At 70.0% G+C, this 56,263-nt stretch carries 49 protein-coding genes, 1 tRNA gene and 5 pseudogenes (1 of these 55 cut by a window edge); 29 read left to right on the forward strand and 26 right to left on the reverse strand.

Features of this window, described 5'->3' with window-relative positions; translation table 11 throughout:
- Positions 1–31: 31 nt before the first annotated feature.
- From AB0I10_RS23625 to AB0I10_RS23645, 5 genes are all read right to left on the reverse strand, one after another.
- Positions 32–310 carry a hypothetical protein gene (locus AB0I10_RS23625; RefSeq protein WP_363154555.1) on the reverse strand — a complete coding sequence of 93 codons (279 nt, stop codon included), beginning with the start codon at positions 308–310 and terminating at the stop codon, positions 32–34.
- Between the two features lie 25 nt (positions 311–335).
- Positions 336–1,025: a pentapeptide repeat-containing protein gene (locus tag AB0I10_RS23630; RefSeq protein ID WP_363154556.1), complete on the reverse strand. Its 690-nt coding sequence runs from the start codon at positions 1,023–1,025 to the stop codon at positions 336–338.
- A gap of 79 nt (positions 1,026–1,104) precedes the next feature.
- Positions 1,105–1,293 carry a multiple cyclophane-containing RiPP AmcA gene (gene amcA / locus AB0I10_RS23635; RefSeq protein WP_363154557.1) on the reverse strand — a complete coding sequence of 63 codons (189 nt, stop codon included), beginning with the start codon at positions 1,291–1,293 and terminating at the stop codon, positions 1,105–1,107.
- Positions 1,290–2,447 (reverse strand): cyclophane-forming radical SAM peptide maturase AmcB, encoded by a 1,158-nt coding sequence (gene amcB, locus AB0I10_RS23640; RefSeq protein WP_363154558.1) that lies wholly within the window; start codon positions 2,445–2,447, stop codon positions 1,290–1,292. Before amcB ends, amcA begins: the two co-directional genes overlap by 4 nt.
- A gap of 205 nt (positions 2,448–2,652) precedes the next feature.
- Entirely contained in the window at positions 2,653–2,877 is a 225-nt protein-coding gene (locus AB0I10_RS23645) for a hypothetical protein (RefSeq protein WP_363154559.1), read from the reverse strand.
- Positions 2,878–3,134: 257 nt separating this feature from the next.
- On the opposite strand from AB0I10_RS23645, the gene AB0I10_RS23650 reads away from it, so the two are divergent.
- Together AB0I10_RS23650 and AB0I10_RS23655 are read left to right on the forward strand one after the other, a co-directional pair.
- A complete protein-coding gene (locus tag AB0I10_RS23650) occupies positions 3,135–4,397 on the forward strand; it encodes an XRE family transcriptional regulator (RefSeq protein WP_363154560.1) in 1,263 nt (420 codons plus the stop codon).
- Positions 4,394–4,906 carry an NUDIX hydrolase gene (locus AB0I10_RS23655; protein ID WP_363154561.1) on the forward strand — a complete coding sequence of 171 codons (513 nt, stop codon included), beginning with the start codon at positions 4,394–4,396 and terminating at the stop codon, positions 4,904–4,906. Before AB0I10_RS23650 ends, AB0I10_RS23655 begins: the two co-directional genes overlap by 4 nt.
- A gap of 100 nt (positions 4,907–5,006) precedes the next feature.
- Here the strand turns inward: AB0I10_RS23655 and AB0I10_RS23660 are convergent, their stop codons facing one another.
- The 5 genes and pseudogenes from AB0I10_RS23660 to AB0I10_RS23680 all read right to left on the reverse strand — a co-directional run bounded on the left by AB0I10_RS23660 (position 5,007) and on the right by AB0I10_RS23680 (position 9,520).
- Positions 5,007–6,722: a mobilization protein gene (locus tag AB0I10_RS23660; RefSeq protein WP_363154562.1), complete on the reverse strand. Its 1,716-nt coding sequence runs from the start codon at positions 6,720–6,722 to the stop codon at positions 5,007–5,009.
- On the reverse strand, positions 6,719–7,372 hold the full coding sequence (locus AB0I10_RS23665) for a MobC family plasmid mobilization relaxosome protein (protein WP_363154563.1): 654 nt from the start codon (positions 7,370–7,372) through the stop codon (positions 6,719–6,721). Before AB0I10_RS23665 ends, AB0I10_RS23660 begins: the two co-directional genes overlap by 4 nt.
- A gap of 184 nt (positions 7,373–7,556) precedes the next feature.
- The gene (locus AB0I10_RS23670) at positions 7,557–8,237 is read right to left on the reverse strand and encodes a hypothetical protein (protein WP_363154618.1); all 681 of its coding nucleotides are present in this window, start codon (positions 8,235–8,237) and stop codon (positions 7,557–7,559) included.
- A gap of 3 nt (positions 8,238–8,240) precedes the next feature.
- Positions 8,241–8,606 (reverse strand): annotated as a pseudogene (locus tag AB0I10_RS23675) (ATP-binding protein); the annotation flags it as partial.
- A complete protein-coding gene (locus AB0I10_RS23680) occupies positions 8,603–9,520 on the reverse strand; it encodes a hypothetical protein (protein ID WP_363154564.1) in 918 nt (305 codons plus the stop codon). The gene AB0I10_RS23680 and the pseudogene AB0I10_RS23675, both read right to left, overlap by 4 nt.
- Positions 9,521–9,857: 337 nt before the next feature.
- On the opposite strand from AB0I10_RS23680, the gene AB0I10_RS23685 reads away from it, so the two are divergent.
- The 3 genes from AB0I10_RS23685 (at position 9,858) to AB0I10_RS23695 (ending at position 12,445) form a co-directional block, all read left to right on the forward strand.
- Positions 9,858–10,409, forward strand: coding sequence for a helix-turn-helix transcriptional regulator (locus AB0I10_RS23685; RefSeq protein WP_363154565.1), 552 nt, complete (start codon positions 9,858–9,860; stop codon positions 10,407–10,409).
- Between the two features lie 119 nt (positions 10,410–10,528).
- Positions 10,529–10,900, forward strand: coding sequence for a helix-turn-helix domain-containing protein (locus AB0I10_RS23690; RefSeq protein WP_363154566.1), 372 nt, complete (start codon positions 10,529–10,531; stop codon positions 10,898–10,900).
- A gap of 27 nt (positions 10,901–10,927) precedes the next feature.
- Positions 10,928–12,445, forward strand: coding sequence for a LacI family DNA-binding transcriptional regulator (locus AB0I10_RS23695; RefSeq protein WP_363154567.1), 1,518 nt, complete (start codon positions 10,928–10,930; stop codon positions 12,443–12,445).
- Positions 12,446–12,550: 105 nt separating this feature from the next.
- Here the strand turns inward: AB0I10_RS23695 and AB0I10_RS23700 are convergent, their stop codons facing one another.
- From AB0I10_RS23700 to AB0I10_RS23710, 3 genes are all read right to left on the reverse strand, one after another.
- Positions 12,551–15,145 carry a competence protein CoiA family protein gene (locus AB0I10_RS23700; RefSeq protein ID WP_363154568.1) on the reverse strand — a complete coding sequence of 865 codons (2,595 nt, stop codon included), beginning with the start codon at positions 15,143–15,145 and terminating at the stop codon, positions 12,551–12,553.
- Between the two features lie 297 nt (positions 15,146–15,442).
- Positions 15,443–15,516 (reverse strand) — tRNA-Pro (locus AB0I10_RS23705).
- 131 nt (positions 15,517–15,647) lie between these two features.
- Positions 15,648–16,580, reverse strand: a complete 933-nt coding sequence (locus AB0I10_RS23710) for a metallophosphoesterase (RefSeq protein WP_363154569.1) — start codon at positions 16,578–16,580, stop codon at positions 15,648–15,650.
- A gap of 108 nt (positions 16,581–16,688) precedes the next feature.
- Between AB0I10_RS23710 and AB0I10_RS23715 the strand changes: the two genes are divergently transcribed.
- Entirely contained in the window at positions 16,689–17,156 is a 468-nt protein-coding gene (locus AB0I10_RS23715) for a GatB/YqeY domain-containing protein (RefSeq protein WP_363154570.1), read from the forward strand.
- Positions 17,157–17,388: 232 nt separating this feature from the next.
- Here the strand turns inward: AB0I10_RS23715 and AB0I10_RS23720 are convergent, their stop codons facing one another.
- On the reverse strand, positions 17,389–19,581 hold the full coding sequence (locus tag AB0I10_RS23720) for a transglycosylase domain-containing protein (RefSeq protein ID WP_363154571.1): 2,193 nt from the start codon (positions 19,579–19,581) through the stop codon (positions 17,389–17,391).
- 382 nt (positions 19,582–19,963) lie between these two features.
- On the opposite strand from AB0I10_RS23720, the gene AB0I10_RS23725 reads away from it, so the two are divergent.
- Complete coding sequence (locus AB0I10_RS23725) at positions 19,964–20,305, forward strand: WhiB family transcriptional regulator (protein ID WP_363154572.1); 342 nt, start codon at positions 19,964–19,966, stop codon at positions 20,303–20,305.
- A gap of 335 nt (positions 20,306–20,640) precedes the next feature.
- On the opposite strand, the gene AB0I10_RS23730 is transcribed toward AB0I10_RS23725, so the two are convergent.
- Positions 20,641–21,978 (reverse strand): ArsA family ATPase, encoded by a 1,338-nt coding sequence (locus AB0I10_RS23730; RefSeq protein ID WP_363154573.1) that lies wholly within the window; start codon positions 21,976–21,978, stop codon positions 20,641–20,643.
- Positions 21,975–22,952, reverse strand: a complete 978-nt coding sequence (locus AB0I10_RS23735; RefSeq protein WP_363154574.1) for an ArsA-related P-loop ATPase — start codon at positions 22,950–22,952, stop codon at positions 21,975–21,977. Before AB0I10_RS23735 ends, AB0I10_RS23730 begins: the two co-directional genes overlap by 4 nt.
- Positions 22,953–23,149: 197 nt before the next feature.
- Between AB0I10_RS23735 and AB0I10_RS23740 the strand changes: the two genes are divergently transcribed.
- From AB0I10_RS23740 to AB0I10_RS23755, 4 genes are all read left to right on the forward strand, one after another.
- The gene (locus tag AB0I10_RS23740) at positions 23,150–23,308 is read left to right on the forward strand and encodes a DUF4177 domain-containing protein (RefSeq protein WP_358762969.1); all 159 of its coding nucleotides are present in this window, start codon (positions 23,150–23,152) and stop codon (positions 23,306–23,308) included.
- Positions 23,305–23,769, forward strand: coding sequence for a RidA family protein (locus tag AB0I10_RS23745; protein ID WP_363154575.1), 465 nt, complete (start codon positions 23,305–23,307; stop codon positions 23,767–23,769). The genes AB0I10_RS23740 and AB0I10_RS23745 overlap by 4 nt, the downstream gene beginning before the upstream one ends.
- A 143-nt stretch (positions 23,770–23,912) precedes the next feature.
- Positions 23,913–24,878, forward strand: coding sequence for an NUDIX hydrolase (locus tag AB0I10_RS23750; protein ID WP_363154576.1), 966 nt, complete (start codon positions 23,913–23,915; stop codon positions 24,876–24,878).
- Entirely contained in the window at positions 24,875–25,705 is an 831-nt protein-coding gene (locus AB0I10_RS23755; protein ID WP_363154577.1) for an MBL fold metallo-hydrolase, read from the forward strand. Before AB0I10_RS23750 ends, AB0I10_RS23755 begins: the two co-directional genes overlap by 4 nt.
- A gap of 84 nt (positions 25,706–25,789) precedes the next feature.
- Here AB0I10_RS23755 and AB0I10_RS23760 read toward each other — a convergent pair whose 3' ends face one another.
- On the reverse strand, positions 25,790–26,464 hold the full coding sequence (locus tag AB0I10_RS23760; protein WP_006604164.1) for a Crp/Fnr family transcriptional regulator: 675 nt from the start codon (positions 26,462–26,464) through the stop codon (positions 25,790–25,792).
- A 284-nt stretch (positions 26,465–26,748) separates the two neighbouring features.
- On the opposite strand from AB0I10_RS23760, the gene nth reads away from it, so the two are divergent.
- The 3 genes from nth to AB0I10_RS23775 all read left to right on the forward strand — a co-directional run bounded on the left by nth (position 26,749) and on the right by AB0I10_RS23775 (position 29,953).
- Positions 26,749–27,900 carry an endonuclease III gene (gene nth / locus AB0I10_RS23765; protein WP_363154578.1) on the forward strand — a complete coding sequence of 384 codons (1,152 nt, stop codon included), beginning with the start codon at positions 26,749–26,751 and terminating at the stop codon, positions 27,898–27,900.
- An 87-nt stretch (positions 27,901–27,987) separates the two neighbouring features.
- Entirely contained in the window at positions 27,988–28,740 is a 753-nt protein-coding gene (locus AB0I10_RS23770; RefSeq protein WP_363154579.1) for a CoA pyrophosphatase, read from the forward strand.
- A gap of 13 nt (positions 28,741–28,753) precedes the next feature.
- Complete coding sequence (locus AB0I10_RS23775; RefSeq protein ID WP_363154580.1) at positions 28,754–29,953, forward strand: MarP family serine protease; 1,200 nt, start codon at positions 28,754–28,756, stop codon at positions 29,951–29,953.
- A gap of 84 nt (positions 29,954–30,037) precedes the next feature.
- Here the strand turns inward: AB0I10_RS23775 and AB0I10_RS23780 are convergent, their stop codons facing one another.
- The 7 genes from AB0I10_RS23780 to AB0I10_RS23810 form a co-directional block, all read right to left on the reverse strand.
- Positions 30,038–30,235: a hypothetical protein gene (locus AB0I10_RS23780; RefSeq protein ID WP_363154581.1), complete on the reverse strand. Its 198-nt coding sequence runs from the start codon at positions 30,233–30,235 to the stop codon at positions 30,038–30,040.
- Between the two features lie 311 nt (positions 30,236–30,546).
- The gene (locus tag AB0I10_RS23785) at positions 30,547–31,485 is read right to left on the reverse strand and encodes an alpha/beta hydrolase (protein WP_363154582.1); all 939 of its coding nucleotides are present in this window, start codon (positions 31,483–31,485) and stop codon (positions 30,547–30,549) included.
- Between the two features lie 2 nt (positions 31,486–31,487).
- The gene (locus tag AB0I10_RS23790; RefSeq protein ID WP_363154583.1) at positions 31,488–31,940 is read right to left on the reverse strand and encodes a phage holin family protein; all 453 of its coding nucleotides are present in this window, start codon (positions 31,938–31,940) and stop codon (positions 31,488–31,490) included.
- 46 nt (positions 31,941–31,986) lie between these two features.
- Positions 31,987–33,399: a Na+/H+ antiporter NhaA gene (gene nhaA, locus AB0I10_RS23795; RefSeq protein ID WP_363154584.1), complete on the reverse strand. Its 1,413-nt coding sequence runs from the start codon at positions 33,397–33,399 to the stop codon at positions 31,987–31,989.
- Positions 33,400–33,641: 242 nt separating this feature from the next.
- Positions 33,642–35,600 (reverse strand): acetate--CoA ligase, encoded by a 1,959-nt coding sequence (acs, locus tag AB0I10_RS23800; RefSeq protein ID WP_363154586.1) that lies wholly within the window; start codon positions 35,598–35,600, stop codon positions 33,642–33,644.
- 138 nt (positions 35,601–35,738) lie between these two features.
- The gene (locus tag AB0I10_RS23805) at positions 35,739–38,072 is read right to left on the reverse strand and encodes a SulP family inorganic anion transporter (RefSeq protein ID WP_363154619.1); all 2,334 of its coding nucleotides are present in this window, start codon (positions 38,070–38,072) and stop codon (positions 35,739–35,741) included.
- Positions 38,073–38,508: 436 nt separating this feature from the next.
- On the reverse strand, positions 38,509–39,495 hold the full coding sequence (locus AB0I10_RS23810; RefSeq protein WP_363154587.1) for an ATP-binding protein: 987 nt from the start codon (positions 39,493–39,495) through the stop codon (positions 38,509–38,511).
- Between the two features lie 101 nt (positions 39,496–39,596).
- Between AB0I10_RS23810 and AB0I10_RS23815 the strand changes: the two genes are divergently transcribed.
- Positions 39,597–40,454: an oxidoreductase gene (locus AB0I10_RS23815; protein WP_363154588.1), complete on the forward strand. Its 858-nt coding sequence runs from the start codon at positions 39,597–39,599 to the stop codon at positions 40,452–40,454.
- Between the two features lie 366 nt (positions 40,455–40,820).
- Here AB0I10_RS23815 and AB0I10_RS23820 read toward each other — a convergent pair whose 3' ends face one another.
- Entirely contained in the window at positions 40,821–41,678 is an 858-nt protein-coding gene (locus tag AB0I10_RS23820) for an HAD-IB family hydrolase (protein ID WP_363154589.1), read from the reverse strand.
- 495 nt (positions 41,679–42,173) lie between these two features.
- Between AB0I10_RS23820 and ssd (AB0I10_RS23825) the strand changes: the two are divergent.
- The 11 genes and pseudogenes from ssd (AB0I10_RS23825) to AB0I10_RS23875 form a co-directional block, all read left to right on the forward strand.
- Positions 42,174–42,671 (forward strand): annotated as a pseudogene (gene ssd / locus AB0I10_RS23825) (septum site-determining protein Ssd); the annotation flags it as partial.
- A 177-nt stretch (positions 42,672–42,848) separates the two neighbouring features.
- Positions 42,849–43,919 carry a tyrosine-type recombinase/integrase gene (locus tag AB0I10_RS23830; protein ID WP_363154590.1) on the forward strand — a complete coding sequence of 357 codons (1,071 nt, stop codon included), beginning with the start codon at positions 42,849–42,851 and terminating at the stop codon, positions 43,917–43,919.
- Positions 43,916–44,269 carry a helix-turn-helix transcriptional regulator gene (locus AB0I10_RS23835; RefSeq protein ID WP_363154591.1) on the forward strand — a complete coding sequence of 118 codons (354 nt, stop codon included), beginning with the start codon at positions 43,916–43,918 and terminating at the stop codon, positions 44,267–44,269. The genes AB0I10_RS23830 and AB0I10_RS23835 overlap by 4 nt, the downstream gene beginning before the upstream one ends.
- Positions 44,270–44,292: 23 nt before the next feature.
- A complete protein-coding gene (locus AB0I10_RS23840; RefSeq protein ID WP_363154593.1) occupies positions 44,293–45,840 on the forward strand; it encodes a hypothetical protein in 1,548 nt (515 codons plus the stop codon).
- A gap of 113 nt (positions 45,841–45,953) precedes the next feature.
- Positions 45,954–46,583 (forward strand): annotated as a pseudogene (gene ssd, locus AB0I10_RS23845) (septum site-determining protein Ssd); the annotation flags it as partial.
- Positions 46,580–47,740, forward strand: a complete 1,161-nt coding sequence (locus tag AB0I10_RS23850; protein ID WP_363154594.1) for a TadA family conjugal transfer-associated ATPase — start codon at positions 46,580–46,582, stop codon at positions 47,738–47,740. The pseudogene ssd (AB0I10_RS23845) and the gene AB0I10_RS23850, both read left to right, overlap by 4 nt.
- The gene (locus AB0I10_RS23855; protein WP_363154595.1) at positions 47,737–48,672 is read left to right on the forward strand and encodes a type II secretion system F family protein; all 936 of its coding nucleotides are present in this window, start codon (positions 47,737–47,739) and stop codon (positions 48,670–48,672) included. Before AB0I10_RS23850 ends, AB0I10_RS23855 begins: the two co-directional genes overlap by 4 nt.
- The gene (locus AB0I10_RS23860; RefSeq protein ID WP_363154597.1) at positions 48,656–49,486 is read left to right on the forward strand and encodes a type II secretion system F family protein; all 831 of its coding nucleotides are present in this window, start codon (positions 48,656–48,658) and stop codon (positions 49,484–49,486) included. Before AB0I10_RS23855 ends, AB0I10_RS23860 begins: the two co-directional genes overlap by 17 nt.
- Before the next feature lie 33 nt (positions 49,487–49,519).
- The gene (locus AB0I10_RS23865; protein ID WP_363154598.1) at positions 49,520–49,708 is read left to right on the forward strand and encodes a DUF4244 domain-containing protein; all 189 of its coding nucleotides are present in this window, start codon (positions 49,520–49,522) and stop codon (positions 49,706–49,708) included.
- Complete coding sequence (locus tag AB0I10_RS23870) at positions 49,695–50,096, forward strand: TadE family type IV pilus minor pilin (RefSeq protein ID WP_363154599.1); 402 nt, start codon at positions 49,695–49,697, stop codon at positions 50,094–50,096. The genes AB0I10_RS23865 and AB0I10_RS23870 overlap by 14 nt, the downstream gene beginning before the upstream one ends.
- Positions 50,097–50,109: 13 nt before the next feature.
- Positions 50,110–50,343, forward strand: a pseudogene (locus tag AB0I10_RS23875) (Rv3654c family TadE-like protein); the annotation flags it as partial.
- Positions 50,344–50,547: 204 nt separating this feature from the next.
- Here the strand turns inward: AB0I10_RS23875 and AB0I10_RS23880 are convergent.
- The gene (locus AB0I10_RS23880; protein WP_363154601.1) at positions 50,548–52,962 is read right to left on the reverse strand and encodes a DEAD/DEAH box helicase; all 2,415 of its coding nucleotides are present in this window, start codon (positions 52,960–52,962) and stop codon (positions 50,548–50,550) included.
- Between the two features lie 106 nt (positions 52,963–53,068).
- Between AB0I10_RS23880 and bldG the strand changes: the two are divergent.
- The 3 genes and pseudogenes from bldG to AB0I10_RS23895 all read left to right on the forward strand — a co-directional run.
- Positions 53,069–53,410: pseudogene (bldG, locus tag AB0I10_RS23885) on the forward strand (anti-sigma factor antagonist BldG).
- 107 nt (positions 53,411–53,517) lie between these two features.
- Positions 53,518–53,949 (forward strand): ATP-binding protein, encoded by a 432-nt coding sequence (locus tag AB0I10_RS23890; protein WP_363154603.1) that lies wholly within the window; start codon positions 53,518–53,520, stop codon positions 53,947–53,949.
- Positions 53,950–54,801: 852 nt separating this feature from the next.
- Positions 54,802–56,263: the 5' portion of a sodium-translocating pyrophosphatase gene (locus AB0I10_RS23895; RefSeq protein WP_363154605.1), read on the forward strand. Its footprint extends 953 nt past the window's final position; the window shows 1,462 of its 2,415 coding nt (coding positions 1–1,462); it begins with the start codon at positions 54,802–54,804; the stop codon falls past the right edge of the window.

Consider the following 56,263-nt stretch of genomic DNA (forward strand, 5'->3'; position numbering starts at 1 on the left):
CGCACGCTCGGCGATCCCCACTTTCCTCACTTCATCCGCTCTTGAACCAAGTGGGGAATCGGAGCGCACTTGGGGAAAAATGCGGATCCTCATCAGCGGGAAGTGTCACCAGCTCGACCAAGCTGCTGTCCGGTGTCGACGCGGTGGGGTTCAGGCGCTGCGCCAGGCCGGGGGTGAGCGGCCGCCAGTCGCCGACAGGGACGACTGCCCCGTCTTCGTACTGCGATTCTCGCGTGGCTATGCGCGTGCTGCCGACCTGGCAGCGTTCGTGGAGGTCCAGGTACTCCCGGAAGGCGATGTGCAGGTTCACGGCGACTCCTCCCCTCGGTCCTGTCCTACCGGCGGTCGTCCAGGTCTTCGCCGTAGGTGACGTCGAGCTCAGCGGCGAGCGCTTCCGCGAGTTGGGTCTGCTGGGCCCGGTCGATGATGACCTTGCGCAGTTCCGCGACGCCTCGGACTGCGGAGAGGTCGTTGCCGCGCAGGTCGCAGTCCTGGTACTTGCCGCGTGCGAACTCGGTGAGCCGGAGGGTGCAGTCGGCGAAGACGGCGCGGCTCACGTCGCAGTTGGTGAAGGTGGCCTCTGACAGCACGCACTGGGAGAAGATCAAGGGGCCGGCTGCCCGAATGTCGTTGAAGGTCGCGTAGTCGAGCTTGCAGTTGTCGAACAGGACGTTTTCCAGGACCAGGCCGCTGAGGGCTGCGCCCATGAGCTTGCAGTTGCGGAAGACCGCGCGTGACAGTTTGCCGTCGGTCCACTGCATCGGGCCGAAGTCGCTGTTGCCGAACTCGACGGAGGCCACGCGTACGTCGTGAAGGCGAGTCCGCTGGGCGCGCAGGCCCGAGATCCGACCGGAGAGCAGCTTGGCGTTGGACAGGTCGAGTTCGCGTAGGTCCGCGTCCGCGTAGTGGAAGTCCTGGACGGTACCCCTGCCGCCTTCGAGCGAGGTGACGTTGGACAGGTAGATGCCCGGCTCATCGACGCCGGGGAGCGTGACGGCGATACGGCCGAAGGTGCGGGTTTCCATGGTTCTCCGTTTCTGCTGTGGGGGAGGGCGCCGGCCGGGGCGCGTCCGTTGGCGACGCGCCCCGGTGCAGCATCTGCGGTTACCGGTTCTTGTTCCAGTTGTCCCAGGTGGGCTGGTTGTTCCACGGATTGGCGGGGGTCTGGTTCCAGTTGTCCCAGGTCGGCTGGTTGTTCCAGTCGGCGCGGACCGGTGCACCCTGCGCGCGCGTGGCTATGAGGTCGGCGACGACGGGGGCGTCGGTGGACGCGAGCTGTTCCAGGAGTGTCATGCGGCGTGTTCCTTCCTTGCGGTGTCGGACAGGGCCATGACCAGGGCTTGCTGGGAGACGCGGCAGTAGTTCGTCTCGGCCGTGGCCAGGCTGCCGTTTTCGAAGTAGCGATTGCTTGCCTGCGCTCCTCGGCAGAAGTCGAAGAACGCGCAGTCGGCCTCGCACTTGTCCAGCCCGACCAGGAACTCCCGTACGTACCGAAGTCGGTGCGCCCGGTCCAGCATGGCGGGGATGGATTCCTCCAGCACGTTTCCGGCCCGGAAGTCGTTATAGGGCGGGGCGGTGGTATCGCCCAGCTCGGGCGAGAGCAGTACGACCTCCCCGCTCACCGAGATGGTCGGGATGGGGTCGATGCGGCGTTCCTCCCACCGGTCGCGCTGGCCGGTGCGTACCAGGTGCAGGTAGTCGCCAAGACGGTCCAGCTCCCGGACCACCGGGCCACCAGGGTGGCGGCGGCTCCAGGCGATGGTGTGCCGCCAGAATTCGGTGGCCTGCTCGCGGGTGGGTGGCTGTCGCTCCGTGTTGACGCCCTCGACTTCCTCGATGTTGAGGCCGATGGATTCGCAGCCGAGGTCGGCGAGGAAGTCGAGGAGCGCTTCGGGCTGGGCGATGCAGTCCTGGCTGACGACCGCGATGGTGGAGAAGGGAATGCTCCGGTCGCGTAGCCGGTCGATGCCCTTCATGATCCGATCGAAGGCAGGTCGACCTCGGCGGTCGATGCGCTGTGTGTTCAGTGCGGCCGGACCGTCGATGCTCACTCCGATCCGGACATCGTTCTCGATCAGCAGGTCGCACCAGTCGTCGGTGACGAGCGTCGCGTTGGTCTGCATGTAGTGGCGGAGCAGCCCCACCTCGCGAAGCGGCTCGAAGGGGGCAAGCAGGCTCGTGAAGCGGCGCACCCCAAGTGCCATGGGCTCGCCGGCGTGCCAGACGATGCCCAAAGGCTGGCTGTCATCCTGCTCGACCAGTTCGGCGGCCGAGCGCGCTACCGCGTCAGCGACCTCGACCGCCATGTGGTTCCGCTGGTCACGGTGGGGGAGGTAGCAGTAGGTGCAGTCGAGATTGCAGAACTTGGTGGGCTGGAGGACGAGTGTTGAGGGCCGTGCGGCGATGCGTGCAGCGTATCGAGCCGATCGGTGGAGCTGGTGCAACATCTCAGCGACTCCTTGTCGTCTCTGGACGGGTTGCTATGCCGGGATGCTCTTGGTCGAGCGCCCCCGCCGCCGGAGCAGGCTCAGGACTCATCGCGGGCGAGTCCGTGGACGGCGGCGGGGGCACTCGGAGTGGTCCGCGCTTCGGGGAAGGGCGGACCACTCGCTCGCGGCGCCGGACGATGGCTGTTGTGGGGCGACCAGAGCCCTACTCCACGGGTTGGTCGGCGTCTGCGGCCGTGACGGGCACATTCGGTGTCGCGGCATGTGCTGGCCGCTCCACTGCGCTGGCTCCAAGCAGGCCGACGGTGACGATGTTGCCCAGCACCCACACGACGCTGAGGAACGTCCCGACCTGATCCGAGTTCAGCCGGGGCAGCTGGAACGTCGCCGTGTTGTCCTTGCGGTGGGTGGGGTGTCGTGCTCGATTCATCGGAATCTCCTTCGGCTCGCAAGCGGCACCGCCCCGCCCCAGGGTGGGAGAGGGTGGTACCGCCGACCTGGGTTTGACCACCCGGAGCCCGCGTGCAGGGGGGAGCCCTGTCGTCCGTGACCTGCGGGCTCCGAGCGGCTGATGGCAGTCAACGGCCAACAGGGGTACGACGGAGACCCCAGAAGGTGACCCCAAGATGGAGTCACCCGGTGATCGATGGTCGTAGCATCGAGTCACACCGCCGGGGGGAGCCATCGATGGACCGCCAGTCGCAGGACCCGCGTCAGGTCACCGCTGGGCTGCTCAGCGACGATCGGTTCCTCGCGGCCTGCCAAGAACGCGACATGGGAGCCCTTTTTCGGCTGCTGAATCACCGAGGAGTCAGCACTCGCCGAATCGCCGCCGCGGCAGAGATCAGCCAAGGGCGTCTGTACGACTACATGAACGGCCGGACGCGAGTGGAAAAGCTCGTGCTGTTCGAGCAGATCGCCGACGCATTCCACATCCCCGGCTACCTTCTGGGACTCGCCCGCCGGCCTTGGGAACCGCAGCCCACCGAACCGCAAAGCCAGGACGGGCCACTTCACATCGACGGCGACGATCTGGCGGCCATGGGTGCGTTCCGCAGTGCCGACCGCCAAACCGGAGGAGGCCGGCTGTACGGAGCGGTCGTGCGGCACCTCGGACACAAGGTGGCGCCGCGTCTGGTCGACACAACCAGCGGACTCCAGGTCTTCGCGACCGCGGCAGCTTTGACGGAGATGGCGGGATGGATGGCTCACGACTCCGGCCGTGACGACCTGGGAGCCCAGCACTTCGCCCGAGCCCTCCCGCTGGCACGCACCTCGGGCGACTTACCCCTGGCCGCCAACATCGCCGCGAGCAGGAGCCATCTCGCCCTCCACACCGGTGACCCGGCGGCTGCAGCTCATTGGGCACGAATGGGCTTGTCCCTCGTGGGAAAGGGACCTCGTATCGCCTCGCTCACCGCCCGGCTCCATGCGATGCAGGCCCGGGGCCTGGCAGCAGGCGGTCAGCACACAGCAGCTCGCCGTGCGCTCGACGCCGCACACAGCGACCTCGAAACCTCCTCGGATGCCGTTCATCCCTGGCTCAGCCCATTCGACTCGGCATCTCTTGCGAGCGAGTCGGCCCTGGTCATGTGGGATCTCCAGCAGTATGAGGTGGCCTTGCGTCATGCCGAACGCGCCATCGCGCTGCGCGAGGACGGACGGGCCCGCTCCCTGGCCTTCAGCCGGATCACCCTTGTCGGCATCCACGCACAGCGCGGTGACCTCGACGTCGCTGTCCAGGTCGGCCACGAACTCCTCACTACGAGCCCAACGCTCGGATCGGTACGTGTGATTCATCAACTCCATGACCTCCGCAGGTTGCTGGAGCCCTACCGGGCGTACGTGCCCGTGCGCGACTACCTGGAGGGCTTCGACGACGCCATCAGGTCCAGAATGCTGCTGCTCGCCGACATCATCACGTCGTCCCGGGGAGGTACGCCGACATGAGGCCCACACCTGCCGATCCAACCGCTTGGAACGCCTACCTTGCCGAGGGCAACGCGACGCAGGCGCGTAAGCGTGTCGCCGCCGATGTCCTGCTGCGTGATCCAACCGGCCGCGTGCTGCTGGTCAAACCGACATACAAGCCCGGGTGGGACCTGCCGGGCGGGATGGTCGAAGCCAATGAGCCGCCGCACGACGCTGCAACACGCGAGCTGAAGGAAGAACTCGGCCTCGTCGTGACGCTCCGCGGCGTGCTGATCATCGACTGGGTCGCCCCCCACGGGCCTTGGGACGACCAGATCTCCTTCATCTTCGATGCCGGCACCCTCAGTGAGGACCAGGCGGCCAAGATACGACCGCACGACGATGAGCTCTCGGAGGCGGCGTTCCTCTCCCCGGAGCGGGCCGGTGAACTCCTACGGTCACCGCTGCGCAACCGCTTCCAGGCCGCGTTGCAGGCTCTCGCGGACGGACGCCCAAGGTACCTGCACGATGCGCAGCCGATCTGGTAGTCGCCCGGCACTCGTGCCCTCGTGCCTTCGTGGGGGTGAGCTGACCCCGCCACCGCCCGCTCCGAGCACCTGTCGAGGGCAGGGAGCGGGCGGCGCCAGCTCAGCGTCGTCGTCCTGGCCCAGCCGCCGGGCCGGGCCGAGGCGGAGTACCCGGATCGATCGGAACCGGACGTGCCGCTCGTGTGGCCACGGTTGAACGGGCTTGGGCGGCCAGGGCTTGGGCGCTGGGAGCAGGGCGTTGGGTCAGGCGGTTGACGCGCCAGGTGAGGACTCGTGCGGGGGAGTCGGCGTCGTCCAATGCACGCTGGTCGGCGGCTTGCTGGAGGAGCCGTTCCGGGTCATGGCCTGCGGTTTCCGCCTCGGTGAGGGCGGCGGCAAGCGCTGGCCAGACGGGGTCACTGACAACTCGCTCGGCGTAGTCGGGCAGGATCGCGCTGATCTGCTGAGCGTGCCGTTCCACAGTGACCGGTGGTGGTGTGCGCTGGGCGAGGGCAGCCAGGGGTGCGGCAGCCGACCGGTCGTATGCGGTCTGCAGGTGGACGAGGGTCTGGTGTGCGGCGATGACCTGCTGGTCGTGCTGGCGTTGTTGGTGCCAGCGGGCGGCGGCGATGACGACGAGGACGGCCGCGTCGAGGAACATCGCGAGGACGGCTCCGTCGCCCGTGACGGGATGAGCGCGCATGGCGCGGACGGCTCCGCGCAGGGCACGCGCGTGCTGGTCGTTGTTCCGGATCCGGGAGCGGGTGGCGCGCTCGAAGGCGATGGCTGCGTGCTGGAGTTGGGGCCGGATGTCCTTGGGCGCGAGTCGGGGCAGTGCGTCGAGTGCTTCTCCGAAGGAGGCGAGGTGGGCCTGGGCGGCCTCGTCGTCGCCCTGGTCGAGGTGGTGGGGGATGCGTTCGGCGGCGGCGGTGGCCTGGTGCCAGGGGTTGAGCCTGCGCCGACCTGTTTGCTGGTCGGTGGGCTGGGGTTCGATGGCGGCCAGGCGTTGTTGGATCTTGGGGAGGGACAGGTCCGGGGCGAGTTCGGAGCCGGAGAACCAGATCGGCTCGCCTGCGGCGTTGGTGTCGCCTTCGAGGGCGACCTTGTAGCCGCGCAGATCGCCGGAGGGAAAGTTCTGGACCTCGACGAGGACACCGTCAAGGTCGGTGAGCAGGCGGACGAACTCCTCGGTGCTGGCGGCGACCGCCACCACGGTGCGGACGGTGGTGCGCAGGCGTTCGCGGGCCGTCTGCTGCTGGCCGGCACGGCGGGCCTTCTCATGCTCAGCGCGGGTGGGCCGTTTCGCTGCGGTGCGGTCGCCGCGTACGACCTGGAACAGTCCGTATTCCTTCTCGATGGCGGCAAGCTCCTTGTCGGCGGTCAGGTAGTCGTTCCAGTGGCGGGCCGTGCGCAGGTCGCCCCGGACTTTGGTGGCGGCGATGTGGATGTGGTCCGGTGCGTGGCGTACGGCGACCCAGCGGCAGCCGTCCGGGTCGCCCTCGGGTGCGATGCCGGTGGCTGCGACGACGCGGCGGGCGATGGCGGCCCACTCGTCGTCGCTGAGGATGCGGTCGGTCTTAGCGGCGCGGATCGAGCAGTGCCACATGTGCTGCTTGGGGGCGCGGCCGAGCCGCCGGGCCTGCTTGACGTGCAGGTCGAGGTCGGCCACGAGGAGCTTCTTGGTGGCGGTGAAGTCGTCGGCGCGGCCGGGGTCGGGGGCGAAGCCGTCCCAGGAGGCGACCAGGTGGGGGTCGGTGTGGTCTTTGGCCTTCTTCGTGTCGAACAGGTACCGGATCAGGCCCGCGGTGTCCTTGCCGCTGCTGATCTTGGCGATCATCGGGCCGCGTTCTTGGCCACGGCCTGGTTCGCGGCTGCTGCGATGTGGCCGACTGCGGTGCCGACCGCGGTCAGGGTGCGCTCGGCCTGCGCCAGAGTGGCGGTGTCCCCAGGGTGTGGATCGCCGCCGGAGTTGAGCTTCTTGGCGATCTGGTTGATGTTGTGGCCGATCTTGGCGACCTGCCGGCGCAGGGCGTTGAGCTCGTCGATGTAGTCGTCGAGCGGGGTGCGCTGACCGGGCAGGGTGAGGTCGCCGTGGACGTGGGCCATGACGATGGCGCCGACGTAGTGAGCGCCGGCGATGTTCAATGACCTGGCCTCGGCGAGGATCTTGGACTTCTCGTCGACGCTGTAACGCACATCGACGCGCTCTTTGCGCTGCACGTCTTCGCGCTTGCGGCGGCGGGCGACGCGGTGCAGCGCGGCGGCGTCGGCGGCACGCGGCACAGAAGCAGCAGTGGTGGCGTCGCCATGCTGTTCTCCCTCGGGCACCCCCTGGTGCCCGAGCGCCTCCGCCACCCCCGGGGCGGAGGCTTCCCCGTGGGACCGGCCGTTGGACGGTCCAGCGGGATACCTTGCTGCGTCTGGGGCAGGGTCAGAGATCTGCGTGCGGTCGTGGTGAGTGGGGTTATCGGGGTTCGGGGTGTGCATGCGGGAGGTTCTCCGTTGGGCGGGGATGGGGTGAGGGAAGGCGAGGTCCGCTGGTCTGCTGGTGAGCGAATCAGGGAGGGGCCAGGGCTGGCGTGATGCGTTCGGGCGCGGGGTGCTCCTGGTCCCGTCAGGGACTGGGCTGTTGGTCCGCGAGGGCGGACGGGTGGGGTGACCGGATATCCGGTCAGGCGGTGGGGTCTTGGTCCGCGGGTCGGTCGGCCTCGGCCCGCAGGTGGCTCATGAGTTCGGTGAGGCGGTCTTCGGCGATGGTCAGTCCGGCTTCGCGGATGGCGCCGCGGACCACCGCGCGGGAGGACTTTCCGTGCGCGTCGATCCCCTTGCGTGCGATGTCGATCAGCACGTTCATCTCGGCGCCCGGCGGCCGTCCGAAGCGGCGGCTGACCGTGTCGTTGGACGGCGGGTCTGACAGTGGGCCGCTGGTCTCCTTCTGCGGTTCCGGGTGGGGTCGGCTGCCTTCCGTGCAGTCGCGAGGGTGCGGGGCCACCACATCCGTGTGGTCACGGGTTGGGGCGTGCAGGGTGGGGCTGTGGCGGGCGATAAGGATGTACAGGTGGACCGCGCCGGCTAGGGCGAGTGGGGCGAGGGTGGAGAGCACTCCGACGGTGAAGTCCCCAAGGCGCAGACCCGCTTGCGGGGCTTGTTGGTTGAGGCGTACGGCGTGCAGGGCGTTGGCCCAGATGCTGGCCGTGGTGGCGGTGCCGAAGAGGGCCCAGACGTACAGCCGTGAGCCGAACGGGGCGGTGCGCAGGATGATCAGGGCGCGGACGCCGTAGGCGATGAACCCGTCGATGACGAGGGGGAAGAGGTAGGTCAGCAGGCCGCGGACGTGGATGGCGATGGCCATCTGCTGGACGCCTGCGGCCAGCAGTGAGCGGACCGCGCCGTATGCCTGGTGGGTCTTGCCGGTGCCAGTGGGGCCGGCGATCAGCAGCGACGGGCCGTGCGCGATCCCCGGAGCTCCGCCAGGACCTGGTCGTCCGCTACGGATGATCTCCTCGACCCAGGTGGTGACCTGCGGGTGGTCGGTCAGGGCGTTGCGGTACCGGACCGGTATGCGGGCGTCGGCCAGCTCCAGCGCGGTCACCGGCTCGGCAGGTGGCTCCGCAGGGGCCGCGGTGGGGTCGATGCCCCGGTCGGCGAGGATCGCGCCGAGCCGGTCGGCCAGGGCGCCGACGCGCTGCGGCTCACGGGTGGCTGTGGCGGCTGGGGTCACAGGTCACCCCCGTAAGCGGCCTCGACGTCGGTGGGGTTGGTCCAGGGCCGGTGCGCCGCACGTGGGGCGGGCCGCGTGGCGTTCATGGCCTCGTTGACGAGGCTGGGCAGCACGCTGGGACTCAGCCCCTTGGTGCGCAGGCGCTCCAGACCGGCGCGGATGTGGGCGGGTGCGATGCCCTCGCCGAGGAGTTGGTTGACCTCGCGTCCGAGATGGCCGAGGACCTTCTCGGGCGGGCGGTGGGCGCACGCGGCGACGTACTCGCCGATCAGCTGCTTGGCCGAGACGGTGTCCGGCGCGGGGCCGCTTGCTGCCCCCACAGGTACTGATCCTAGATCCAGGATCCTAGGTCCTAGATCCGGACGGTGAGGGCTCACGGAGGGCTCGGCGAGTCCTCCCTGCACCCTCGTGGAGGGCTCACTGAATCCGTGTTGACCTGCAGATTCGTCGCGTGTCATGGAGGGCTCGCGTATTTCGCCTGAGCCTTCGGTGAATCCTCCGTGAGGTGTCACGGAGGAGGATGTGAGGGATCCCGGCGCTGCCAGTGAGGGCCTATTGCGCGGTGCCCCGTCGTGGTGCGGGCAGGCAGGGTGGCGTACGCCGCTGGGCCGGTTGATCTTCTGGTGGCGGCTCCAGGTGACGATGTGCAGGTACCGCTTGCCGTCCTCGCCCTCGTAGCGGCAGATCAGATCGGCGCCGGCGAGCTGGCTCAGGTCGTCCTCGACGCCCACGGGGCCGTGCTCGGGGCGAAGGGACCACAGCAGTCCGGCGATGACGGCGGCCTGGTCGCGGAACCGGCCGTGGTCGTCGGCCTGGGTGAGCAGGCCGAAGAAGGTGCGCTCGGCGGTGACGGAGACCTGGGCGAGGGATTCGGAGGCGAAGGCTTCCGGCTTGATGGTGCGTATGCGCGCCATGGCTATCGCCCGGCCTTCGCGGACGGGCGACGCAACGGGGATGCGGGGGCAGTACGCGGGCACGTACTGTGGGGCATAGAGCTCCTCACACGGCAGGCCATCGAGGCGGCAACCTCGGCCTGGCCGGTAGATCGTTCAGGGATGGGCGGTGGTGGGGACTTCGCTTCGGCCCCGGTGTTCGCACCGGGGCTTCTTGCGTTCCTGGGCCCGGGGCGGGCTCAGGTCCTGCATTAAGTGTACCACGCATATTGCGAATAGCAGGATCATCCTGCATTTCGCAGAATCCATGCTACTGTTTTCGTACTGCAAACCGCAGTGGAGTGCTACGTAGAGAAGGATGGTGTCCGTGGGGAGCGACGAGGAGTCGACCGATCTCCCGGTGTTCCGGGGCGAGGAGAATGCCGCGGTCCGGATCAAGCTGGAGCGCGAAGCGCGCGGCTGGGGCACGAACGCCCTGTCGGACCGGCTCAACGAGGCCGACTTCGACATGAATCCGTCCGCCGTGTGGCGCATCGAGAACCGGAAGCGGCGGCTTAACCTCAATGAGGCGATCGGTTTCGCCGAGGTCTTCGGCATCTCCCTCGAAAGCCTCATCGGCCCCCCGAAGATGGCCCAGCACGCCCGCGCCATGGAACTCGTGGAGCAGATCCGACGAGCCTTCCGCGAGACCCAGCGGGCCAACCTCGCCTTCAGCCAGGCAAGAGACGCCCTCGACCACTACCTCGACGAGCACCCTGACATCTACGAGGAGGTCGACGCCGCCGTGAAGCAGGCCATCACCGAGGAGATCGCCGACAACCCGGACTCCCCCTGGCACTTCATGAAGCACGGAGTACGACCACGGCCCAGCCGAAAGGCGGACACCCCCGACGGCGAGTCCGACGGCTAACGCCTCCCCCCACCGGGCACTGCGGCCACCGCACGCCCAGCTCTTGCCACCACCGCCCATCCCGTGATCACCGGCCAGGCCGGGGTTGCCGCCCCGCGCCTGTCAGATGAGGACCACCCTTGCACCGACCCGCAATACCCCCTGCCTCCGCACCGACTCCGCACGCCGCAGCCCTGCCGCGCCTCTACCTCCCCGAGGAAGTCGCGGCCGTTCTCGGCTGCTCTGCCTGGTGGGTCAAGGACCGCGCTCGCCGCCGGCTCATCCCGTTCACGCGGGTCGGCCGCGCCTACCGCTTCACCGGCGAACACCTCACGGAGATCATCCGCATGCACGAGGCCCGCCCTGCCACCCCGCAGCAGCGAGGATCAACTGCTCCTGCCCTCAAGCCTCGTGCTTCTCAACCTTCCCCGTCGTCACCCGTGCGCACGGCTCGCCTGCGCGCCCGGCCACCGCGCCGAGCCCGCCAGAGCCAGTTCGAGACCGCTGCCTAGCGCGACGACGAAGAAGGGGAGGGATACATGGGTTTCGGCGAGAAGCGCGGAAGCTACTGGCGCGGTCGGTACAAGATCGCGCCCGGTAAGCACCTCACGGTCGTCGGCGAGGACGGCAAGCCACTCAAGTTCGCCACCAAGGGCGAGGCCCAGCGTGCCGCGAGCGAGGCGGAGAACAAGTACCGGCGCGGCGACTGGCGCGACCCGGCGCTCGGCCAGGAGATCTTCGGCGAGTACGCGAGCCGCTGGTACGCCTCCCAGGACCTGGCCGCCTCGACGATGCAGAACTACAAGCGCCACATCGAGGAGCACCTGCTCCCGGAATTCGAGGACAAGGCGCTCGCAGGCATCCTGCGCACGGATGTCGACTTGTGGGAGAAGAAGGAGAAGGCCGTGTACGCGGCCTCCAGCGTCAAGACATGGCGCTCGACGCTCCACCTGATCTTCGAGGACGCGATCGACGAGGGCCTGATCACGTCGAACCCGGCTGCCAGGCGGCGCGGGCGCGGCAAGCGAGCCGGCCGCTCCCGCGACCGTGGTCCGGAGAAGGTCGTCACCGACGCGCTCGGCATCCTGCTGACCGCTGAGCGGGCCGCTCTGCTGTCCGGCCGCGACGACGAGTTCGTCGCTGTGGTCCTCAAGGGCTACACGGGCAAGCGCTGGGGCGAAATCGTCGGCTTGGAGACGGAGTTCGTCCGGCCCGGTGCGTTCCGCGTCGAGTGGCAGCTGTACGAGCTGGACACCGGCGAGCTGATCCGCTGCCCGCCCAAGGACGACAGCTACCGCACCCTCGACTCCACGGACTGGCTGTCGGCCCTGGTTGCCAACCACATCGCCCGTACGAAACCGACGCCCTGCCCGTGCCACGGCAGGACGTACGTCTTCCGAGGGCACGGCGCCGCCCGCACCGGCAGCCACCAGGGCGCGAAGCTCGTCGACGTCGCCCGCCGTGCCGGAGTGTCCACGGGGACGGTGTCCAACGTCCTCAACCACCCCGACCGTGTCGCCGAAACCACGCGGGTGCGGGTCGAGAAGGCCATCGCCGACCTCGGATTCGTGCGAGGCGGTGCGGTGTCGGGGCACGCGGCCCACTGGCGCCGAAACGGATTTGCGACGTGGCTGTTCACCCCGGCGGCCTCCGGCTGGTACCCGAAGAAAGCCCCGCAGGAGGCCCGGCCCGTGCCCCTGCTTGGCGAACCGTGGCCCGGCGTCCCGGCACGAGGCCGCAACGCCAGCGAGCGGGCCGACACCTGCTGGCTCCCGATTGCCAAGGGACTCACGCCCCACGGCCTACGTCACACGCACCGGACCATGATGGAGGACCTCGGCACGGAGAAGGTCCTCATGGACGAGCGCATGGGCCACATCGACGGCTCCGTCTCGGCGCGCTACGCCCACGTCACCCTCGGCATGCGCAAGCGCCTCATGCTCGGGCTGACCGAGCAGTGGGAGGCCGCGCTCGACGCGCGACTGGCAATGAGTCCTACATCGCCGGTGCGCGTGCTGAACGATCTGCTTCAAGCGCGACTGGCGGTAGGTCAATGACTGCACGCCTGGGAGGCGAGCTCGATGGCCGTCTCCCAGGCAGCTGGCGTCAGGGAGCCAGCGGGACCGCGCCGCCCTGCAGCTGGCCCCGCATCTGGGGTCATGTCAGCGGTGTTTCCAGAGGGAGTGAAGGCGCAGAACATCCATTTGCCACTGTGATTGGAGGCCGTTTTCGGGGCGTGGGAGCTGGCGGCCGAGCGAGTAGCCCACGTGCCTGTAGAGCGGATGAATATGCCGGTCTCCCACCGTGATCAGCGCGGACAGCAGCGGCTCGTCAGAGGGGGTGTTCCGGTCGACCCTGACGAGCACCTCGCCTTGGTCGTCAGGGTGGAGGTGCGGCAACTGACGGTCCAAGCGCTGTCGGAGCCCCGACCACGTGATGGTCGACTGATGCCGAGCCACGTTCTCAAGAACTTTCCTCAAGGCGTGGGCGATATCGGCGAGCTCGGCCTCGGGTAGGCGAGGTTGGTCCGCAGCTGTGGACTCGGCCGACGGCTCGACGGCGGTGGCGACGGGGGGCGCGGACGGTGGCGGTGTCGATGTTGGTTGAGTGGCGGGGACCCCAATGACGGTTACGGTTCCCTTGCTCAGTCTCTGCGCCAGCAGGCTGCTGCACGTGTCGAACATGGTCTGCAGGTCATCGGGAAGGGCACCTTTGTGCCAGCGCCGGAGGATTTTCAGGTGCGCCATGTTGCTTCGGAGCTTGAGCGTGTCGATAGCGTCTCCCGCGAGGTTGAGATCCTTCAGAAGGGAACGCATTCGGGCCAGTACTTCCTCGTCCGTCAGCGCACTTCTCTGCTCGCTTACCCGAGTTGGTACGGGTTCCGGCTGTCGCTTCGGCCGAGGGAGGATAGGTGCCGCTTGCTCACCCCCGTCCTTCTCTCGGCTGGAGGCAGACTTCTCCGCTTTGATGGGGTAGCCGATCAGCCGTTCAAGTTCCTTGAGATGGCCGCCGTTTATGTTGCAGGCGCGCCCGCGCGACGAGGCGTCCTCGAATGCGCGGATTGCCGCTTCAGTCTTTGCCAGGGCGTCCTCCAGGCGGGCAGCCCGTCGCCCCGTGGCTCTGGACAGGACCGTCTTCGCCTCGTCGGCCAATTCCTGTAGCGCGCGGAGCCTCGCGAGCGAGGCGGCGCTGGGTGCGGGCGGCGGATCGACGGTATCGGAATCGGAAGAGGCTCGGAATCCGGTGCTTCGTGCCTCTGGGGCAGCACTCGGACTGTGAGCCGCGTACGTGCGCCGGGCTTCCCGGGCGCACCAACGCCCTATGGCGGAGTCTGACGCCGGCGCCGGTGCCCCCAGCATGCGCAGGACGGTGGGGAGGTAGGGCAGCATGCTCCCGGATCGATCCCGGAGCAGGACGGAGAGCAGCGGCTTCTCGGGCGCAAAAGGGCTGTCGACCTCGACGAGCAGGTCCCGACGCCTGGCATTCGGCAGGTGCGACACGTCGAGCCTGATCTTCCGGGAGAGCTTCTCCCACGTGGTCGTGGTCCTTGCCGCTGCCGTCACCAGCAGCGCCTCGCGTATGCGAGCCGCTGTGTTGCTGCACTTGCGCGGAGCCGACTGCGGCTCGGCATCGTCGGAAGGCCGGGCGACGGTGGTCTTGAGCGGCCTGCCCAAGGAAACTTTGGGGCGCCAGAGACCAGTGCGTTCGGCTTCGAGGCCGCTGAGCTGCGTGAGCCCGTCGGCGCGAATTGCCCAGATGGCGCTGCCGGTTGTGATCTTGTCGTTGATCAGGAGGCGTGCGACGCCGGAGAGCTGGTAGACGTAATCCTCGGTCGGAACGGGGCTGTCGTCAGGCAGGGATATGTGGGCCTGCACGATGCGGCTGCCGGCGGGTTTGACGTAGGCCGTGATCAGGCACCGGCCGGGGGCGATCAGAGGGGAGTCGGGCGGAGGCGTGGCGGAGCCGTCCACCGCGAAGACGATTTCGGAGCCGCGTAGCGGCAGGCTTGCAGGAAGCGGGTCGTTTCGGCTGCCGCCGGACCGCACGGCCCCCTCGGCGCGCAAGCCCTCCAGCGCTGGCGGCACCAAGCCGTGGGGAGTCATTCGACATTCGTCCAGGGCAGCCCACACGATGGGCCTCTTGCGTGTCACGACACCGATCACGACGCGGCGGCCGGTGCCCGAGGTCTCGCAGCGAACCCGGAGGGCATAGCCCTGGCGAGCGACCATGTCGTCGACAAGCGGGCCCTCGCTTCCGAAGACCCACTCGACGTGCCCTGCTTTGGCAGCGAGGCTGTCGGCTGCCCGACGCCAGGTGCGGTAGTCCTCGGAGCGAAGCTCGAAGCGTAGAAGTTGCTCCGTCGCGCGTAACCAGAAGTCCACGGCGTCCCCCGGCCCGTGGCCAAGGCTACGCAGATCGGCCTGTGCCGCGTGGCCTTGGCCCGCGAGCCACGCCTTCACGTCCCGCTTGATGAAGAGGTGGTCGGCACTTTCCACGCCCTTGGCGGTGCGGTGACAGGCGCGGATTCCCTCTGGATCCGGGAAATGAGCGAAGTGGCAGACCTTGTCCTCATACCGCTTCGTCATCAGCTGCTCGCCGCAACCGCCGAGCAGGGTGCCGCACCAGAAGCGATCTGTGCCGAAGCGGAGACGGAACTGGTCGAGGTTGTGGGGTTCCTCAGGGAGGATGACCGGTTGATCAGAGTCACGACTCCCGATCACGGCTGTCTGTATCAGTCGAGTGTCGATCACCGTCACAGGCACTCCGCACGCACGATATGTCCCTCCCCAACGTGGTGACGGACAGGCTACGACACGTATAGAGGCCCGTCACCGGGCAGCGAACGGGAGCCCGAGGGGACCGAGGCTGTGGCTCAGCTCACAAACACATGGGCGAGTTGGGCCGTTGGGGTTGGCCGACGGCTCGCCGCTGTGCGTCGTTCCGGGAGCCGGATTCCGAAGTCGGCTCCCAAATGGCTCCCAAAAGGCCCAGAAAACGAGTCAGGGGCCTGACCCGCTCTCGCGGATCAGGCCCCTGACCTGTTGTTCCTTCAGTCGGGGTGGCGGGATTTGAACCCACGACCTCTTCGTCCCGAACGAAGCGCGCTGCCAAGCTGCGCTACACCCCGAAGCAACGAGCTCTACTTTAGCGGACTGATCCCCGTAGGCGAAATCCGGTTGTTGCGGAGCGGGGGAGCGGGGCTGACCTGGGCGATCACGGTGGTGATCAGCCCCGCTCCGTTGGCTCGGCGGTGCGCTGTCAGCCGTGGTCCTTGGCCGTCAGGGTCAGCAGCGTCGCCTCCGGGGGGCAGGCGAAGCGGACCGGGGTGTAGCGGTTGGTGCCGCAGCCGGCGGAGACGTGGAGGAAGGAGGTGTTGCCGGCCGCGGTGTGGGTGGAGAGGCCCTTGACGCGGTTGGTGTCGATGTCGCAGTTGGTGACCAGGGCGCCGTAGAAGGGGATGCAGAGCTGGCCGCCGTGGGTGTGGCCGGCCAGGATCAGCGGGTAGCCGTCGGCGGTGAAGGCGTCCAGGGAGCGCAGGTAGGGGGCGTGCACGACGGCCAGGGAGAGATCGGCGCCGGATTCCGGGCCGCCGGCCACCTCGGCGTACCGGTCGCGCTTGATGTGCGGGTCGTCCAGGCCGGTCAGGGCGATCTCGATGCCCTCCAGCTTGAGGCGGCCGCGGGTATTGGACAGGCCGACCCAGCCGGCCGTGTCGAAGGCGTCCCGCAGTTCTTCCCACGGGTTGTGGACGACGCCGACGGCGGGCGCGTTGCCGTTGAGGCCGTGCCGGCCCTGGGCCCGCTCGATCAGGTAGCGGGCAGGGTTGCGCAGCTTGGGGCCGTAGTAGTCGTTGGAGCCGAAGACGTACGCGCCGGGGAACTCCATCAGCGGGCCGAGTGCGTCCAGTGCCTCGGGGACGCCTTCGGGGTCGGAGAGGTTGTCGCCCGTGTTGATGACGAAGTCGGGGCGCAGCCCGGCGAGCGACTGCAGCCAGCGCTGCTTCTTGCGCTGGCCGCGGACCATGTGGATGTCGGAGACCTGCAGGACGCGCAACGGCCGCATGCCGCGGGGCAGTACGGGCACGGTGACGCGCCGGAGGCGGAAGGAGCGGACTTCGAAGCCGGCGGCGTAGGCCAGGCCGGCCGCGCCGACTGCGGTCAGGGACAGGGGGACTCCGTATCGCGCGCGCATGGTCCCCATCGTCGCAGAGTCGCGGGGCGGGCCGCGCGGGAGCCCGAGGGAGGCGGGCGCGGGGAAAAGGCGCGGCGGTTGTCGGTGGGTGGGGGCATACTCGACGGCATGACCACGCTCAAGTCCAAGCTGCAGGACGACCTCACCACCGCGATCAAGGCGCGCGACGAGCTGCGTTCCTCCACCCTCCGCCTCACGCTGACCGCGATCCAGAAGGAGGAGGTCGCGGGCACCGAGGCGCGAGAGCTGTCCGATGGCGAGGTCGAGAAGATCATCGCGCGGGAGGCGAAGAAGCGCCGCGAGGCCGCGGAGGCGTTCGACAAGGGCGGGCGGGCCGAGTCGGCGGAGCGTGAGCGTGCCGAGGGTGAGCTGCTCGCGGACTATCTGCCCAAGCAGCTGACCGACGAGGAGCTGGAGAGCCTGGTCGCGGCGGCCGTGGCGGAGGCCAAGGGTGCCGGCGCCGAGGGGCCGCGCGCGATGGGTGCCGTCATGAAGATCGTGAACCCGCAGGTGGCGGGCCGGGCCGAAGGCGGCCGGGTGGCCGCAGTGGTGAAGAAGCTGCTGGCCGTGGGCTGAGAAGCGGCGGCCGGCGAGCCTGAGAGCCGGCCGGATGTAGTGCCCGTATGGAGAGATCGGATGCGGTCCTCGTATGGAGAGACCGGATGCGGTCCTCGTGCGCAGAGTACGGAGAAGGGGCGCCCCCCATCAGGAGGGCGCCCCTTCTCCGTCTCGTTACCGCCTCGGACGCTGCCGCCGCCCGCACCGTCCCACGCCGCGGACGTCCGTACCGTCGCCCGCCGCGGTCCGGCTACCAGCCACCGTCACCGCCGCCCAGAATGTCGGGGAAGCCCGGAATGTGCCACCCGCCGCCCGGCTTGTCGTCGCCTCCCTGGCCGCCTCGGCCGGGCTTGTCCCTGCCCTTCCCCTTGCCGTCGTCGCCCTTGCCCTTGTCGGGGTCCTGGATCGGGACGGTGGGCAGTGCCGGCGCGGGCCTGCCGGCCAGGGCGCCGGTCATCGCATCGCGCCAGATGGGGCCCGGGGTGTCGGCGCCGTAGACCTTCTCGTGCGGGACACCGCCGATGGTGATGTCGTACATCTTGCGGTTGTGCAGCGGGTCGCCGACCCAGACCGCGCCCGCCGCGTTCGGGGTGTAGCCCACGAACCAGGCGGCGTAGCGGCTGTCGCTGGTGCCGGTCTTGCCCGCGCTGTCCCGGCCCTGGAGGCCGGCCTGCTTGCCGGTGCCGTCCTCGACGACGCCCTTGAGCAGGGTGTTGATCGTGTCCGCGGTCTTCTTGGACATCGCGGTGCGGCAGCTGGACTGCGGGACCTTCATCGCCTTGCCCCGCGGGTCGGTGATCGACTCGATGGCGACGGGGCTGCAGTACCGGCCGCCGTTGGCGAACGTGGCGTACCCGGCGGCCATCGTCAGCGGCGACATCTCCTGCACACCGAGCGTCATCGAGGGCACTTCCTGGAGCTTCTTGCCGTCCGCGCGCTCGATGCCCATGCTCTGCGCCATCTTGACCGCGGGGCAGATGCCCATTTCGCTGATCAGCTGCACGAAGTAGGTGTTGACCGACTTCGCGGTCGCCTCCTTCATGCCGTACGGGCCGACCTCGGTCTTGTTCTCGTTCTGGGTGGAGTCCGTGCCCGACCACTCGCCGTTGCAGGTCTGCACCGGGCTCGGATAGCGCATCCGGTACGGCGAGGAGTACTGCTGATACGGGCTGGTGCCCTGCTCCAGCGCGGCCGCCGCGATCACCGGCTTGAACGTCGACCCGGGCTGGTAGCCGGCGCCGCCACCCATGTTCCCGTCCACCGAGAGGTTCAGCTGGGTCTGGTTCGGGCCGATGCCGTACGGGCGCGACTGGCCCATACCGAGGACCTTGCCGGTGCCCGGCTCGACGATGGTCGCCGCGCTGGCAACCGGGTCGTCCTCGAAGACGTGCTTGCTCACCGATGCCTGGATCGACTTCTGGGTCTGCGGGTCAAGGGTGGTGCGAATGGTCATGCCGCCCTGGTTCCAGAGCTTCAGGCGGGCCTTCCGGGTCTCGCCGAAGGCCTTGTCGCTGAGGAAGACCTTGCGGATGTAGTCACAGAAGAAGCCCGCGCCGTCGACGGCGGTGATGCAGCCGTTCTTGGGGCGGCTGACCGACAGCTGGATCGGCTTCTTGGCGGCGGCATCGGCCTGCGCCTGGGTGATGTCCTTCAGATCGGCCATCCGCTGCAGGACGGTGTTACGGCGCCGAGTGGCCTCCCCCGGCGCGTTGACCGGGTCGTAGCGGCTCGGCGACTGGACGGTGCCGGCCAGCAGGGCCGCCTCCTCCAGCTTCAGGTCCTTGGCGTGCTTGCTGAAGTAGCGCTGGGACGCGGCCTCGACGCCGTACGCCTGCTGCCCGAAGAAGGTGATGTTGAGGTAGTTCTGCAAGATCTTCCGCTTGCCGAGCTCCTCCTCCACCTGGATCGCGTACTTGAGCTCCTTGACCTTGCGGCCGATCGTCTGCTGAGTGGCCTGCGCGACCTTGTCCGCGTCGTCGCCCGCCTCCTCGACGAAGACGTTCTTCACATACTGCTGCGTCAGCGTCGAGGCGCCTTCGGAGACGCCGCCGGAGCGGGCGTTCTTGTTGACCGCGCGCAGGATGCCCTTCATGTCGATCGCGCCGTGCTGGTAGAAGCGCGCGTCCTCGATCGCGACGATCGCCTTCTGGATGTACGGCGACATGTCCTTGAGGCCGACGACCGTGCGGTCGCGGGAGTAGACCTTCGCGATCTCGCCGCCGTCGGCGTCCAGGATCGTGGTCCGCTGGCTGAGCGGCGGTGTCTTGAGGTTCGCCGGGATGTCGTCGAAGCCCTCGACCGACCCCTTGGCCGCGAGGCCGAGGGCCCCGGCTGCCGGGAGCGCGATGCCGGCCAGCACCGCTCCGGCCAGGACGCTGACACCGAGGAACTTGGCGGCCTGCTGGGTCCTGGTCAGACCCCCGCCGTCGCGCTTCTTCGCCATGAGGGCAGCCTACGTTCTCAATCGCCGGACAGGGGCGCACCTGTTCGCTTAACCTGTTCTCGCCTGCCACAGCGGAATGGTTACGCCCCAGTTCGTCAACCCCCTCTCCCCATGCGGTCCCTGCCCCACGACCTTGCTTGTGTCGTCAGAAATCCCGCGTGACCACACCGAACTGTCCGCCTTGTGGGAAATGTGACGCATGTCGCCGGGTCACTCCGTCGGGTGATCTGCCGCATACGCATAGTCCGTTCGGGCCATTCAAGATTGGGCCCGAAGGGGGTGTTGCGCCCTGCCTGCCTTCCGTAACGTCCTCAACTGGCAACGGTGAATATGCCGATTGCCGCCGTGGGGGAGCCTCAATTCGGGAGAGGACGGCGCCAGCATGAGCTGGGTTACCGACTGGAGTGCACAGGCAGCCTGCCGCACTACCGATCCGGATGAACTGTTTGTTCAGGGCGCAGCACAGAACCGCGCCAAGGCAGTGTGCACCGGATGTCCGGTACGTACGGAATGCCTGGCCGATGCCCTGGACAACCGGGTGGAGTTCGGCGTGTGGGGCGGGATGACCGAACGAGAGCGGAGGGCGCTGCTGCGTCGCCGCCCGACGGTGACGTCATGGCGTCGCCTGCTGGAGACAGCGCGTACGGAGTATGAGCGCAGCACGGGCATCCTGCCGGTGGACTGCGAGGACGAGGCCTTCAACGAGTTCGCCGCGGTCGGCTAGCCGAGGGCTTCGGCTGGCCGGACCGGGGGGGGAATGGCGATGGTCCGTCAGTGACTTTGGCGTGCCCTGGAATTGGGCATGCCTTGGGGCTGGGCGCGCTGGATTGAGCGCGCTGGGTCGATGGTGCTTGTGGCGTGGGTGTGCGATGGGCTGCGCCTGGCGCGTGTGTTGAGCGTGCGAGGGCTGTCCGCTGTACGGGACGGCGGACACGGATCGGCCGGGCGGGGCGCAGAGGCTGGTCGGATGCTCTGGGGTCGGATGGCCTCACGTGGCGCGGATGGCCTCAGGAGGTCCCGGCGGCGTGCGCCGACGGGGCCGTTGCCACGCGTCGAAGGTCAGTCGTCGGCGTCGGTGGGGCCGAGCGCGAGGCGGTCGCCGATCGCACGCAGGCCTGTGAGGTCATGGACATCACCGGGCAGCGCGGCGACCTCCGCCACCGGGACCTCGGGATGGAGCGCGGTGAAGCGGTCCCGGGTGCGTCGTTCGCGCGCGAGGACCTGCATGCGTTCCGCGTGCAGCCGTAGCAGCCCGGCGGCGAGTTGCGCCGCCGAGGCCGAAGGGGATACCGAATGCTCCGCCGCGGCAGCGGGGGAGAGGCCGCCGGCGGTACGTGTTGCAGCCTTCCCGCCGTCGAGATCCACAATGCCGGCCGGTTCAAGATTTTCGCCGCCGCCGCAGTCCTGTACGTCGTCCGCGCCGGCGTCCTCCGCCGTGCGGTCGGTGAGCGTCTCCGCGGCGGCCAGGGCCCGCTCCGCGCTCAGCTGCGCGGCGCCGCTGCCGTGCACACGGTTCAGTACGAGGCCGGCCAGCGGCATCTGCTCGGCGGCCAGCCGCTCGACGAAGTACGCGGCCTCGCGCAGCGCGTCCCGCTCCGGGGCGGCCACCACGAGAAACGCCGTGCCGGGCGCCTGCAGCAGCCGGTACGTGGCGTCCGCGCGGGTGCGGAAGCCGCCGAACATGGTGTCCATCGCGGCCACGAACGTCTGCACATCGCGCAGGAGTTGGCCGCCCATCAGCTTGCTGAGGGTGCCGGTCATCATCGACATGCCGACGTTGAGGAACTTCATCCCGGCCCGTCCGCCGACCTTCGCCGGCGCCATCAGGATCCGGATGAACTTGCCGTCCAGGAAGGAGCCGAGGCGCTTCGGCGCGTCCAGGAAGTCCAGCGCGGAGCGGCTCGGCGGGGTGTCGACGACGATCAGGTCCCACTCGTCGCTCGCGCGGAGCTGGCCGAGCTTCTCCATGGCCATGTACTCCTGCGTGCCCGCGAAACCGGCCGACAGGGACTGGTAGAAGGGGTTCTCCAGGATGGCGCGGGCCCGGTCGGCGTCCGCATGTCCCTCGACGATCTCGTCGAAGGTGCGCTTCATGTCCAGCATCATCGCGTGCAGTTCGCCGCCCGCCGCGTCGTCGACGCCCTTGACCTGCCGGGGGATGTTGTCGAGCTCGGAGATGCCCATCGACTGCGCCAGCCGTCTGGCCGGGTCGATGGTCAGCACGACGACCTTGCGGCCGCGTTCGGCGGCGCGTACGCCCAGCGCCGCGGCGGTGGTGGTCTTGCCGACGCCGCCCGAGCCGCAGCACACCACGATGCGGGTGCGCGGGTCGTCGATCAGCGCATCGACCTCCAGCCACGGGGCCGAGGCGTCCAGCGTCGTGTCGTCCGAGGTCATATGGGCCCCTGTTTCCGCAGGTCTCTCGCCAGGCGGTAGAGCCCGGCGAGGTCCACTCCCTCGGGGAGCAGCTCCAACTCGTAGGTGGGCAGGCCGATGGCGGTCAGCTCGGCGTGCTCGGCGCGCTCCAGCTCGACCCGCTCGGCGTGTTCGCGGGCCTGCTCCAGCAGGGGGTCGATCAGCCGGTCGGCCAGGCCGCCGCGGCGCGCGCCGCCCAGACCGGCCTGGGAGAGCGCCTTGGCGACGGCCGTACGGGCCCCGCGGGCGGCGATGTCGAGGTCGCCGTTGCCCAGCACGGCCGGGCGGGTCATGTTGATGACGATGCCGCCCACCGGGATGCCGGCGGCGCGCAGCTCGGCGATGCCGTCCGCGGTCTCCTGGACCGGCATCTCCTCCAGGAGGGTCACCATGTGCACCGCGGTCTCGGGGGACTTCAGGACCCGCATCACGGCCTGCGCCTGATTGTGGATCGGGCCGATCTTGGCCAGCCCGGCCACCTCGTCGTTGACGTTCAGGAAGCGGGTTATCCGGCCGGTCGGCGGAGCGTCCATCACGATCGCGTCGTAGACGAACGCGCCGCTCTTGTCCTTGCGGCGCACCGCCTCGCACGCCTTGCCGGTCAGCAGGACGTCCCGCAGGCCGGGGGCGATGGTCGTGGCGAAGTCGATCGCGCCGAGCTTCTTCAGCGCCCGGCCCGCGGTGCCGAGTTTGTAGAACATCTGGAGGTAGTCCAGAAGGGCGCGCTCGGCATCGATGGCCAGCGCGTACACCTCGCCGCCACCCGGCGCCACGGCGATTTTGCGCTCCTCGTACGGAAGCGCTTCGGTCTCGAACAGCTGGGCAATGCCCTGCCGGCCCTCGACCTCGACCAGGAGGGTACGGCGTCCCTCCGTGGCCAGGGCGAGGGCGAGGGCAGCGGCGACCGTGGTCTTGCCGGTGCCGCCCTTGCCGCTGACGACATGGAGCCTGCTCACGCCAAGGAGCCTAACCAGTCCGCGTCCCGGCTACGCACGGGATGCACCTGGGAAGCCCCCAGGTTCTGCCGCGGATACCTCCGGGACGGGCCGGGGATGTGCCCTAGGGGGTGCTTCAAGATCCCTTTGGGCCGCTGATGAGCGGGCCACGCCGGGCGCCGTCCACCGCGGCCGGGGACAGGCATTACGCTCGGCCCATGACCAAGTGGGAATACGTGACCGTGCCGCTGCTCGTGCACGCGACGAAGCAGATTCTGGACACCTGGGGCGAGGACGGCTGGGAGCTGGTCCAGGTCGTGCCGGGCCCGAACAACCCCGAGCAGTTGGTGGCCTACCTGAAGCGGGAGAAGGCGTGAGCGCCGTTGAGGACAGGATCGCCGAGCTGGGGCTGAAGCTGCCGCAGGTCGTGCCGCCGCTGGCCGCGTACCAGCCGGCGGTGCGCTCCGGAGCGTACGTCTTCACCTCCGGCCAGCTGCCGATGGTGGACGGCGCGCTGCCGGCCACCGGCAAGGTCGGCGCCGAGGTCGGCCCGGAGCAGGCCAAGGAACTCGCCGCGACCTGCGCGCTCAACGCGCTGGCCGCCGTGAAGTCGGTGATCGGCGACCTGGACAGGATCCAGCGGGTCGTGAAGGTCGTCGGCTTCGTGGCCTCCGCGCCGGACTTCACCGGCCAGCCGGCCGTCATCAACGGTGCCAGCGAGCTGCTGGGCGAGATCCTCGGCGACAAGGGCGTACACGCCCGGTCCGCGGTGGGTGTGGCGGTCCTGCCGATCGACGCGCCGGTCGAGGTCGAGATCCAGGTCGAGATCGCGGAATAGCCCTCGGGCTCGGGGCGTTGGCGCCCGCCCGGCTCCGGGCGGGCGTTCGTGTCCCGACGGTTTCCGGGCGTGCGCGTCGGTCGAGCGACCCTCGTGCCGGAGGGACCCTCGAACATCCGCGCGTGAGCGCATAGCATCCGGCCATGTCGTCCACGACCAATGGCCAGTGGTATCCGCCGGAATGGCCGGACCGCATCCGGGCGCTTGCGAACGGCGAGCTGACCCCTGCCACGCCCCGGCGAGCCGCGACCGTCCTGCTGCTGCGCAACGCTCCCCCCGGCCCTTCCGGGGAAACCCCCACCTCCGGCGGCCCCGCTGTCCACATGCTGCGCAGACGCGCCTCCATGGCCTTCGCCGGAGGCGCGTACGCCTATCCGGGCGGTTCCGTCGACCCGCGTGACGAGGCGCCGGTGGCGTGGGCCGGGCCCTCACGCACCCAGTGGGCCGTACGGATGGGCGTCGATCCGGCCACCGCGCAGGCCATCGTCTGCGCGGCGGTGCGCGAGACGTTCGAAGAGGCGGGCGTGCTGCTCGCGGGCGCGTCGGCCGGGACGGTCGTGGCGGACACCACGGGCGAGGACTGGGAGGTGGACCGCGCGGCGCTGGTCGGCCATGAGCTGTCCTTCGCCGAGTTCCTGGGGCGGCGCGGCCTGGTGCTGCGCTCCGATCTGCTCGGCGCCTGGGCGCGCTGGATCACCCCGGAGTTCGAGCCGCGGCGCTACGACACCTGGTTCTTCGTCGCCGCGCTGCCCGAGGGCCAGCGCACCCGCAACGCCTCCACGGAGGCGGACCGGACCGTGTGGATCCGTCCGGCGGAGGCCGCCGCCGGCTACGACCGCGGCGAGTTGCTGATGATGCCGCCGACCATCTCGATGCTGCGCGCGCTCCAGCCGTACGGCACCGCGGCCGAGGCGCTGGCCGCTGCACCGGCCCAGGATCTGACGCCGGTGCTGGCCCGCGCGAAGATCGTGGACGACGAGATCGTGCTGAGCTGGCCGGGCCACGACGAATTCACCAAGCACATCGCGCCGGACGACGACGGCCCCGGGGACGGCGCTCCCGACGGCCCCTCAGGCGCCCCCAGCCCCTCGGGAGGGAACCCCGCATGACCGAAGCAGCCGCCCTCCCCGGGCAGCCCCGTGGCGGGGTCATCTCGGGACCGGCCACCGCGCGCGCCCACTGCGTGCTGGCCCCGAACCCGTCGCCCATGACCCTGGACGGCACCAACACCTGGATCGTCGCCGAGCCGGACTCCGACCTCGCCGTCGTCATCGACCCGGGACCGCTCGACGACGCCCACCTCAGGGCCGTCATCGACGCCGCCGAACGAGCCGGCAAACGGATCGCGCAAACCCTGCTGACCCATGGTCATCCGGATCACGCCGAAGGAGCCGCCCGCTTCGCCGAGCTGACCCGTACGTCCGTACGTGCCCTGGACCCGGCTCTGCGCCTCGGGGGCGAGGGGCTGGAAGCGGGCGATGTCATCACCACCGGGGGCCTGGAACTGCGCGTGGTGCCCACACCGGGCCACACCTCCGACTCCCTCTCCTTCCACCTCCCGGCCGACGGCGCGGTCCTGACCGGCGACACGATCCTGGGCCGCGGCACCACGATGGTGGCGCACCCGGACGGCCGGCTGGGCGACTACCTCGACTCGCTGCGCCGGCTGCGCTCCCTGACGGTCGACGACGGCGTCTCGACGGTCCTTCCGGGCCACGGGCCGGTGCTCAACGACGCCCAGGGGGCCGTGGAGTTCTACCTGGCGCACCGTGCCCACCGCCTCGCCCAGGTCGAGACCGCGGTCGAAGCCGGCCATCGCACCCCCGCCGAGGTCGTCGCCAGCGTCTACGCCGACGTCGACCGATCCTTGTGGCCGGCCGCGGAGCTGTCGGTGCGGGCGCAGTTGGACTATCTGGGGGAGCACGGGCTGATCTGAGGGGCGCCACAGGAGGATGCGCGAAGGGCCCCGCCGGAGCGGGGCCCTTCGTGTGTGTTGCGGTGCGCGGTCGCGCGGCCGGCGTCAGCGCGAGCGCTTGGCCAGGCGTTCGACGTCCAGCAGGATCACGGCGCGCGCCTCCAGGCGCAGCCAGCCGCGGCCCGCGAAGTCGGCGAGCGCCTTGTTGACCGTCTCGCGGGAGGCGCCCACGAGCTGGGCCAGTTCCTCCTGCGTCAGGTCGTGCACGACGTGGATGCCCTCCTCGGACTGCACGCCGAAGCGGCGCGACAGGTCCAGCAGGGCGCGCGCCACGCGGCCCGGTACGTCCGAGAAGACCAGGTCGGACATCTGGTCGTTGGTCTTGCGCAGTCGGCGGGCGACCGCGCGCAGCAGGGCCGTGGCCACTTCGGGGCGGGCGTTCAGCCAGGGCTGGAGGTCACCGTGGCCCAGGCCGAGGAGTTTGACCTCGGTGAGGGCGGATGCGGTGGCCGTACGTGGGCCCGGGTCGAAGAGCGAGAGCTCACCGATCAGCTCTCCAGGACCTAGGACGGCGAGCATGTTCTCCCGGCCGTCCGGAGAAGTGCGGTGCAGCTTCACCTTGCCCTCGGTGACCACGTACAGGCGGTCGCCGGGGTCCCCTTCGTGGAACAGGGCGTCGCCGCGGGCGAGCGTGACCTCTCCCATCGAGGCGCGCAGCTCGGCCGCCTGCTCGTCATCGAGCGCCGCGAAGAGCGGTGCGCGCCGCAGAACGTCGTCCACGAGATCTCTCCTTGTCGACATGCTCCGGGGGACTGTGGTCCCCATCATGCCGGAATGCAAAACAGTGCGATCAATCACAAGTTTGCCGGACCCGTGCCCCGAGCCGTACGGCAGGGGGCCGATTGGGGTCACGAATCACGGTGATCGGGCCGGATGTCAGTGGGTGGCCTTACTCTGGCCGAGTGTCCAATACGCCGGTGGGAGCACAGGACTGGGGGGCTGGGCGAGTGAGCGCAGAACGCGATTCTGCTGTGGGCGAACAGTCGCCGCTCCGCGCCTCGAATATGGATAAAAGTGACAAATCGCCCTCCAGGGTGGTGTCCGGCCGGAAGCCGGCGGGGCGGGTGCCCGGCGCGTCGCGTCCGGTGGTGAAGGACCCGATGGCGAACACCACAGCAGGGAAGACGTCGGTAAGCAAGAGCTCGGCAGGGAAGAAGGCCGCCGTGAAGCAGACCCCCGAGAAGCCGGCGGCGGCCAAGAAGGCCGTCACGAAGAAGGCCGTCGCGAAGAAGGCCGTCGTGAAGAAAGCCGCGACGACGGAGACCGGTGTGAAGAAGGCCGTCGCCAAGAAGGCCGTGACGACGAAGGCCGCCGCGACGAAGAAGCCAGCGGCCACCGCCAAGAAGGCCCCCGCCACGAAAGCGGCCGCCAAGAAGGCCCCCGCCCGTAAGCCCGAGTCGCGGGTGGCCATGGTGCGGCGGGCGCGCCGGATCAACCGCGAGCTGGCCGAGCTGTATCCGTACGCCCATCCGGAGCTGGACTTCACCAACCCCTTCGAGCTGCTGGTCGCGACGGTCCTGTCCGCGCAGACCACCGACCTGAGGGTCAACCAGACCACCCCCCGCCTCTTCGCGGTCTGCCCGACCCCCGAGGACATGGCCGCGATGGACCCGGAGCGGCTGGAGGAGCTGATCCGGCCGACCGGCTTCTTCCGCGCCAAGACGAGGTCGCTGCTGGGCCTGTCCGCCGCGCTGCGTGACCGCTTCGGGGGCGAGGTGCCGGGCCGCCTGGAGGACCTGGTCACGCTGCCCGGCGTCGGCCGGAAGACCGCCAATGTGGTGCTGGGCAACGCCTTCGGCGTCCCGGGTATCACCGTCGACACACACTTCGGCCGCCTGGCGCGCCGCTTCGGTTGGACCGCCCAGGAGGACGCGGAAAAGGTCGAGGCGGATGTCGCCGCGATCTTCCCCAAGAGCGAGTGGACGATGCTCTCGCACCGCGTCGTCTTCCACGGCCGCCGCGTCTGCCACTCCCGCAAGCCCGCCTGCGGCGCCTGCGCCATCGCTCCGCTCTGCCCCGCGTACGGCGAGGGCGAGACGGACCCGGAGAAGGCGAAGAAGCTGCTCAAGTACGAGCTGGGCGGCCAGCCGGGGCAGCGGCTCAAGCCGCCGGCCGACTATCCGGGGCAGCCCGCGCCCCCGATGGCGGCCCCATGACGGCAGCCGCGGTGACCGCAGGCCCCGGGCCGGCCGGGGACCGGTCGCGGATCCCGACCATTGAAGCCAAGGCCTGAGGGGGCGCGTATGACGAGAGCACGGGAGCAGTACGGCGAGACGACGGGCGCACGCGGCGGGGCGGAGCCCAGAGGCCCGTACGGCGCGGCAGACGGCCGGGACGCCACCGTCACGGCCGACGGCCTGCCCGAATGGCTGGCCCCGGTGGCCCGCGCGGCAGACACGATCGAGCCCCGACAGCTCAGCCGCTTCCTGCCGCCCGAGAGCGGCGGCCGTCAGTCCGCGGTGCTGATCCTGTTCGGCCACGGTCCGCGCGGCCCCGAACTGCTCCTGATGGAGCGCGCCGGCACCCTGCGCTCGCATGCCGGCCAGCCCTCCTTCCCCGGTGGCGCCCTCGACCCGGAGGACGGCGATCCCGACGGGCACGGCCCGGTGCGGGCGGCGCTGCGCGAGGCCCAGGAGGAGACCGGCCTCGATCCGTCCGGTGTCCAGGTCTTCGGTGTGCTGCCGCGCGTCTACATCCCCGTCAGCGGCTTCGTCGTGACGCCCGTCCTGGGCTGGTGGCGCGAGCCGAGCCCGGTCGGCGCGGTCGACCAGGCGGAGACCGCCCGGGTGTTCACGGTTCCCGTGGCGGATCTCACGGACCCCGGCCATCGCATGACCACACGTCACCCCAGCGGCCACATCGGCCCGGCGTTCCTTGTCGAGAACGCCCTGGTCTGGGGCTTTACGGCCGGAGTCATCGACCGGATTCTGCACTACGCGGGCTGGGAGATTCCGTGGGACCGTGACAAGCACGTCCCGCTCGACTGGCGCTCGTGAGACGGTGTCGGGCGTGAACGTCCTGGACATTCTGCTGCTGGTCGCGGCCGTGTGGTTCGCGATCGTCGGCTATCGGCAAGGTTTCGTCGTCGGCATCCTGTCCGTGATCGGCTTCCTCGGAGGCGGCCTGATCGCGGTCTATCTGCTGCCGGTGATCTGGAACGAGATCACCGGCGACGCGACGCCCGGTACCTTCGCGGCCATCGCGGCGGTCGCCATCGTGATCGTGTGCGCATCCGTGGGCCAGGCGCTCACCACCCATCTGGGCAACAAACTGCGCCGCCACATCACCTGGTCACCGGCGCGGGCGCTGGACGCGACCGGCGGCGCGGTGGTCAACGTCCTGGCGATGCTGCTGGTTGCCTGGCTGATCGGCTCCGCTCTGGCCGGTACGTCCCTGCCGACGCTCGGCAAGGAGGTCCGTAACTCCAAGGTGCTGCTGGGGGTGTCCCGGGTGCTGCCCCCGGAGGCCAACACCTGGTTCGCCGACTTCTCCTCCGTGCTCGCGCAGAACGGCTTCCCGCAGGTCTTCACGCCGTTCTCCAACGAGCCGATCACCTCGGTGCCCGCGCCCGATCCCGCGCTGGCCAGCGGCAAGGTGGCGGCGCGCGCCAAGCGCAGTATCGTCAAGGTCGTCGGCACCGCGCCCAGTTGCGGCAAGGTCCTCGAAGGCAGCGGCTTCGTCTTCGGGCGGCACCGCGTGATGACCAACGCGCACGTCGTCGGCGGCGTCGAGGAACCGACCGTGCAGGTGGGCGGCGAGGGGCGTACCTACGACGCCAAGGTCGTGCTCTACGACTGGCAGCGCGATATCGCCGTCCTTGACGTGCCGTCACTGGAAGCCCCGGCGCTGCGCTTCGCCGACGTGGACGCGAACACCGGCAAGAGCGCCATCGTCGCCGGCTTCCCGGAGAACGGTGGCTATGACGTCCGCGCCGCCCGTATCCGCGGCCGCATCCAGGCCAACGGCCCGGACATCTACCACCGCGGCACGGTCGGCCGCGATGTGTACTCCCTCTACGCCACGGTCCGGCAGGGCAATTCCGGCGGCCCGCTGCTCACTCCTCAGGGTGAGGTCTACGGCGTCGTCTTCGCGAAGTCCCTGGACGACGCGCGCACCGGCTATGCCCTGACCGCCGACGAGGTCCGCGGGGACATCGCCAGGGGGCGTACGGCCGAGCGGCAGGTCGACAGCCAGGGTTGCGCGATCTGAGAGGCGAGGTGCGGGGCGCGGGGGCCTGAGGCGTGTCCCAGGGCTTCCCGCGCCACACGCCGGCGGTGCGAAGCGTGCCGGGGCTCAGCCGCGGGGATGGCGGAGCCGCGCGCTCACCCAGCGCGCTCTGCGGCGCAGGATGCGCGGAATGCCCATCGGGTGCGCCGGATCGGGGGCGTCGCCGGACCCGAGGTCCGGGGTGCCCCTCTCCCGAGTGCCCACTGCAGCGGCACTGCTGCGGCGGTTGCGTGCCACGTCACGGTAGTCGTGCGTCCAGCCCATACCCTCGACTCTGCCCGTGCCCCAAGGTCCGTAACCGCCCGGGGAGCCGCCAATTGGCCTATGCGCCAGGCAAGTGGCCGTTCGTCAGACGAAGGTTCGAGCCGGTGGCCGACCGGCCCGCGCGGGGGCAGCGCCCATGCCCCTAGCCCATGCTCCTGAGGGGCGTGAGAGGGGCAACGGGCCCTGGGCGTTGGCCCAGGGCTATGTCTTTGGGCTATGTCTTTACCGGTCGGGTTCCGGGTCGTTCAGCCAATTGCTGTGCTGTCCCGGGGGTGACCCCCGGACCCCCAGCCGGCCTGGGGTGCTGGCCTCTACCGGTCGGGTTCCGGGTCGTTCAGCCAGTTGATGAGCTCGGCGGAGAACGCCACCGGGTCTTCCTCGTGCGGGAAGTGGCCCAGGCCGTCGTACAGCCGCCAGCGGTACGGGGCCTCGACGTACTCGCCGGAGCCGGCGGCGCTGCGGGTGCGCATGACCGGGTCGAGGGAGCCGTGCAGATGCAGCGTCGGGACGCGTACGGGCATCTTCATCCGGCGGTTGAACTGGATGCCGTCCGGGCGGGCCATCGAGCGCACCATCCACCGGTACGGCTCGATCGAGCAGTGCGCCGTCGACGGGATGCTCATCGCCCGCTGGTAGACCGCCACCGCGTCGTCCTCGGGCAGCCGGGGCCCGGACCAGTCGCGGATCATCCGGCCGACCAGTGCCGCGTCGTCCGCCATCAGCCGGCGCTCCGGGAGCCAGGGCGGCTGGAAGTTCCAGATGTGCGAACTCCGCGTGCTCTGTTTGACGTCGGCGAGCATCGCCGAGCGCCAGCGCCGCGGGTGCGGCATCGAGGAGACCGCCAGCCGGCGCACCAGCTTGGGCCGCATCGCCGCCGCCGTCCAGGCGAGATAGCCGCCCAGGTCGTGCCCGACGAGCGCGGCGTCCGGCTCGCCCAGGGACCGGATGACGCCGGTGATGTCGAGGGCGAGGTTCGCCGGGTCGTAACCACGCGGTGTGCGGTCGCTGCCGCCGACACCGCGCAGGTCCATCGCGACCGCGCGGAAGCCCGCTTCGGCGAGCGCGGGCAGTTGGTGCCGCCAGGTCCACCAGAACTGCGGGAAGCCGTGCAGCAGCAGCACCAGGGGGCCGTCGCCCATCTCGGCGATGTGGAAGCGGGCGCCGTTTGCCGCGACGTCCCGGTGCGCCAGCTCTTTCCCGCCGGGGATGTCGAGCCGTACGACCGAGGTGGTGCTGTCAGGGGCTGTCATACCTACGAGCGTGTCACAGACTCCAGGACCGGGTGGTCCGCCGGCGCCACGCGCGGGTGTGGCTTGGCCTTCTGGAGGACGGCCGCGGTCTCCTTGGCCGAGCTGATGGACTTCTCCGGCTTCTTGATCTTCTTGATCTTGGCCACCGCGATGGCCACCAGCAGACCGGCGAGCACCAGGAAGGCGCCGCCCACGATCAGGAAGGACCAGGCGAGCCCGAGGCCGAGGTTGTGGATGCCGTACGCCGCCGCGAAGCTCAGCACCGGCAGGGCGAACAGCGCCAGCGCCCCGGCCGAGGCGAAGGCGGCGCTGCTGATGCCCGCCCGCTTGGCGTCCTGCCGCAGTTCCGCCTTGGCCAGTGCGATTTCGTCGTGCACAAGTGCGGACATCTCGGCGGTGGCTGAAGCCACCAGCTGCCCGAGGCTGCGGTCCGTGCCGTCGTCGGCTGCGCTCATCGCCGTCTCCCTCTTCTTTTTCACCCGGATGCGATACCTGTTCAGATCATGCCGGACCATCGTCTCCGGTGCGTGTCCTGGCGGCTACATCGGCCTGGCGCCGGTGTTCTGCGGCCTTCGCTTCGAGGATGGCGGCCATCCGCAGGTGGTACTCGGGCTTGTCGAGTTCGTAGATGTCGGGGATACCGTCGTTGTCCTCGTCCCGCTCCTCCTCCTCGCACAGCTGCTTGTACTTGTTGTTGCGGGCCTTGAGGAGGATGCCGGCGAAGACCGCGGCGAGCAGCGAGCCGATCAGCACCGATGCCTTGATCTCTTCGGTCAGCGTCGGGTCCTCGGAGAAGGCCAGTTCGCCGATGAGCAGCGAGACGGTGAAGCCGATGCCGGCCAGGGCTCCGACGGCGAAGAGGTCCGGCCACTTGAGGTCCGGGTTGAGTTCGGCCTTGGTGAAGCGGGCGGTGACCCACGTACCGCCGAAGATGCCCAGCGCCTTGCCGACCACCAGGCCGAGGACGACGCCGAGCGTCTCGGGCCGGGTGAAGACCTCGTGGATCGCGCCGCCGGAGATGGCGACGCCCGCCGAGAACAGCGCGAACAGCGGCACCGCGAGGCCGGCCGAGAGCGGGCGGACCAGGTGCTCGATGTGCTCGCCGGGGGAGTGCCGCTCACCGTCGCGGCGGGTGCAGCGCAGCATCAGGCCCATGGCGACGCCCGCGATGGTGGCGTGCACCCCGCTGTTCTCCATCAGGCCCCAGATGACCACGGCCAGTGGGACGTAGATGTACCAGCCGCGGACGCCCTTGCGGAGCAGCAGATAGAAGACCGCGAGGCCGACGACGGCGAAGCCGAGGGCCAGGAAGTTGAGCTGCGAGGTGAAGAAGACCGCGATGATCAGGATGGCGAAGAGGTCGTCGACGACCGCGAGGGTGAGCAGGAAGGCGCGGAGCGCGGACGGCAGGGAGGTGCCGATCACGGCGAGGACGGCGAGCGCGAAGGCGATGTCGGTGGCGGTGGGGACCGCCCAGCCCTGCATCGAGCCGCCGCCGATGGCGTTGACGGCGGCGTAGACGAGTGCGGGCGTCGCCATTCCGCAGATCGCGGCGATCACGGGGAGGGCGGCGGCCTTGGGGTCGCGCAGCTCGCCGGCGACCAGTTCGCGCTTGAGCTCGATGCCGGCGACGAAGAAGAAGACGGCGAGCAGGCCGTTGGCGGCCCAGTGCTGGATGGAGAGGTCGAGGCCAAGGAAGGCGGGGCCGAGGTGGAAGTCGCGGATCGCCTCGTAGCTGCCGCTGAGGGTGTTCGCCCAGACAATGGCCACGACGGCGGCGACGAGGAGGAGGACGCCGCCCACGGTCTCGGTGCGCAGTGCTTCTGCGATGAAGTTCCGCTCGGGCAGGGGCATGCGCCCGAGAAATATGGAACGACGGTTGTCGGGCACGCTCACGCGAAGTCCTCCGGTCATTTCGGCAGCTGTGTACGGCTGTTGCAGTTGCCGACCAGACTTCCCGGCGCACCTTTGAATTCTTAGCGTGTCGTTGACGCGGCTATCACTTTACCTGGCGGGTGCGAAGGGTTACCCGGTGGTTGCGACTTTAGCGGCATATCGGTCATCCGGCTGCTGGAGGGCCCCGTCGGGCCACCGGAGAACGCGGGAGGGGGCACCGGCCGCATCGGCCCGTGCCCCCTCCCGTTGACGGGTCCCGCTCAGTCCTCGCTGGCGGCGCTCGGCAGCTTCGCCTGGATCAGATCCATGACGGACGAATCGGTGAGCGTGGTGACATCGCCGAGGGCGCGGTTCTCGGCCACATCGCGCAGCAGCCGCCGCATGATCTTGCCGGAGCGCGTCTTGGGCAGCTCCGCGACCGGCATGATCCGCTTGGGCTTGGCGATCGGGCCGAGCTGCTTGGCGACATGCGCGCGCAGCTCGTCGACCAGACCTTCGTCCTCGGCGGTGGCGCCGCCGCGCAGGATGACAAAGGCGCAGATGGACTGGGTGGTCTGCGGGTCGGTGGCGCCGACGACCGCGGCCTCGGCGACCTTCGGGTGCGAGACCAGCGCCGACTCCACCTCGGTGGTGGAGATGTTGTGGCCGGACACCAGCATCACGTCGTCCACCCGGCCGAGCAGCCAGATGTCGCCGTCGTCGTCCTTCTTGGCGCCGTCGCCCGCGAAGTACTTGCCGGCGAAGCGGGACCAGTAGGTGTCGAGGTAGCGCTGGTCGTCGCCCCAGATGGTGCGCAGCATCGACGGCCACGGCTCGGTCAGGACGAGGTAGCCGCCGGCGCCGTCGGGCACCTCGTTGGCGTCGTCGTCCACCACGGTCGCGGCGATACCGGGCAGCGGCACCTGGGCGGAGCCCGGCTTGGTCTCCGTGACGCCCGGCAGCGGGCTGAGCATCATCGCGCCGGTCTCGGTCTGCCACCAGGTGTCGACGATGGGCGTGGCGTCGGCGCCGATGTGCTTGCGGTACCACATCCAGGCCTCGGGGTTGATCGGCTCGCCGACCGACCCGAGGATCCGCAGGGACGACAGATCGAACTTCGCCGGGATGTCGTCGCCCCACTTCATGCAGGCGCGGATCGCGGTCGGCGCGGTGTAGAGGATCGTGACGCCGTACTTCTGCACGATCTCCCACCACCGGCCCTGGTGCGGGGTGTCGGGCGTGCCCTCGTAGAGCACCTCGGTCGCGCCGTTGGAGAGCGGGCCGTAGGCGATGTACGAGTGGCCGGTCACCCAGCCGACGTCCGCGGTGCACCAGAAGACGTCGGTCTCCGGCTTGAGGTCGAAGACGGCGTGGTGGGTGTACGACACCTGGGTGAGGTAGCCGCCGGTGGTGTGCAGGATGCCCTTGGGCTTACCCGTCGTCCCCGAGGTGTAGAGGATGAACAGCGGGTGCTCGGCGTCGAACGCCTCGGGGGTGTGCTGGTCCGACTGGCGCTCGACCACGTCGTGCCACCACACGTCGCGGCTGTCGTCCCAGGCCACATCCTGGCCGGTGCGGCGGACGACGAGGACGTGGCGCACCCGGTCCACGCGCTCGATGGCCTCGTCGACGGCCGGCTTGAGCGCGCTCGGCTTGCCGCGCCGGTAGCCGCCGTCCGCGGTGATGACGACCTGGGCGTCGGCGTCCTCGATACGGGTCGCCAGCGCATCCGCGGAGAAGCCGCCGAAGACGACGGAGTGCGGGGCGCCCAGGCGCGCGCAGGCCAGCATGGCGATGACCGTCTCCGGGATCATCGGCATGTAGATGGCGACCCGGTCGCCGGTCCGCACACCCAGCTCGATCAGCGCGTTGGCGGCCTTGGAGACCTCGCGCTGGAGCTCGGCGTAGGTGATCGCGCGGGTGTCGCCCGACTCGCCCTCGAAGTGCATGGCGACCCGGTCGCCCAGGCCGTTCTCCACATGCCGGTCCACGCAGTTGTAGGCGACGTTGAGCTTGCCGTCGGCGAACCACTTTGCGAAGGGCGCGTTGGACCAGTCGAGTGTCTGGGTGGGCGCGGTCTCCCAGGACAGGCGTTTCGCCTGCTCGGCCCAGAAGCCCAGCCGGTCGGCCGCGGCCTGCTCGTACGCGGCTGCCGTGACGTTGGCGTGCGTGGCCAGATCGGCGGGCGGTGGGAACCGCCGCTCCTCCTTGAGCAGGTTGGCCAGACTTTCGTTGCTCACGACATCTCCCAATTCCCAGGGCGTCCGATGTGTCCCAGGCCATAGCTCATCAGCCCATGCCAGGCCCTGACAAGGGCTGTGGATAAAAATTGGTGTAGACCTGTCTGATTGTGGCCGGTGTCCCGGCTGATTCGCAGGTCAGGCCGTGAGCGGCGCCGGTTCCGGGAGGACCGCGGAGAACCGGCGGGTGGCCTCGTCCAGGACGTATGCCTGGGCCTCGGCGACATGGAAATACATGCCCTGAAGCGTCAGTGAGCCCTCAGCGACCCGGCGGGCCACACAGGCGTGTGCCCGGAGATGGTCGAGCTGCTGCATGACGTTGACCAGCGCCAGCCGCTCATGATCGTCCGCCACCGGTCGCTCGGCGAGGGCGACTTCGCCTCTCCCCAGCCGTCCGATCCGCTCCATACGGGCCAGGCTCGGCCGGCCGTGCCGCAGCCAGCGGGTGAGCGGGGTGGCCTCGACCTCGTGTGCGTCCTGCGCCGCGGATGTCGCGGAGTTGAGCAGCGCCCCCATGGCGCCGCATCCCGAATGGCCGCACACCGTGATCGAGCCGACCTTCAGCACCTCCACCGCGTACTCGATCGCCGCTCCTACAGAGTCGCAGGAACCGTCCGAGCCGGGCGGCGGCATCAGATTGCCGACGTTGCGCACGGTGAACAGATCGCCCGGACCGCTGGATGTGATCATGCTCGTGACCAGCCGGGAGTCGGCGCAGGTCAGAAACAGCTGGGTGGGTCGCTGGCCCTCGCGCGCCAGCCGGGCCAGCTCCTCGCGCACCAGAGGCGCCGTATGACGCTGGAATGCGCTGACCCCGCCCAGCAGTTGGCTGCCGCTGGTCTCCGGGACCGACTCGCGGGCCAGGGCGGACCGGGTGCAGTGGTGGTTGCGCCAGGGCGTCCATGGGCGGCAGGAGTGAGCGCTGGCCGGCTCGGCGATGGGCCGGCCCGAACGCCCGCCGAGCGTCACCCAGCCGCCGTGCGCCCGATGAGCGGCGGACCAGGTCTGCAGCGCTTCGTAGGCGGCGTGGTCCATGAACGAACCGCACAGCTCGATGACGACATTCGCGCGCTCCGGCACCAGCGCCAGCGCCCGGGTCAGCCGCGGCACCGCCAGGAACGTCAACTGCCCGCTGACGCGCACCCGGTGGCTGTCGGCCTCCTCCGTCACCATGACGCGGGTGTGTGTCAGCCGGCGCAGCGCCAGGAACACCGCGACCGCCACGCCCGTTGCCACGCCGTGCAGGACGCCGAAGACGACGACCCCGCCCAAGGTGGCTGCGTACACCGGGAATTCGCGGTGCCGCTGCACATGCCGGATGTGCGCGAAGCTCACCATCCGTACGCCGATGACCATGACCAGCGCGGCGAGCGCGGCCAGCGGGATCAGCTCCAGCGCGGCGGCCAGCAGGCCCGCGCACAGCAGCACCCATACGCCGTGCAGCACGGTGGACCGGCGGCTGACCGCGCCGGCCTTCACATTGGCCGAGCCGCGGATCGCGCCCCCGGAGATCGGCAGGCCGCCCAGCAGCCCCGATACGGCATTGGCGAGACCCTGGCCGGCCAGCTCGCGGTTGAGGTGGGCGTGCCCCCCGGGGGCGTACGGCTGCTCGGCCGCGAGCCGGTCCACGGCGACCGCCGACAGCAGCGACTCCATGCTGGCGACGAGGGTGACGGTCAGCACCGCGGCGGCGATGGCCGGCCAGGACGCGTCCGGCAGCGCGGGCAGGTCGGGCAGCCGCCAGGACGGCAGCTCCACCCGCGGCACGGTCATCCCCGCGCTGGCGGCCGTCGCGGCGAGGACGGCGGCCAGCGGGGCCGGGAAGACCCGCGCCCACCGCCCGACGCGGCCCGGCAGCCGTCCCCAGCCGACCAGTACGGCGACGGTGATGGCGCCGATCAGCATCGCGATGGCGTGCGGATCCTCCAACTGGCGGGGCAGCGCCGCGGCGTTGTCGAGCGCCGAGCTGTCGGGGCTGCCGCCGAGCACCACATGGAGCTGCCCGATGGCGATGGTGACACCGATGCCGGCGAGCATGCCGTGCACGATCGCCGGGCTGATGGCCAGCGCGGCACGGGCCACACGCAGTGCCCCCAGGGTGAGTTGGACCCCGCCGGCGAGGATCGTGATCGCGCAGGTGGCGCGCCAGCCGAAGCGCTGGATGAGGTCGGCGGTGACCACCAGGAGGCCGGTCGCCGCCCCGCTTACCTGGAGCGGCGCGCCGCCGAGCAGGCCGGCGACGATGCCGCCGACCGCCGCGGCGACCAGGCCGGCCTGGAGCGGGGCGCCGGTGGCGAGGGCGAGCCCGAGGGACAGCGGGACGGCGAGCAGGAAGATGACGATCGACGCGGAGAGGTCCCGGCGGACCGCGCCGGAGACCCTCTTTGTTCGGCGCTCGGGCCCCGGTTCCGGACGGGACGGCTCGGGGCGGACTTCTGAGGGCTGCGGCTGCGGCTTCTCGATATGCGACATTCCCGTCTCCTCCGGGGCGACGCGGTCGCGCGGGGCGCGATCGTGGGCGGCGGTGTGCTGCGGCGGGACGCGAGCCGAACCGGTGGTCGTCGCGGTGGGTGACGTTCCGGTGACTCTCAAGCATCGGTAAACGAATCGTAATGACGCGTAAAGAGAAAGAGAAGTCTTTTCGGGCATACGAGCCAGTCATTCCCCCTGTCGGGTGAATGCGGCGGCTATCGGCCCGTCTTTTCGGCCCCCCTCGTCGGCGTATAAAGGTTTGTGGAAAATTGGCTCTATTAATCACTCGGATGGAGCTTGCGGCGGGGGGCTTGCACAGGGTGGAGGCAGCCGCCGGGAGGGCCGACGGCCCTTGTGGCCGTGGTGTACTCCGCCGGGTCCGGAAACGCCGAGGCGCCCTGCCGGAGGGCAAGGCGCCTAAGGGTGGACCGTCGGGTCAAACGGGCTGCGGGGCGGCCGTTCCCTCGAAGAGGACGAAGGCAGGGTCGACCTGCGCCGCCAGGTCCGTGCCCGTCTTGGCATTGCCCCAGCTTTCCGCGTTCTTCAGATGGAAGTGCACCATCTGGCGGGTGTAGCGCTCCCAGTCGCGGCGCTCGTACGCTTCGTCGGCCGCGGTGTGCAGCGTCGCCAAGGCGCGGCGGTTGGCTTCCTCAAGGCGGGCGAAGCGGGCCGGACGGCCCTTCTCCATGGCGCGCACCCAGTCGGAGTGCCCGACGGTCACCAGCAGGTCGTCGCCCACCTCCGCACGCAGGAACGCCAGGTCGTCCGGGCCCTGCACCTTGTTGCCCACGACCTTCAGGCGGACGCCGAAGTCCCGTGCGTACTCCTTGTACTGGCGGTAGACCGCGATGCCCTTACGGGTCGGCTCGGCCACCAGGAAAGTCATGTCGAAGCGCGTGAACAAACCGGAGGCGAAGGAGTCCGAGCCGGCCGTCATATCGACGACGACGTACTCCTCACGGCCGTCCACGAGGTGGTTCAAGCACAGTTCGACCGCACCGACCTTGGAGTGGTAGCAGGCCACGCCCAGATCGGACTCGGTGAACGGGCCGGTCGCCATCAGCCGCACAGAGGCGTCATCGAGCGGCACGGTCCGTGCGCAGGCGTCGAAGACGGGGTTGTCCCCGCCGGCCCGCAGCAGCCGCGAGCCCTCGCCCGGCGGCGTCGTCTTGATCATCGTCTCGGCGGACGGGATCCGCGGATTGCTGCCGCGCAAGTAGTTCTTGATCAGCGGGAGATGGGCGCCCATCGCGGGAAGCGTGGCGGCCTCCGTCTCGTCCAGGCCGAGGGCGGCGCCCAGGTGCTGATTGATATCGGCGTCCACCGCGATCACAGGGATACGGGCCGCGGCGAGATGCCGGATGAACAGGGAGGACAGGGTGGTCTTACCGCTGCCACCCTTGCCTACGAAAGCGATCTTCATGTTCACCAAGGGTAATCGTCATATTGCTTTCGGTGAGAGGTTTGCGTGAAGAAGACCACTCCTTCGAGGGGCGTGGCCCGGTGGTGCGTAGGGTCGTACCCATGGCTGCAATTTCCGGGGGAACGCCCCCCGTACCCCCGAAAGCGAGCGACGACCCGCTCGCGGCCCTGGCGTCGCTCCCGGGGGTCGCCGAGTCCGTGGACTCCGTACGCAAGGCCGTAGACCGGGTCTACGGGCACCGGATCATGCGCCGCCGCAGCAATGAGGTCACCTCGGAGGCCGCGCTGCGCGGAGCGCGCGCTTCCGCGGCGCTTTCCGGTGCGGACTGGGTGCTTGAGGAGGTCAGGCGGCGCACCGACTTCGGAGTCGACGGTGAGCCGCGGACGGTCGGCGCGGCGCTGCGGCTGACCGCGGAAGCCGGCCAACTGCTGAGCGTATGGCGGCAGTCGCCGCTACGGGTGCTGGCCCGGCTCCATCTGGTGGCGGCCGGCGGTGGCGAGGCGGACGACGCGGTGGGTCGCCCGCGGCTGGCCGGTGAGCCGGTGGACGAACCACTGGTCGAGCTGCCGCTGCCGGACGCCGATGAGGTCGCGGGGCGACTGGACGGGCTGGCGCGGCTGCTGCTGGCCGGTACCGAGGCGCCTGCCCTGGTGACCGCCGCGGTGGTGCACGGCGAGCTGCTGGCGCTGCGCCCCTTCGGGTCGTTCAACGGGCTGGTGGCGCGGGCGGCGGAGCGGATCGTGCTGGTGGGCAGCGGACTGGACCCGAAGTCGATCTGTCCGGCGGAGGTCGGGCACGCCGAACCGGGGCGCGCGGCCTATCTCGCGGCCCTGGAGGGCTATGCCTCGGGCACTCCGGAGGGCGTCGCGGCGTGGATCGCGCACTGCGGGCGCGCGGTCGGGCTGGGCTCCCGGGAGAGCACCGCGGTCTGCGAGGCGCTGCAGCGCGGCGCGGCGTGAACGCGGGGCTGCGGAGCGGGGCGAGGCCATTGGTCAGGGGCCCGGGATTCCGGCTCATCCGCCCCTGAACAGGGGTGCGGCGGTACCCATTTCCTGCGGTACCGCCGCTGGCACGTCTGCCGGGTTACCATGCGTGCACGAAATTTGCCGATCAGGTCGGAATCTTCGTCCGGTTACCTGGTGCGGCTGGCCCGCAATCGACGGGTCGGCGTCGCGTGGGTGCCCGACATTCATGCATCGGTCCGTGGGCCTTACTGCGTTAAAGGTCTTCCTTTCGGATGTCCTTGGTCTCGCGGGCCGTTAAGTCCTTTGTACTACCGATGCGGGATAAGCGGAACCCCAGCCTGCAGATCTTTACGTTCTCCTTCAAACGCGGGTAATACGGGCGAGTCGTTGTCGCGCTGTTTTCCGCCGGCTCGCGTACCAGACCAGGCCCGCGGTGGCGGCCGCCGTGCCCACCGCGGCGATGGCGACGAGTACCGGCCGTGGGGGCAGCGACAGCACCGGCAGCCGCTGCTTGAGCGGGACCGGGCGGTTGAAGGACAGCACCGGCCAGCCGCGGCCGAGCGCCTCGCGGCGAAGCGCCCGGTCCGGATTGACCGCGTACGGGTTGCCGACCGCTTCGAGCATCGGGACGTCGGTCGCCGAGTCGCTGTACGCATAGCAGCGCTCAAGGTCGTAGCCCTCGGACGCGGCGAGTTCCCGGACGGCCTGCGCCTTGGTCGGCCCATAGGCGTAGTACTCGACCTCGCCGGTGAAGCGGCCGTCCTCACCGACGACCATCCGGGTGGCCACGACGCGGTCGGCGCCCAGGAGTTCGCCGATCGGCTCGACGACCTCCGCGCCCGAGGTGGAGACGATCACGACATCGCGGCCGGCGGCGTGGTGCTCCTCGATGAGCGAGGCCGCCTCGTCGTAAATGATCGGGTCGATCAGATCGTGCAGTGTCTCGGCGACGATCTCGCGGACCTGGGCCACGTCCCAGCCGCGGCAGAGCGAGGAGAGATATTCGCGCATCCGCTCCATTTGATCGTGATCCGCGCCGCCCGCGAGGAACACGAACTGGGCGTAGGCGGTGCGTAGTACGGCCCGGCGATTGATCAGGCCACCTTGGTAGAACGACTTGCTGAAGGTCAGCGTGCTCGACTTTGCAATGACGGTCTTGTCCAAGTCGAAGAACGCGGCAGTACGGGGAGTCGAGTGAGGTACGGAGTGGTTTTCCACGGGGTGAGCATAGGGCGCCAACCATTCGGCGTAAGGTGCGGCGTGTGGGTTTGCCTGAGAAGGCTCTCGGGTACACCATGGAAGTCACGGATCGTTCGCGACCGTGCTAACCCGGTCCGGCTCCTCCCCCCCCGAGTCGGCCGTGGGGACGACCCCCGCTCTCCCCCCCGGCGGGGGTCGTCGCATGTCCGGACGCGTTTTGCGTCGTCGGACGCGGATCCGGCCCTTCCTCTTCCCTTCGCGTCGCGGCCTGGCGGTTACCCACACGTCGTTACACACCGTAGTTGTCAGGATGCTCTGCGGAAGCCCCTCTCAAGCCTCAGAAGTAGCCGTTCGTCGCTTGAATAGGTGACGGGGATATTCACAGGCGCGGAGTTGTCCACAGATTTGGGTCAAGATCCCCGGGATTTTCCCGATCGCTGCACCGTAAAAGTCCGCGGAGTTCGCGGATGAGCGAGTTGCGTAGCGATAGGGGGACAGAACGTGGCCGGATCCATGGCATCCGATCGGCCGGCTCGAACCGGAGCGGAACGGGGCGGACCGCTGATCATCACCGAGGACGAACGGCTCCTCGACGATCTTCTCCGGCTGTGCGCGGCGGCCGGCGCGCTGCCCGAAGTGGCGTACGGCCCGCCGGCCAGTGAAGGGGCATGGGAAGCGGCGCCCCTGGTGATCGTCGGCGATGATCGCGCGGCCCGGTTGAGCGGCGTCGGACGCAGAGCCGGCGTCATCCTCATCGGCTCGGACGCACATGACCCCGGGCTCTGGAGGCGAGCCGTCGCCATCGGGGCGGAGCGGGTTCTGACGCTCCCCGGTGACGAGCGCTGGCTGGTGGACCGGATCGCCGACGCCGTCGAGGGAGTCGGACCCCCGGCGCTCACGGTCGGCGTCATCGGCGGCTGTGGCGGCGCCGGAGCGAGCACCCTCGCCTGCGCGCTGGCCGTCACGGCAGCCCGTGCCGGTCGGCCCACCATGCTGGTGGACGGAGATCCTGACCTTGTCCCCGAGAGTTCCCGGCGGGCAGTGCAGGGGGAGGCCGTCCAGGCCCGTCGCTGACCTTCAACTTTGCGCCTCGCGCTTGACCCGATCAGGGAATGATGAAGCCTCGAAAATCCTGAGACTCTGTCGTCCAATCCGAGTATTTGGCTGGATGATCGAGCTGGAGGTTCCGTGTCCCTGGCGGTTGTGCAGGGCATCCGCCCGGAGCTTCGTCTGACGACTCCGGAGGAAGTCGCGGCCTTTGAGCAGGATCTGCTGTCCGAGTTCGTGCTGGCCCGCTTCTCGGCCGGCACTGGTGACGACACCGTGTCGAAGGACGTCGAAGCCGTCGTCCAGGTCCGGTCGTGGCTTGGGCGGCCGATGTGGGAGATGGAACCGGCGGACCTCGACCGCTACTTCGGTGAGGACCGGCGCCATCTGGCGAGTGGCACGAAGGTCCGTATGGCCCAGGGCCTCAGTGTGTACTTCGAGTTTCTTGAGATGCGGCACAAGGCCGACATCCATGCCGCGACGGGGTATGTCGTCGAGTCGCCCCTGGATGAGATCAACAGGCCGCGCGGGGGCACCACCGGGCGGCTGAGAATCCCGCCGACGTGCACTGAGGTGGACCAGTTGTTCTCCGGCTGGCGGGCCGACGTGCCGCAGTCGAGGAAGCCTCTGCCGATCGTGCGGAGCTATACCGCGATGCGGCTGGCGAGCCTGATCGGCCCCCGGGTGTCGGAGCTGTGCCTGGCGAACGTCGACGACATTCACTGGGACCTCGGGTCGTTCGGGAAGATCCTTCTGCGCGGGAAGGGGCACCGCGGCAGCGGCAAGAAGGAGCGGCTGGTCCCGCTGATCAACGGCAGTCGGGCGCTCTTGGAATGGTGGGTTGACGGGCCTCGATGGGAGTACGACGACAGGGCCGACGTTCCTGGGGCTCCGCTGTTCCCCTCCGAACGGCGGGCGGCCGACGGCTCTAGCCTGCGAGTGGACACCGACACCCTCCGCCTGCACTTGAAGAAGTCCGTCGGGGCTCATCTGCCCCGGCAGGCAGGCAACTTGACTCCGCATGTCCTGCGGCACTTCGCTGCCTCCGAGCTCTATCGCCAGGGCGTGGATGTCGTGGCGATTCAAGAGCTACTAGGGCATAAGTGGATCAATACGACCATGATCTATGTGCATGTCAACCGGACTCACATCGAAGACGCCTGGGTCAAGGCCGGTCAGCGGGCACAGATCCGTTTCGGAGGAGCACAGTGAAGTGGAATCTGAGAATGATCGCGGCCCAGCGTGACATCTGGAAGTCCTCCGAACTTCAACGTCTGCTTGCCGAAGCCGGCTTGGTGATCAGTGCAGGCAAGATGTCCAGCTTGTGGGCCGGCCAGCCGGTGACGGTCCGTCTGGACGACCTCGATGTGATCTGCGAAGTGCTGCAATGCGATCCCAGTGACCTTCTCGTGCGGGAACCCGAGAAGGCGCGGGCACGACGGCCCGAGCCGACCGGTCGCGGGGCCCAGGCGCCTGCACTCCGCCCTGCGGCCGGGGAAGGCCGTCGGCGGGGCGGCAGTGGTCGTGGTGGTAGTTCTCGCGGTCTGGTGCCACCTCTGTGACGAGAATCAGGCACCGGACGCCGGTGGCGACCAGCTGCAAGGACTGCGGGGCATGGGGCCATCACCTATACCCGGGAGGCGCCGAGATCCTTTGCGAAGCCTGCCGGCGATGGAAGTACACGTACAACGCCGGCGAATGCCGAACCTGTGGCCAGGTCGCACCGCTGAGGCGTGAAGCCTGCCGGGCCTGCCACAAGCAGGCGGCCTTTGCCGCCGGGCCCGAGAACAAGGCCAAGCTCGACCTGACGACCGCAGCCCGGACGGGGCACCAGCTGGCCTTCGCCAACATGCACCGCGCGATCAGTCTCCGTTTCCCCCGGCAGGCCAAGCAGCCGCACGAGCAGTCATCCGGCCGGTCGATCAGCCTCGTTCCTCCCTGGAGCGTCCAGCTCGAACTCTTTGAGCCTCCTTGGGATTTCAGGTGCCTTCGGGCTTCACCGAAGCTCAAAAGTGGCGCCTGGATGAGCTTTGTGGTCGACGATCCCCGATACGCGCGGTTCGTGATCGACCGTGCGGAAGAACTCGCGGTGGCGCGAGGCTGGAACCAGGCCACCCTCAAGAGAATCCGATGTGGCCTGGCCATCCTCACGGGCCTGCACCAGCCCTTTCAGAAGATCAGGGCGACCACCGCCCATGCTCTCGCCGAGCACGTGGACACTCCCGCGGTGCATCTCATCGACGTTCTCGACGACCTCGAATTACTGGAAGACGATGCCCCCGACCCTGTCGCCGTGTTCATCGCTTCTCGCCTTGCCCCGCTGCCCGACCAGATCCGCAGCGAGGCCGCTGCCTACTTCGATGTCCTTCATCACGGGACGCCGAGGCGCCGGCCGCGTGCCCGGCAGACGATCGAAATCCGGATCCGACTGCTCGTCCCCTTCGCACTTCACTGTCGCGATCTGGGCTATACGACCCTGCGACAGGTCACCCGGAAGGACATCACAAAGTGGCTGGCCAACCGCACGAAGGCCCAGCGGGAGAGCGTGGCTATTCGTGACCTGTTCAAAGTCCTCAAAGCCCGTCGCCTCGTCTTCGTTGACCCGGCCAGACGGATCAAGGTGGGCCACATTGAGCTCCACGCCCCGGCTCCTCTCGCGCCCGACCGGTTGCAGCAAGTCGCAGCCGGTGCGGCCGCCAATCCGGCCTTGCGGGTAGTCGTCGCCCTGGCCGGCATGCACGCGCTCTTCCCGCACGAAATCAGGGCACTTGGCGACAGCGACATCGATCTTGCGTCCCGACGCCTGCGGCATCGGGACGCAACCCGGCCCCTGGACGACTTCACGGCTGAGGCTGTCCGCGAATACCGACGTCACCGGGACCAGCGATGGCCGGGATCTTCGAACCCCTACCTCCTTCGGACTCAGCAGACGGCCAAACGCGATACGTCCGTAAGCCGTTACTGGCTGAAGTCACTGTTCAGAGGGCTGCCTGTGACGGTCGAGAGCCTCCGGCAAGATCGGCTCCTGGAGGAAGCGATCGCCGGGCCGGACCCTCTTCGGATCGCCAAGATGTTCGGCCTCGGAGCTGAGACGTGCCTGCGATACGTCCGAGCGGCCACTCCATCGCCCTGAGACGGTCGCTCTGGTCGCGATCCTGAACCCCGCGGGCCAAGCCCTCTCAGGCTCGTGACGTCCCTCCAGTTCGCCGCTGATGACCTTCAGAATTCGCGAACTCTCGGGCTTCGCTGGGCGGCGGGCTCGACGTCCCGCTGGGCGGGGAGAAGGAGAAGGGCCTGCGCTGGCCCGACTTCTGTGCATCCCGTGGCCGGGTGGCCTGCGGCGCCCTGGAGGAGTCACTGCCGCGGCTGCATTCCTTACGGGTGCTGAGCTGGGACCGCGGCGCCGAGGTCGCCGTCCCGCCACCGGCCATGCGTGCGGTCATGGCGGCGGCGCGCCGCCGCGGCGGGGTGGTGGTCGTGGACCTGCCGCGCCGTGTCGACGAAGCGGTGGCGGAAGCGCTGGCGCAGGTGGATGTGGGGCTGCTGCTCGTCCCGAGGGAAGTGCGGGCGGTCGCGGCGGCCCGGCGGGTGGCGGCCGGCGTCCAAACGGTGCTGCGTGATCTGCGGACGGTGGCGCGCGGCGTCCCGGGGGCGCGTACCGGCTTGGAGGCGGAGGAGATCGCCCGCCTCCTGGAACTGCCCCTGGCGGGCGAACTGCCGTGGGAGGACGGCCTGTTGGAGGAGTCGTCGCGCGGTGTGCCACCAGGGGCGAACGCGCGCGGACCACTGGCCCGGTTCTGTGCGGGGTTCTGGGAACGGGTCCCGGGGGGCGGCGGGGCGGCTTCTGACGAGGCGCGGGGCGGTGTGCGGTCATGACCCGGGAGCTCCTGGAGGTGGTGCGCGGGCGGCTGGCCGAGGCCGGGGCGGAGCCGACGCCGGCGCGGGTGGCGGTGGCGCTGCGGGAGGAGGGGCGGATCCTCGGGGACGCCGAGGTGCTGGGCGTGGTGGCCGCGCTGCGGTCCGAGATGGTCGGCAGCGGGCCCCTGGAGCCGCTGCTGGCCGCGCCCGATGTGACGGACGTTCTCGTCACCGCGCCGGACGAGGTATGGGTGGACCGGGGCGGCGGGCTGGAGCGTACGGAGGTGCGGTTCCGGGACGCGGCACAGGTGCGCAGGCTGGCCCAGCGGCTGGCGGCGGTGGCCGGGCGGCGGCTCGACGACGCCCGGCCGTATGTGGACGCCCGGCTGCCGGACGGTACGCGGCTGCATGCCGTGCTGCCCCCGGTGGCGGTCGCCGGGACCTGCCTCTCCTTACGGGTGCTGCGGCCCCGGGCCTTTGCCCTCGCGGAGCTGGTCGCGGCCGGGACGGTGCCGCCGGGAGGCGAGCGGCTGCTCACCGCGCTGCTGGCCGCCCGGCTGTCGTTCCTGATCACCGGGGGCACCGGCTCGGGCAAGACGACGCTGCTCAGCGCGTTGCTGGGGCTGGTGGGACCGGCCGAGCGGATCGTGCTGGCCGAGGACTCGGCGGAGCTGCGCCCGGACCATCCCCATGTGGTGCGGCTGGAGGCTCGGCCCGCCAACCAGGAGGGCGTCGGGCGGGTCACGCTGCGGGACCTCGTCCGGCAGGCGCTGCGGATGCGGCCGGACCGGCTGGTTGTGGGCGAGGTGCGCGGCGCCGAGGTCACGGATCTGCTGGCGGCCCTCAATACGGGGCATGAGGGGGGTTGCGGCACGGTGCATGCCAATGCCGCCTGCGACGTCCCCGCACGGCTGGAGGCGCTCGGCGCGACCGCCGGCCTGGACCGCGCCGCGCTGCACAGCCAGTTGGCCGCCGCCGTCTCGGTGGTCCTGCATCTCGTACGGGACCGGGACGGCCGGCGCCGGATCGCCGAGATCCATGTCCTGGAGCGGGACCGCGATGGCTTCGTGGTGACCGTACCGGCCGCGATCTGGAGCCCGGACGGCTTCCAAGAGGCACGCGGCTGGGGGCGGTTGGCGGGGTTGTGTGCGCGGGATGGGGGCGAGCGGTGGTGACGGCCGCGTTGATCTCGGGGTGGGTTGCGGTGCTCTGCGCGGGGGGTGCGGGCTGGCTGGCCGGTGGTGGGCGGGACGGCACGGGGCGGCGGGCTCGGGAGTTGCTCGCGGACGGGGCGGGTGGGCGGGCGCCATGGGTGACGGCGGGGCGGCGGCTTGCGCGCCTCGCGTGCCGGGGCCGCATCGGGCGGGAGGTCTGGTGTCTGCCGGTGGGGCTCGGGGTGGGGGTGTTGGGCAGGTCGGTGGTGCCCCTACTCGCCTCGGTGGCGGCTGTGTTCATCGTCCGCCGCCGGCTGGCGGCGCGCGGGGCGGAGCGTGAACGGGACCGGCGGACCGACGAGGTGATCGGCCTCTGTGTCGGCGTGGCGGGCGAGCTGCGCGCCGGGCGGCAGCCGGCGCAGGCCCTGCTCGCCATAGAGGCGCCGGGCCTCGGATCGGCGGGCCCGACGGTTTGGGCGGCAGCGCGCTATGGAGGGGACGTCCCCCGGGCGCTGCGTGCGGCGGCGCGGCTGCCGGGCGCCGACGGGCTGACCGGCATGGCGGCCTGCTGGCAGGTCGCGGTGGAGGGCGGCGCCGGGCTGGCCGCCGGGCTGGAGCGGATCGCGTCCGGGCTCCGTGCCCGGCGTGACCAACGCGAGCAGCTGCGGGCCGAGTTGGCGGGCCCGCGGGCCACAGCGCTGATGCTCGCACTGCTGCCGGTGTGTGGGCTCCTGATGGGCAGCGCGCTCGGCGCGGACCCGCTGCGGGTGCTGCTGCACACCCCGGTCGGCTGGGGCTGCCTGGTGATCGGCGGACTACTGGAGTGGGGCGGGGTGGCCTGGACGGCCCGCATCGTCGCCGATGCGATGCCGGCGGTGGGGCGGACCCCGGACGGGCGCGGACGGAAATCAGCAGCTGTGAGAGGGGAGGGGCGCGGTGAGGCTCGGCATTGACCCGGAAGTTGTCCACAGGGTGGGGATGGCGGCCCCGGTCGTATGGGGTGCGCTGTGCGCGACCGCATGGGTGCGGGAGGCGCACCGCGGCCGGGTCGTACGGAAACGGGTGGCGGCCATTCTGGGCGCGCCCCGGCCGGCACGTCGCATCACGCCGACCGGGTGGCGCGACAGGGTGCGAACCGCAACGGACGGCGATCGTCGGGCCGATGGGCTGAAGGAATGGGCGGGGCCGCTCGGGGCGGCGGGCTTCGTGGCCCTTCTCGTCGGAGGGGTGGCCGGCGTCGTGGCGGGACTCGTCGCGGGCCTCGGAGCGCACCGCTGGCTGGTGCGGCAACGGACGGCGGAGGCACAGCGGTTGGAGCGCGCCGCGGTGCGTAGGGAACTGGCGCCGGCCGGTGATCTGCTGGCCGCCTGTCTCGCGGCGGGAGCCGGGCCGCGGGAGGCGGCCGAGGCGGTGGGCCGGTCGCTCGACGGGGTCGTCGCCGAGCGGCTGCGCCATGTGGCGGCGGAACTGCGCCTGGGCGGCGAACCGGCCGCTGTGTGGTCGAGGTTGGCGGCTCTCCCCGGAGCCGAGGGGCTGGCGCGGTGCATGGAGCGCGCCGGGATATCCGGAGTGCCGGCCGTCGAATCGGCGTCGCGTATCGCCGCTGAGCTCCGTTCCGAGTGGGGCAGAGCGGCGGCCGCGCGGGCCCGGCGGGCGGGAGTGCTGGTCACCCTGCCGCTTTCCGCGTGCTTTCTGCCGGCGTTTCTGACGCTCGGGGTGGCGCCGGTGCTGGTCGGCCTGGCGAGCGGGCTGCTGGGGCGTAACTGATCTGTTGGTGAGGCGAGTTCAAGGGGGTTGGCGATGTTTCGACGGTGGTGGGCGGAGCTGCGTACGGCGCAGCCGGACCGGGGGATGGTCACGGGGGAATACGCCGTGGGGACGCTGGCCGCATGTGCCCTGGCGGCGGTGCTCTTCAAGGTCCTGACCAGCGACGCGGTCCAGGCAAGGCTCGGGTCGATTGTCCAGAGGGCGCTCGATGTCCCGTTCTGAGGGCGCGGGCACCGGCCGCCCCGGTGCCCGCGCCGACGGGCGGATCGTGCGTGACGCGGGCTTTGTGACGGCCGAGGCGGCCGTGGTGATGCCGGTGCTGGTGGTGGTCGTGGCGGCGCTCATCTGGGGCCTGATGGCGGTCTGCGCCCGGATCGAGTGCGCGGACGCGGCACGGGCCGGGGCACGGGCGGCGGCACGGTCGGAGCCGGGACCGGCGGTGCTCCGGGCGGCCCGCGCCGCGGCTCCGCAAGGCGCGCGGGTGGTGCTGGCGCGGGAGGGCGATCTGGTGCGCGTACGGGTCGCGGCCGAGTTGCCGGGTGTGGGCCGGCTGAGGGTACGGGTCGGTGGGGAGGCGGTGGCTCTTGCGGAGGAGACGGTGGGGCGATGAGGGTTCGGCGACGGTGTGGACGGTCTTCGCGGCGGCGGCGCTGTGCGCGGTGTTCGTGGCGCTGATCGGCGTCGGCCAGGCCGTCACGGCGCGGCACCAGGCGGGCGGCGCCGCGGACCTGGCGGCGCTGGCCGCCGCGGATCGCGCCTTCCAGGGCCCGGCGAGGGCCTGCGCGGCGGCGCGGCGGGTGGCGGCCGCCCAGCACACCCGCCTGGTGCGTTGCTCCCTGACGGGGGCGGTCGCCGATGTATCGGCCGAGGCCGGCCGCCGACCGTTCACGTCCCGGGTACGGGCACGGGCCGGGCCACCCGCGGCCGTACGGGGGCGGCGGGACGGAGCCGAGACGGCGGCGATCCGGCCTGCCGGCACCAGGACGGCGGTCATGCGGGCGCGCGGCGCTACGGCGGCCGTGCGGACGTCCCGCCGCTCGCGGAACCCCGGCCCCGGCCCGCTACGCCCCCGGCACCCCGCGCAGCAGCTCTCCCAGAAGGCGGATCGCGCCCCGTTTGTGGAGCGGGTCGTTCCCATTGCCGCATTTGGGGGACTGGATGCAGGACGGGCAGCCGGCGTCGCACTCGCAGGAGGCGATGGCCTGGCGGGTGGCGGTCAGCCACTCGGCGGCCGTGTGGAAGGCGCGCTCGGCGAAGCCCGCGCCGCCGGGGTGGCCGTCGTAGACGAACACGGTCGGCAGCAGGGTGTCCGGGTGGAGGGGGACGGAGACGCCGCCGATGTCCCACCGGTCGCAGGTGGCGAAGAGCGGCAGCATGCCGATGGAGGCGTGTTCGGCGGCGTGCAGCGCGCCGCCCAGCTGCTGGGGATGCACGCGGGCGGCGTCGAGCTGGTCCTCGGTGACGGTCCACCACACCGCGCGGGTGCGCAGCGTCCGCGGCGGCAGGTCCAGCTTGGTCTCGCCCAGCACCTCGCCGGAGATCAGCTTGCGGCGCAGAAAGGAGACGACCTGATTGGTGACCTCGACGGAGCCGAAGCACAGACGGGCGTCGCCCCAGGGGACCTCGGTGTCGGTTTCGAGGATGGAGATGGCGGTGGTGTCGCGCGCGGTCGTGGAATAAGGCGGGTTGGCCTCCTCGACCAGGGCGACATCGTCCTCCAGGTCCAGGTGCCGGACGAGATATGTACGGCCCTGGTGGAGATGGACGGCGCCGTCGTGGACGGTGGTGTGCGCGGCGCCGGCGTCCACGGTGCCCAGCAGCCGACCGGTGCCTTCTTCGACGATCTGCACCGGAGAGCCGCCCTGGCCGCGGATGTCGGTGAGGTCGGCGGCCCGTTCGCGGCGTGTCCAGTGCCAGGCGGTGGCGCGCCGGCGCAGCAGACCCGCGGACTCCAGCTGCGGCAGCAGCCCGGCGGTCGCGGGGCCGAAGAGCGGGAAGTCGGCTTCGGTGAGCGGGAGTTCGGAGGCCGCCGCGCAGAGGTGCGGGGCGAGGACGTAGGGGTTGTCGGGGTCCAGGACGGTGGACTCGACGGGCTGGTCGAAGAGTGCCTCGGGGTGGTGCACGAGATAGGTGTCCAGCGGGTCGTCGCGGGCCACGAGCACGGCGAGGGCGCCCTGCCCGGCGCGTCCCGCCCGGCCGGCCTGCTGCCACAGCGACGCCCGGGTGCCGGGATAGCCGGCGATGAGTACGGCGTCGAGGCCGGAGACGTCCACGCCCAGTTCGAGCGCGGTGGTGGCGGCCAGGCCGAGGAGACCGCCGCTGTGCAGGGCGCGTTCCAGCGCTCGGCGTTCCTCGGGCAGATAGCCACCGCGGTACGCGGCGACCCGCGAGGGCAGCGAGCGGTCCACCTCCGCGAGCCGCTCCTGAGCGATCAGGGCGATCAGTTCGGCGCCGCGCCGGGACCGTACGAAGGCGACGCTGCGGACGCTCTGGACGACGAGGTCGGTGAGGAGGTCCGCGGTCTCGGCGGTGGCGGTGCGGCGGACCGGGGCGCCCTGCTCGCCGTGCAGTTCGGTGAGCGGCGGTTCCCACAGCGCGAAAACCAACTCGCCCCGGGGCGACGTGTCCTCCGTGATTTCCACCACGGGCAGACCGGTGAGCCGGGTGGCCGCCTGTGCGGGTTCCGCGGCGGTGGCGGAGGCGAGCAGAAACGACGGCTCGGAGCCGTAGCGGGCGCAGACGCGGCGCAGCCGGCGGATGACCTGCGCGACGTGGGAGCCGAACACCCCGCGATAGGAGTGGCACTCGTCGATCACGACATACCGCAGCGCGCGCAGGAAGGAGGACCAGCGGGCGTGCCCCGGGAGGATGCCGCGGTGCAGCATGTCGGGGTTGGTCAGGACGTAGTTGGCGTACTGGCGGACCCATTCGCGTTCCTCGACGGGGGTGTCACCGTCGTAGACCGCCGGCCGGACAGCCGTGCCGAGCGGGTCGGCCAGCTCGCGTACGGCGCGCCGCTGATCGGCTGCCAGGGCCTTGGTGGGGGCCAGATACAGGGCCGTGGCCCCCCGGCCATTGGGCGCCTCGGAGCCGTCCAGGAGTGTGGAGAGGACCGGCGCGAGATACGCCAGCGACTTGCCCGAGGCGGTGCCGGTGGCGACGACGACCGACTCGCCGCGCAGCGCGTGTTCGGATGTCCGTGCCTGGTGGGCCCAGGGGCGATCGATTCCGGCCGAACGGATGGCATCGATCACTTCCGGCCGGATCTGTTCGGGCCAGTCGGCATGGCTGCCGATCCGCGGGGGCAAGTGCTCCGTATGAGTGATGCGCGCAGCGCGGGTCGCGCCCCGGGCGAGACGGTCGAGAATCATGCCTGGGGACGGGCTGGCGCCCGCATCCGGCGGGAGTCGATTGGAGGCCATCGGCACCGAGTGTGTCACCGGAGTGACGGACAATGCCGGCAAGGCGTCGTGCATGCTGCTTGTAAGTGATTGAATGCCATCGCGGCTGCCGATCCGCCCCTACCTACGGTGGGGAGGCCCCAGGGGGGCGACCGCTCGATAGCAAGGTGCTGGAGGATCCGTGGACCTGTCCCTGTCGACCCGGACCGTTGGCGACCGTACGGTCGTCGAGGTCGGTGGCTAGATTGATGTATACACCGCGCCCAAGCTGCGGGAGCAGCTGGTCGAGCTTGTGAACGACGGAAGCTACCACCTCGTGGTGGACATGGAACGTGTCGACTTCCTCGACTCCACTGGGCTCGGCGTGCTGGTCGGCGGACTCAAGCGGGTGCGTGCCCATGAGGGCTCGCTGCGCCTGGTCTGCAACCAGGAGCGCATTCTCAAGATCTTCCGTATCACCGGTCTGACCAAGGTGTTCCCGATTCACACCTCGGTCGACGAAGCCGTCGCCGCGACTGACTGACGGTTTCATGGTGCCCGCGCTCCCGGCGTGGGGAGGAAGTAGTGGGGGGTCCCGGACGTAGCCGTCCGGCCCCCCGCGTTGCACGTCCGCAAATCGAGGGGGATGGCATGGCCACCGTCGAACTTCGCTTCAGCGCGCTTCCCGAGCACGTTCGGACCGCGCGTCTGGTCGCTGCTGCCGTGGCACGGCGCGCCGGGGTGGACGAGGCGGTGCTGGACGAGGTGCGTCTCGCCGTCGGTGAGGCCTGCAGCCGCGCGGTCGGGCTGCACGCCAGCAATGCCATCGCGGCCCCGGTGCGGGTGCTGCTGATCGAGGACGAGAAGAAGTTCTCGATCGAGGTGGGCGACGGAGTGCCCGGCGGTGCCGGCGCGGAAGGCACCGGCCTCGAAGCCGCGGAGAGCGGCGACGCCGAGGGTGAGGACGAGATGGGTCTCGCCGTCATCAGCGGTCTGGTCGACGATGTCGAGGTGACCGCCGGCGAGAACGGCGGAGTGATCCGGATGAGCTGGCCCACGGCCCCCGCTGCGGTCGTTCCGTAGCGCCTGCGGTGCGCCAGGGGGACGATGATGAGCCGGTCTTCGTCCGCAGCCACCAGCTGCTGTAGCGATGACGCGCTGAGTGATGCGGTCCACGACGGCCGCCGTCCTGAAGAGCTCCGATGATCCGCGCGCTGAGGAAGACGACTGCTGATCAGTGACGTCGTCGAGGACGCGGACGGGCCGCCGATGCCGCCAGACGCGCCGAGGCGTACGGAAGATCTCCCTCGGCGAGATCCGCGACGACAGCGGCGTCACCCACTACGACATCACGGCGAAAGGCGCCGACGCCGCCCCTGCATGACCATCACCCGGGTCCGCAGGGACCAGGACGCGTTCCGGCGATGGCGAAGGGGTCGTCCTCCTGCGGTACGAGCGGGCGGCAGCGTTGCGCGGGGCCACTGCTGACGGCCCGTAGCGTTCCCCTGTCGCCCCTTCCGCGTCAGCCCCATGCGTTGCGATCCGGACTCGATCTGATGGTTCATCAGCCGATTCTCCGGAGCGGGCACCGCGTGGCGAGGTGCCCGTTCGGCGGTTGCAGAAGGGCTCAGCGGCCCCTGTCGCCACGTCAATCCCTACCGGCTCAGGGCGCCGCGCGGCGTCATTGAGCAGCGGAGATCAGGGCGCGATCAGTACGACAGAGAGATCATCGGGCAGCGGTCAGCGAATTCGTTGCATTCCTTCGTCCGGGCGAATTCCGTGGCCGCCTTCCTTTTGATCTTCGCGGCTACCGGCGAATTCCCTTTGTTGCGCACTGTTTTGATCTAGAGCGGCTCCCTAGAATCCGTCCACATCTTGCTCAGGACGCCTGAGCGTGCTTCCGCGCGCCCATGTGCCAAACGTCAAGGAGGACGAATGGCGGGGCCTTACACCCCTCAGTTGCTTGACACCCCCTCTTTTCTGGCCGGACCGTCGCTGACAACCGGCAATCGCGGCCTGGTGCTGGTGATCGCCGTCGTTGCCTTGGCGGCACTGGCCGTCGCGGCTGTGCTGGTGCGCCAAGTACTGGCGGCCGGCGAGGGAACCGACAGCATGAAGAAGATCGCGGCCGCGGTGCAGGAAGGCGCGAATGCCTATCTGACACGGCAGTTGCGGACCCTCGGCGTATTCGCCGTCGTGGTGTTCTTCCTGCTCATGCTGCTGCCCGCGGACGATTGGACGCAGCGCGCGGGACGCAGCGCCTTCTTCTTGATCGGCGCCGGATTCTCGGCGGCCACGGGCTATATCGGCATGTGGCTCGCGGTGCGCGCCAATGTGCGCGTGGCGGCGGCCGCCAGGGAAGCAACTCCCGCCGAGGGCGATGCCAGGGAAAAGGATCTTACGGCCGTCTCGCACAAGGCCATGAAGATCGCTTTCCGTACCGGTGGCGTCGTCGGCATGTTCACCGTGGGGCTCGGGCTGCTCGGCGCCTCCTGCGTGGTGCTCGTGTACGCGGTCGACGCGCCCAAGGTGCTGGAGGGATTCGGTCTGGGCGCCGCGCTGATCGCGATGTTCATGAGGGTCGGCGGCGGCATCTTCACCAAGGCCGCGGACGTCGGCGCCGACCTCGTCGGCAAGGTCGAGCAGGGCATCCCCGAGGACGACCCGCGCAACGCCGCCACCATCGCGGACAACGTGGGCGACAACGTCGGCGACTGCGCCGGCATGGCGGCCGACCTCTTCGAGTCGTACGCCGTGACGCTGGTCGCCGCGCTCATCCTGGGCATGGCAGCCTTCGGCGACGCCGGACTCGCCTTCCCGCTGCTGGTCCCGGCGATCGGCGTGGTCACTGCGATGATCGGCATCTTCGTCGTCGCACCACGGCGCAGCGACCGCAGCGGTATGACGGCCATCAACCGCGGCTTCTTCATCTCCGCGGCGATCTCGCTGGTCCTGGTGGCCGTCGCGGTGTTCACCTACCTGCCGTCCAGCTACAAGGACCTGGCCGGCGTCACCGACCCGGAGATCCTCGGCCGGAGCGGCGACCCCCGGATGCTGGCGCTGGTGGCGGTCACCATCGGCATCGTGCTCGCCGCGCTGATCCAGCAGCTGACCGGCTACTTCACCGAGACCACCCGGCGGCCCGTACGGGACATCGGGAAGACCTCGCTGACCGGGCCGGCCACCGTGATCCTGTCCGGGATCTCGATCGGCCTGGAGTCGGCGGTCTACTCGGCGGTGCTGATCGGACTGGCCGTCTACGGGGCGTTCCTGCTGGGCGGCGCCTCCATCATGCTGGCGCTGTTCGCGGTGGCGCTGGCCGGTACCGGCCTGCTGACCACCGTCGGCGTGATCGTGGCGATGGACACCTTCGGGCCGGTCTCCGACAACGCGCAGG

It is taken from the genome of Streptomyces sp. NPDC050636 (genome assembly GCF_040654775.1).
In the GTDB taxonomy this organism is placed as follows: domain Bacteria; phylum Actinomycetota; class Actinomycetes; order Streptomycetales; family Streptomycetaceae; genus Streptomyces.

Bases quoted from the DNA above. Each gene is read 5' to 3' on its own strand.
- AB0I10_RS23630 (WP_363154556.1), bottom strand. From the start codon at position 1,025: ATGGAAACCCGCACCTTCGGCCGTATCGCCGTCACGCTCCCCGGCGTC.
- amcA (WP_363154557.1), bottom strand. From the start codon at position 1,293: ATGACACTCCTGGAACAGCTCGCGTCCACCGACGCCCCCGTCGTCGCC.
- amcB (WP_363154558.1), bottom strand. From the start codon at position 2,447: ATGTTGCACCAGCTCCACCGATCGGCTCGATACGCTGCACGCATCGCC.
- AB0I10_RS23645 (WP_363154559.1), bottom strand. From the start codon at position 2,877: ATGAATCGAGCACGACACCCCACCCACCGCAAGGACAACACGGCGACG.
- AB0I10_RS23650 (WP_363154560.1), top strand. From the start codon at position 3,135: ATGGACCGCCAGTCGCAGGACCCGCGTCAGGTCACCGCTGGGCTGCTC.
- AB0I10_RS23655 (WP_363154561.1), top strand. From the start codon at position 4,394: ATGAGGCCCACACCTGCCGATCCAACCGCTTGGAACGCCTACCTTGCC.
- AB0I10_RS23660 (WP_363154562.1), bottom strand. From the start codon at position 6,722: ATGATCGCCAAGATCAGCAGCGGCAAGGACACCGCGGGCCTGATCCGG.
- AB0I10_RS23665 (WP_363154563.1), bottom strand. From the start codon at position 7,372: ATGCACACCCCGAACCCCGATAACCCCACTCACCACGACCGCACGCAG.
- AB0I10_RS23670 (WP_363154618.1), bottom strand. From the start codon at position 8,237: ATGGCCATCGCCATCCACGTCCGCGGCCTGCTGACCTACCTCTTCCCC.
- AB0I10_RS23680 (WP_363154564.1), bottom strand. From the start codon at position 9,520: ATGGCGCGCATACGCACCATCAAGCCGGAAGCCTTCGCCTCCGAATCC.
- AB0I10_RS23685 (WP_363154565.1), top strand. From the start codon at position 9,858: ATGGTGTCCGTGGGGAGCGACGAGGAGTCGACCGATCTCCCGGTGTTC.
- AB0I10_RS23695 (WP_363154567.1), top strand. From the start codon at position 10,928: ATGGGTTTCGGCGAGAAGCGCGGAAGCTACTGGCGCGGTCGGTACAAG.
- AB0I10_RS23710 (WP_363154569.1), bottom strand. From the start codon at position 16,580: ATGCGCGCGCGATACGGAGTCCCCCTGTCCCTGACCGCAGTCGGCGCG.
- AB0I10_RS23715 (WP_363154570.1), top strand. From the start codon at position 16,689: ATGACCACGCTCAAGTCCAAGCTGCAGGACGACCTCACCACCGCGATC.
- AB0I10_RS23720 (WP_363154571.1), bottom strand. From the start codon at position 19,581: ATGGCGAAGAAGCGCGACGGCGGGGGTCTGACCAGGACCCAGCAGGCC.
- AB0I10_RS23725 (WP_363154572.1), top strand. From the start codon at position 19,964: ATGAGCTGGGTTACCGACTGGAGTGCACAGGCAGCCTGCCGCACTACC.
- AB0I10_RS23730 (WP_363154573.1), bottom strand. From the start codon at position 21,978: ATGACCTCGGACGACACGACGCTGGACGCCTCGGCCCCGTGGCTGGAG.
- AB0I10_RS23740 (WP_358762969.1), top strand. From the start codon at position 23,150: ATGACCAAGTGGGAATACGTGACCGTGCCGCTGCTCGTGCACGCGACG.
- AB0I10_RS23750 (WP_363154576.1), top strand. From the start codon at position 23,913: ATGTCGTCCACGACCAATGGCCAGTGGTATCCGCCGGAATGGCCGGAC.
- AB0I10_RS23755 (WP_363154577.1), top strand. From the start codon at position 24,875: ATGACCGAAGCAGCCGCCCTCCCCGGGCAGCCCCGTGGCGGGGTCATC.
- nth (WP_363154578.1), top strand. From the start codon at position 26,749: ATGGATAAAAGTGACAAATCGCCCTCCAGGGTGGTGTCCGGCCGGAAG.
- AB0I10_RS23770 (WP_363154579.1), top strand. From the start codon at position 27,988: ATGACGAGAGCACGGGAGCAGTACGGCGAGACGACGGGCGCACGCGGC.
- AB0I10_RS23780 (WP_363154581.1), bottom strand. From the start codon at position 30,235: ATGGGCTGGACGCACGACTACCGTGACGTGGCACGCAACCGCCGCAGC.
- AB0I10_RS23785 (WP_363154582.1), bottom strand. From the start codon at position 31,485: ATGACAGCCCCTGACAGCACCACCTCGGTCGTACGGCTCGACATCCCC.
- AB0I10_RS23790 (WP_363154583.1), bottom strand. From the start codon at position 31,940: ATGAGCGCAGCCGACGACGGCACGGACCGCAGCCTCGGGCAGCTGGTG.
- nhaA (WP_363154584.1), bottom strand. From the start codon at position 33,399: ATGACCGGAGGACTTCGCGTGAGCGTGCCCGACAACCGTCGTTCCATA.
- AB0I10_RS23805 (WP_363154619.1), bottom strand. From the start codon at position 38,072: ATGTCGCATATCGAGAAGCCGCAGCCGCAGCCCTCAGAAGTCCGCCCC.
- AB0I10_RS23810 (WP_363154587.1), bottom strand. From the start codon at position 39,495: ATGAAGATCGCTTTCGTAGGCAAGGGTGGCAGCGGTAAGACCACCCTG.
- AB0I10_RS23815 (WP_363154588.1), top strand. From the start codon at position 39,597: ATGGCTGCAATTTCCGGGGGAACGCCCCCCGTACCCCCGAAAGCGAGC.
- AB0I10_RS23850 (WP_363154594.1), top strand. From the start codon at position 46,580: ATGACCCGGGAGCTCCTGGAGGTGGTGCGCGGGCGGCTGGCCGAGGCC.
- AB0I10_RS23865 (WP_363154598.1), top strand. From the start codon at position 49,520: ATGTTTCGACGGTGGTGGGCGGAGCTGCGTACGGCGCAGCCGGACCGG.
- AB0I10_RS23870 (WP_363154599.1), top strand. From the start codon at position 49,695: ATGTCCCGTTCTGAGGGCGCGGGCACCGGCCGCCCCGGTGCCCGCGCC.
- AB0I10_RS23880 (WP_363154601.1), bottom strand. From the start codon at position 52,962: ATGCACGACGCCTTGCCGGCATTGTCCGTCACTCCGGTGACACACTCG.
- AB0I10_RS23890 (WP_363154603.1), top strand. From the start codon at position 53,518: ATGGCCACCGTCGAACTTCGCTTCAGCGCGCTTCCCGAGCACGTTCGG.